General features: G+C 39.9%; 51 protein-coding genes and 1 other RNA gene (1 of these 52 running past the window's edge). 26 read left to right on the top strand and 26 right to left on the bottom strand.

What is annotated here, in order from left to right; all coding sequences use genetic code 11:
- Positions 1 to 43 precede the first annotated feature (43 nt).
- The 6 genes from IF202_RS15335 to gap form a co-directional block, all read right to left on the bottom strand.
- Positions 44 to 517: an Lrp/AsnC family transcriptional regulator gene (locus IF202_RS15335; protein WP_191595786.1), complete on the bottom strand. Its 474-nt coding sequence runs from the start codon at positions 515 to 517 to the stop codon at positions 44 to 46.
- Between the two features lie 249 nt (positions 518 to 766).
- Positions 767 to 1834, bottom strand: coding sequence for a 5-(carboxyamino)imidazole ribonucleotide synthase (purK, locus tag IF202_RS15330; RefSeq protein WP_191595785.1), 1068 nt, complete (start codon positions 1832 to 1834; stop codon positions 767 to 769).
- Positions 1835 to 1837: 3 nt separating this feature from the next.
- A complete protein-coding gene (purE, locus tag IF202_RS15325) occupies positions 1838 to 2329 on the bottom strand; it encodes a 5-(carboxyamino)imidazole ribonucleotide mutase (protein ID WP_191595784.1) in 492 nt (163 codons plus the stop codon).
- A gap of 209 nt (positions 2330 to 2538) precedes the next feature.
- Positions 2539 to 3000: a methylglyoxal synthase gene (locus IF202_RS15320; RefSeq protein WP_191595783.1), complete on the bottom strand. Its 462-nt coding sequence runs from the start codon at positions 2998 to 3000 to the stop codon at positions 2539 to 2541.
- A 21-nt stretch (positions 3001 to 3021) separates the two neighbouring features.
- Entirely contained in the window at positions 3022 to 4470 is a 1449-nt protein-coding gene (pyk, locus tag IF202_RS15315) for a pyruvate kinase (protein ID WP_191595782.1), read from the bottom strand.
- A gap of 81 nt (positions 4471 to 4551) precedes the next feature.
- A complete protein-coding gene (gap, locus tag IF202_RS15310) occupies positions 4552 to 5565 on the bottom strand; it encodes a type I glyceraldehyde-3-phosphate dehydrogenase (RefSeq protein ID WP_191595781.1) in 1014 nt (337 codons plus the stop codon).
- A gap of 390 nt (positions 5566 to 5955) precedes the next feature.
- Between gap and edd the strand changes: the two genes are divergently transcribed.
- Positions 5956 to 7770 carry a phosphogluconate dehydratase gene (gene edd / locus IF202_RS15305; protein WP_191595780.1) on the top strand — a complete coding sequence of 605 codons (1815 nt, stop codon included), beginning with the start codon at positions 5956 to 5958 and terminating at the stop codon, positions 7768 to 7770.
- A 220-nt stretch (positions 7771 to 7990) separates the two neighbouring features.
- Here edd and hexR read toward each other — a convergent pair whose 3' ends face one another.
- Complete coding sequence (gene hexR, locus IF202_RS15300; RefSeq protein ID WP_191595779.1) at positions 7991 to 8857, bottom strand: transcriptional regulator HexR; 867 nt, start codon at positions 8855 to 8857, stop codon at positions 7991 to 7993.
- A gap of 89 nt (positions 8858 to 8946) precedes the next feature.
- Between hexR and IF202_RS15295 the strand changes: the two genes are divergently transcribed.
- Positions 8947 to 9822, top strand: coding sequence for a choline kinase family protein (locus IF202_RS15295; RefSeq protein WP_191595778.1), 876 nt, complete (start codon positions 8947 to 8949; stop codon positions 9820 to 9822).
- A gap of 53 nt (positions 9823 to 9875) precedes the next feature.
- Positions 9876 to 10604: a uracil-DNA glycosylase gene (gene ung / locus IF202_RS15290; protein WP_191595777.1), complete on the top strand. Its 729-nt coding sequence runs from the start codon at positions 9876 to 9878 to the stop codon at positions 10602 to 10604.
- A 100-nt stretch (positions 10605 to 10704) separates the two neighbouring features.
- On the opposite strand, the gene ygfZ is transcribed toward ung, so the two are convergent.
- From ygfZ to IF202_RS15255, 7 genes are all read right to left on the bottom strand, one after another.
- On the bottom strand, positions 10705 to 11622 hold the full coding sequence (gene ygfZ / locus IF202_RS15285; RefSeq protein ID WP_191595776.1) for a CAF17-like 4Fe-4S cluster assembly/insertion protein YgfZ: 918 nt from the start codon (positions 11620 to 11622) through the stop codon (positions 10705 to 10707).
- Between the two features lie 211 nt (positions 11623 to 11833).
- Positions 11834 to 12733, bottom strand: a complete 900-nt coding sequence (locus IF202_RS15280) for an AraC family transcriptional regulator (RefSeq protein WP_191595775.1) — start codon at positions 12731 to 12733, stop codon at positions 11834 to 11836.
- A gap of 145 nt (positions 12734 to 12878) precedes the next feature.
- Positions 12879 to 14309, bottom strand: coding sequence for a mannitol dehydrogenase family protein (locus IF202_RS15275; RefSeq protein ID WP_191595774.1), 1431 nt, complete (start codon positions 14307 to 14309; stop codon positions 12879 to 12881).
- Between the two features lies 1 nt (position 14310).
- A complete protein-coding gene (locus IF202_RS15270; protein ID WP_191595773.1) occupies positions 14311 to 15405 on the bottom strand; it encodes an ABC transporter ATP-binding protein in 1095 nt (364 codons plus the stop codon).
- An 18-nt stretch (positions 15406 to 15423) separates the two neighbouring features.
- Positions 15424 to 16254: a carbohydrate ABC transporter permease gene (locus IF202_RS15265; RefSeq protein WP_191595772.1), complete on the bottom strand. Its 831-nt coding sequence runs from the start codon at positions 16252 to 16254 to the stop codon at positions 15424 to 15426.
- A 10-nt stretch (positions 16255 to 16264) separates the two neighbouring features.
- Entirely contained in the window at positions 16265 to 17125 is an 861-nt protein-coding gene (locus IF202_RS15260) for a carbohydrate ABC transporter permease (protein ID WP_191595771.1), read from the bottom strand.
- 100 nt (positions 17126 to 17225) lie between these two features.
- Positions 17226 to 18545: an ABC transporter substrate-binding protein gene (locus tag IF202_RS15255; RefSeq protein ID WP_191595770.1), complete on the bottom strand. Its 1320-nt coding sequence runs from the start codon at positions 18543 to 18545 to the stop codon at positions 17226 to 17228.
- 325 nt (positions 18546 to 18870) lie between these two features.
- Between IF202_RS15255 and IF202_RS15250 the strand changes: the two genes are divergently transcribed.
- Entirely contained in the window at positions 18871 to 19146 is a 276-nt protein-coding gene (locus IF202_RS15250) for an FAD assembly factor SdhE (RefSeq protein ID WP_191595769.1), read from the top strand.
- A gap of 73 nt (positions 19147 to 19219) precedes the next feature.
- Positions 19220 to 19579 (top strand): hypothetical protein, encoded by a 360-nt coding sequence (locus IF202_RS15245; protein WP_191595768.1) that lies wholly within the window; start codon positions 19220 to 19222, stop codon positions 19577 to 19579.
- A 5-nt stretch (positions 19580 to 19584) separates the two neighbouring features.
- Here IF202_RS15245 and nadB read toward each other — a convergent pair whose 3' ends face one another.
- Entirely contained in the window at positions 19585 to 21180 is a 1596-nt protein-coding gene (gene nadB / locus IF202_RS15240) for an L-aspartate oxidase (RefSeq protein WP_191595767.1), read from the bottom strand.
- A 232-nt stretch (positions 21181 to 21412) separates the two neighbouring features.
- On the opposite strand from nadB, the gene rpoE reads away from it, so the two are divergent.
- From rpoE to IF202_RS15215, 5 genes are all read left to right on the top strand, one after another.
- On the top strand, positions 21413 to 22000 hold the full coding sequence (gene rpoE / locus IF202_RS15235; protein WP_191595766.1) for an RNA polymerase sigma factor RpoE: 588 nt from the start codon (positions 21413 to 21415) through the stop codon (positions 21998 to 22000).
- A 2-nt stretch (positions 22001 to 22002) separates the two neighbouring features.
- A complete protein-coding gene (locus IF202_RS15230) occupies positions 22003 to 22626 on the top strand; it encodes a sigma-E factor negative regulatory protein (protein WP_191595765.1) in 624 nt (207 codons plus the stop codon).
- A gap of 3 nt (positions 22627 to 22629) precedes the next feature.
- The gene (locus IF202_RS15225; protein WP_191595764.1) at positions 22630 to 23592 is read left to right on the top strand and encodes a MucB/RseB C-terminal domain-containing protein; all 963 of its coding nucleotides are present in this window, start codon (positions 22630 to 22632) and stop codon (positions 23590 to 23592) included.
- Positions 23593 to 23610: 18 nt separating this feature from the next.
- A complete protein-coding gene (locus IF202_RS15220; protein ID WP_191595763.1) occupies positions 23611 to 24078 on the top strand; it encodes a SoxR reducing system RseC family protein in 468 nt (155 codons plus the stop codon).
- A gap of 61 nt (positions 24079 to 24139) precedes the next feature.
- Positions 24140 to 25552: a DegQ family serine endoprotease gene (locus IF202_RS15215; protein WP_191595762.1), complete on the top strand. Its 1413-nt coding sequence runs from the start codon at positions 24140 to 24142 to the stop codon at positions 25550 to 25552.
- A gap of 106 nt (positions 25553 to 25658) precedes the next feature.
- On the opposite strand, the gene argA is transcribed toward IF202_RS15215, so the two are convergent.
- Together argA and argE are read right to left on the bottom strand one after the other, a co-directional pair.
- Positions 25659 to 26969, bottom strand: coding sequence for an amino-acid N-acetyltransferase (argA, locus tag IF202_RS15210; protein ID WP_191595761.1), 1311 nt, complete (start codon positions 26967 to 26969; stop codon positions 25659 to 25661).
- Between the two features lies 1 nt (position 26970).
- Positions 26971 to 28146 (bottom strand): acetylornithine deacetylase, encoded by a 1176-nt coding sequence (gene argE / locus IF202_RS15205; RefSeq protein WP_191595760.1) that lies wholly within the window; start codon positions 28144 to 28146, stop codon positions 26971 to 26973.
- Between the two features lie 129 nt (positions 28147 to 28275).
- On the opposite strand from argE, the gene IF202_RS15200 reads away from it, so the two are divergent.
- The 3 genes from IF202_RS15200 to IF202_RS15190 all read left to right on the top strand — a co-directional run bounded on the left by IF202_RS15200 (position 28276) and on the right by IF202_RS15190 (position 32658).
- Complete coding sequence (locus tag IF202_RS15200; protein ID WP_191595759.1) at positions 28276 to 29223, top strand: CYTH domain-containing protein; 948 nt, start codon at positions 28276 to 28278, stop codon at positions 29221 to 29223.
- A gap of 119 nt (positions 29224 to 29342) precedes the next feature.
- Entirely contained in the window at positions 29343 to 32273 is a 2931-nt protein-coding gene (glnE, locus tag IF202_RS15195; RefSeq protein WP_191595758.1) for a bifunctional [glutamate--ammonia ligase]-adenylyl-L-tyrosine phosphorylase/[glutamate--ammonia-ligase] adenylyltransferase, read from the top strand.
- 175 nt (positions 32274 to 32448) lie between these two features.
- A complete protein-coding gene (locus tag IF202_RS15190) occupies positions 32449 to 32658 on the top strand; it encodes a hypothetical protein (RefSeq protein WP_191595757.1) in 210 nt (69 codons plus the stop codon).
- An 87-nt stretch (positions 32659 to 32745) separates the two neighbouring features.
- Here the strand turns inward: IF202_RS15190 and sbmA are convergent, their stop codons facing one another.
- From sbmA to IF202_RS15175, 3 genes are all read right to left on the bottom strand, one after another.
- Entirely contained in the window at positions 32746 to 34005 is a 1260-nt protein-coding gene (sbmA, locus tag IF202_RS15185; RefSeq protein WP_191595756.1) for a peptide antibiotic transporter SbmA, read from the bottom strand.
- Positions 34006 to 34261: 256 nt separating this feature from the next.
- Positions 34262 to 35482 carry an aspartate aminotransferase family protein gene (locus IF202_RS15180; protein WP_191595755.1) on the bottom strand — a complete coding sequence of 407 codons (1221 nt, stop codon included), beginning with the start codon at positions 35480 to 35482 and terminating at the stop codon, positions 34262 to 34264.
- Positions 35483 to 35534: 52 nt separating this feature from the next.
- On the bottom strand, positions 35535 to 40352 hold the full coding sequence (locus IF202_RS15175) for an NAD-glutamate dehydrogenase (protein WP_191595754.1): 4818 nt from the start codon (positions 40350 to 40352) through the stop codon (positions 35535 to 35537).
- 297 nt (positions 40353 to 40649) lie between these two features.
- Here IF202_RS15175 and IF202_RS15170 point away from each other — a divergent pair, with 297 nt between their 5' ends.
- From IF202_RS15170 to IF202_RS15150, 5 genes are all read left to right on the top strand, one after another.
- A complete protein-coding gene (locus IF202_RS15170; protein ID WP_191595802.1) occupies positions 40650 to 41669 on the top strand; it encodes a GlxA family transcriptional regulator in 1020 nt (339 codons plus the stop codon).
- Between the two features lie 166 nt (positions 41670 to 41835).
- Positions 41836 to 42603, top strand: coding sequence for an ABC transporter ATP-binding protein (locus IF202_RS15165; RefSeq protein WP_191595753.1), 768 nt, complete (start codon positions 41836 to 41838; stop codon positions 42601 to 42603).
- A 74-nt stretch (positions 42604 to 42677) separates the two neighbouring features.
- Positions 42678 to 43436: a transporter substrate-binding domain-containing protein gene (locus IF202_RS15160; protein WP_191595752.1), complete on the top strand. Its 759-nt coding sequence runs from the start codon at positions 42678 to 42680 to the stop codon at positions 43434 to 43436.
- Positions 43437 to 43553: 117 nt separating this feature from the next.
- A complete protein-coding gene (locus IF202_RS15155) occupies positions 43554 to 44243 on the top strand; it encodes an ABC transporter permease (protein ID WP_191595751.1) in 690 nt (229 codons plus the stop codon).
- Positions 44244 to 44246: 3 nt separating this feature from the next.
- A complete protein-coding gene (locus IF202_RS15150; protein WP_191595750.1) occupies positions 44247 to 44957 on the top strand; it encodes an ABC transporter permease in 711 nt (236 codons plus the stop codon).
- 140 nt (positions 44958 to 45097) lie between these two features.
- Here the strand turns inward: IF202_RS15150 and glnK are convergent, their stop codons facing one another.
- The 4 genes from glnK to IF202_RS15130 all read right to left on the bottom strand — a co-directional run bounded on the left by glnK (position 45098) and on the right by IF202_RS15130 (position 48247).
- Positions 45098 to 45436 carry a P-II family nitrogen regulator gene (gene glnK, locus IF202_RS15145; RefSeq protein ID WP_191595801.1) on the bottom strand — a complete coding sequence of 113 codons (339 nt, stop codon included), beginning with the start codon at positions 45434 to 45436 and terminating at the stop codon, positions 45098 to 45100.
- Between the two features lie 255 nt (positions 45437 to 45691).
- A complete protein-coding gene (hemE, locus tag IF202_RS15140; RefSeq protein WP_191595749.1) occupies positions 45692 to 46792 on the bottom strand; it encodes a uroporphyrinogen decarboxylase in 1101 nt (366 codons plus the stop codon).
- Between the two features lie 152 nt (positions 46793 to 46944).
- Positions 46945 to 47727 carry a DUF2927 domain-containing protein gene (locus IF202_RS15135; RefSeq protein ID WP_235963571.1) on the bottom strand — a complete coding sequence of 261 codons (783 nt, stop codon included), beginning with the start codon at positions 47725 to 47727 and terminating at the stop codon, positions 46945 to 46947.
- Entirely contained in the window at positions 47711 to 48247 is a 537-nt protein-coding gene (locus IF202_RS15130) for an NUDIX hydrolase (protein WP_191595748.1), read from the bottom strand. The genes IF202_RS15135 and IF202_RS15130 overlap by 17 nt, the downstream gene beginning before the upstream one ends.
- A gap of 217 nt (positions 48248 to 48464) precedes the next feature.
- On the opposite strand from IF202_RS15130, the gene astE reads away from it, so the two are divergent.
- The 8 genes from astE to traF (IF202_RS15090) all read left to right on the top strand — a co-directional run bounded on the left by astE (position 48465) and on the right by traF (IF202_RS15090) (position 56998).
- On the top strand, positions 48465 to 49481 hold the full coding sequence (astE, locus tag IF202_RS15125; RefSeq protein ID WP_191595747.1) for a succinylglutamate desuccinylase: 1017 nt from the start codon (positions 48465 to 48467) through the stop codon (positions 49479 to 49481).
- A 128-nt stretch (positions 49482 to 49609) separates the two neighbouring features.
- On the top strand, positions 49610 to 50647 hold the full coding sequence (locus IF202_RS15120; protein WP_191595746.1) for a zinc ABC transporter substrate-binding protein: 1038 nt from the start codon (positions 49610 to 49612) through the stop codon (positions 50645 to 50647).
- Between the two features lie 110 nt (positions 50648 to 50757).
- Complete coding sequence (locus tag IF202_RS15115) at positions 50758 to 51732, top strand: KpsF/GutQ family sugar-phosphate isomerase (RefSeq protein ID WP_191595745.1); 975 nt, start codon at positions 50758 to 50760, stop codon at positions 51730 to 51732.
- Between the two features lie 68 nt (positions 51733 to 51800).
- A complete protein-coding gene (gene kdsA / locus IF202_RS15110; protein ID WP_191595744.1) occupies positions 51801 to 52673 on the top strand; it encodes a 3-deoxy-8-phosphooctulonate synthase in 873 nt (290 codons plus the stop codon).
- Positions 52674 to 52676: 3 nt separating this feature from the next.
- The gene (locus IF202_RS15105; protein ID WP_191595743.1) at positions 52677 to 53258 is read left to right on the top strand and encodes a KdsC family phosphatase; all 582 of its coding nucleotides are present in this window, start codon (positions 52677 to 52679) and stop codon (positions 53256 to 53258) included.
- A complete protein-coding gene (gene kdsB, locus IF202_RS15100; RefSeq protein ID WP_235963569.1) occupies positions 53258 to 54073 on the top strand; it encodes a 3-deoxy-manno-octulosonate cytidylyltransferase in 816 nt (271 codons plus the stop codon). Before IF202_RS15105 ends, kdsB begins: the two co-directional genes overlap by 1 nt.
- A 176-nt stretch (positions 54074 to 54249) precedes the next feature.
- Entirely contained in the window at positions 54250 to 55470 is a 1221-nt protein-coding gene (traF, locus tag IF202_RS15095; RefSeq protein ID WP_191595742.1) for a conjugal transfer protein TraF, read from the top strand.
- A gap of 118 nt (positions 55471 to 55588) precedes the next feature.
- Positions 55589 to 56998 carry a conjugal transfer protein TraF gene (traF, locus tag IF202_RS15090; protein WP_191595741.1) on the top strand — a complete coding sequence of 470 codons (1410 nt, stop codon included), beginning with the start codon at positions 55589 to 55591 and terminating at the stop codon, positions 56996 to 56998.
- A gap of 21 nt (positions 56999 to 57019) precedes the next feature.
- Here traF (IF202_RS15090) and IF202_RS15085 read toward each other — a convergent pair whose 3' ends face one another.
- Positions 57020 to 57625 (bottom strand): 5-formyltetrahydrofolate cyclo-ligase, encoded by a 606-nt coding sequence (locus IF202_RS15085; protein ID WP_191595740.1) that lies wholly within the window; start codon positions 57623 to 57625, stop codon positions 57020 to 57022.
- A gap of 4 nt (positions 57626 to 57629) precedes the next feature.
- Positions 57630 to 57671, bottom strand: a non-coding RNA gene (ssrS, locus tag IF202_RS15080) — 6S RNA (it continues 136 nt past the right edge of the window).

The following is a 57671-nucleotide window of genomic DNA, read 5'->3' as shown; positions in this document are numbered from 1 at the left end:
AGCCCTGATAGGAGAGCCTATCAGGGCTTTTTGACGTGAGGCTTTAAAGTGGAAGTGGAATAGATGGCGCATTTTTAATGCGATTTAAGACTAAGGTTGATGTAAGGTCTCTCACACTTGGTAGTGCTGAAAGCGATTCGTTCAAAAACAATGATAGTGAAGCAAGATCTTCACTAATGATTCTTAGCCAGTAATCAGCCTCACCACTTACCGAGTAGCATTCTAATACTGTAGGCATGCCTTCAATAGCTTGCTGAAATTGTATATTTGCATTATTAGTGCTTTTATCTAATATCACATTGATAAATGCTGTAATTTGAAACCCTAACTCTGTTGCATTTAATCGGGTGAAATATGCCTCAACTAAATTATTTTGTTCAAGTCTTTGTAGGCGTCTTGAGCATTGTGATGGTGAAAGGTTTACTTGTTCTGATAATGCGACGTTAGATAGTCTAGCGTTCTGTTGAAGGGCATTAAGTATGCGCCAATCGTAACTGTCGAGTTCCATATGATTCATTTAGAATTCCTTATCTATATCTAATTGTATTGCTTCTCTTGCTCTTGATTAAGGTATTTCAGCCAGGCTATTTAGAATAATGTGTTCTGCAAACTAAACAAGTATAAAAACACCATTCTTGCTTATTTTTAGCTATTTTTATGCACTTTTGATTTAGTTTATGAGTGAAAATTTATTTATCAAGTTAAAAAATGCCACTAATGATTGTCAGAAGTGGCATTTCAAAAGTACTTAGGTAAGTCTAGGAGGCTATTGCTCTGGAAGATTTTCAGCTAACCATGCAATTGCTTCAGGGTAAGGTTGCGGAAGATCTAGTGATGTTAAAGCGCTTTGTAAGACGGTAATGTTATTCGAGCAAAAGTTTAGGTGCCCAACTTTTCGCCCAGGCCGAACTTCTTTTTTGTACCAATAAAGTTCTAAGCTTTTGGTTTTAAGCCAGTGATGATTTAAATCTACGCCTATTAAGTTAACCATCATGCTTTGGCCTTTTATTTCAGCTTCTGCTAATGGTAAACCTGTTATAGCGCGTACATGGTTCTCGAATTGACAAACGCTTGCTCCAGCTTGGGTCCAATGACCGCTGTTATGAACTCTAGGTGCGAGTTCATTGATAAGTAAGTCATCACCAATACGGAAGCACTCCATTGCCATTACACCAACGTAGTCTAGAGTATCCATTAACTTACTTAACATTGCTTCTGCTTTACTCTGCAGCGGTTTGAGGCGGTTTAGTGGAGATATAGATGCGTATAATATGCCATTAATGTGAAGATTTAGTGTTAAGGGGTAAAAGTGCTTTTCGCCATTTCTTCCTCGAACGCCAACCAAAGAAACTTCTTCATCAAAGTTAATTGCTTGTTCGGCAATGGCATTCCCTTTCCAGTCTTCTGGTATATTTGTGCCCTCAGATTCTTTTAGCCAGTATTGTCCTTTGCCATCATAGCCACCTCGGCGACTTTTCATAAGGACTCTTTCACCAAGTGTCTTATAAGCATATTCAGAGTTTGAGTTGCTTTCTACAGGAAACCACGGTGCAGTAGCTAGTTGAAGACGGTCTAGCCACTGTTTTTGTGTTAATCGATCGGCTAACTGAGGAAAAGTTTTTAGATTAACAAAGTTGTTATGTGTGGCGAGTTGTTTTGTTGCGATGGTTTCTGGCCATTCTTCTCTTTCTGCTGTTACCACGTCGTCTGTATTTAGAGACAAAGTATCAGTTGACTCAATATCTACAGGGCGAACATCAATACCTAGAGGTGTACCTGCTTGTTTTAGCATAGCACCCAGTTGTCCAGCACCTAATACCCATAGAATAGACATATCTTAAACCTCTCTAGGGTCTGGGTGAGCCAAAATTGTTTCTGTCTGTTTGGTTCTAAAGTCTTGAATCTTCGTTGCTAGTTCAGGGTTTGATACAGCTAGGATTTGGCAAGCTAATAATCCAGCATTAAAAGCACCTGCGCTGCCAATTGCTAATGTCCCAACAGCAACGCCTTTGGGCATCTGGGCAATCGATAGCAAGCTGTCCATGCCGTTTAGAGCTTTACTTTGAACAGGCACACCAAGTACTGGTAAGTGTGTGTGTGCGGCAACCATACCTGGTAGATGTGCAGCACCGCCAGCACCGCCAATTATAACTTTAAAGCCATTAGCCGCAGCATTTTCTGAAAATTCGGCCAATTTGACTGGTGTTCTGTGAGCAGAAACTACTTCGACGTGATAGCTAACACCGAGGGTGTCCATAATTTCGGCAGCTCCTTCCATTGTAGCCCAATCACTTTTTGATCCCATTATTAGAGCGACTTCTGCTTGCAAAACATTTCTCCTGTTATGATGTTCAACGTGGCGTTAAGGGGCGTATTACGTTGAAAGTATAAGTAGATATATTTACTTAAAATTGCGGCCTAACACGAATGTAAGTAAATAATAATGGCGGCTAATATAGCCGATTTTGAATAAAACAGCGAGCTTTGAGATGGTTTGTAGAGCTTAGAGTTATTAAGAGGGAAAAAAGACAAGAGCGACTAAAGTCGCTCTTGGAGGTATTTTTCATAATCTGGAATTTGTCTATCAAATTCAGTTTCGAATAAGGGTGACGAGACCAAAAAATTAGCAGATGAAACACTACATGCAATAGGAATGTTCCATACAGCGGCTACACGAAGTAATGCCTTAATGTCTGGATCATGAGGCATAGGCTCAAAGGGATCCCAGAAAAATATCAAAACATCAATCTTACCTTCAGCAATTAATCCTCCTAGTTGTTGATCTCCACCTAGTGGGCCGCTGATAAGAGATTGAACAGGGACGTTTAATTGCTTATGCATTAAATTCCCTGTTGTCCCTGTTGCCATTAAATTGTGTTTTATAAGCCTTTCTTTATGATTTTCAGCCCATTCAATGAGGGCTGGCTTCATATTATCATGCGCCACCAATGCAATATTTTTACGCACTGGTGTTGTAATGGTTTTTTGTTGAAGTTGCACTGTATACCCCTTCGTTGTTGCTTATTCCTTAACGTCACCGACTTTAACAACTTTCATCATGTTTGTAGTGCCATAACTAACAAGATGATCGCCTTTAGTAACAATCACTAAATCACCATCTTGAATTAGATCAAGCGACTTAACATGCTCTACTAATCCAGTAACAATATTGTCTACATTGAACTCTTTCGAAGAGAAAGAGATCGGCGTTACACCGCGATAAAGAGTTACTTTGTTTAGCGTCTCTTGATTTGGTGAAAGTGCGTAAATAGGCAAGCCTGAACTGATACGAGACAATAGAAGAGGTGTTGTTCCAGACTCTGTTAAACTAATAATAGCTTTAACGCCTTCTAGATGATTTGCCGCATACATTGCAGACATGGCAATAGTCTCATCAATATTTGTAAAAGTTGCATCAATACGGTGTTTAGAGCGATTGATTGCTGGTTGCTTTTCAGCTCCTAAACAAACACGATTCATTGTTTGAATAACTTCTACAGGGTAAGCTCCGGCCGCGGTTTCTGCAGATAACATTACTGCATCTGTGCCATCTAGCACAGCATTTGCTACGTCAAATACTTCTGCGCGAGTTGGCATTGCGCTTGTAATCATTGTTTCCATCATTTGAGTCGCAGTAATGACTGGGCGGTTCAATTGACGACAACGTTTAATCATGTGTTTTTGTACGCCGATAAGTTCAGCATCACCAATTTCAACACCTAGGTCGCCACGAGCAACCATTACTGCGTCAGATGCTAAGATAATAGCGTCTAATGTCTCATGATCGGCAACCGCTTCAGCACGTTCAACTTTAGACACGATACCCGCTTTAAGACCGGCAGCTTCAGCTAATGCGCGCGCTTCATGTAAATCTGCTGCGCTACGAGGGAAAGAAACAGCAAGGTAGTCTGCTTTAAGTAATGCGGCCGTTTTAATGTCTTCTTTATCTTTTTCGGTTAGTGCAGCAGCAGAAAGGCCACCACCTTGGCGGTTTATGCCTTTATTGTTAGACAGTGGTCCGCCAACAATGACTTTAGTAATCACTTCCATGCCTTTTACTTCAAGCACTTCTAATACAACTCGGCCATCATCTAATAATAAAATGTTACCTGGTTCAGAGTCTTCTGCTAGTTGAGGATAATCAATACCAACACGGCTTTCATCGCCAGCATTTTTATCAAAAGCAACATCTAGAACAAAAGTGGCACCATCTTTAAGCTCAACTTTAGTATTGGTGAAACGTGCAATACGTATTTTTGGTCCTTGTAGGTCGCCAAGAATAGCAACATGACAATTGTTCTTTTTTGCCATGGCACGAACAACTTCAGCTCTATCAATGTGATCTTCTGGTTGACCATGAGAAAAATTTAAACGGAAGACGTTAGCGCCTGCCAGAATTAGTTTTTCTATCATTTCAGGAGTGCTGGAAGCTGGGCCTAATGTTGCAACAATTTTTGTTCTACGAGTCATTTTATTTACCAAAGATTAGAAAGCTTGAAGTGGAGTATATTAAACGACGAAGGCTGCGTCTGCAGCCTTCGTGTATATCAACTATTTTGCATTCATTAATGCAATAGTATTGTCGAGCATGCGGTTTGAGAACCCCCACTCGTTATCGTACCACGCCATAATTTTCACTAATTTACCCTGAACACGCGTTTGAGTTGCGTCAAAGTTTGAAGTGAAAGCACTATGATTAAAATCTGAAGATACAAGAGGTTCATGATTAACGTGCAAAACTTCTGCAAGAACTGAGTCTGCTTTAATCGCATTTTCAATGATTTTGTTAACTTCTTCTACTGTTGTTTCACGTGGTGCTAGGAAGGTTAAATCAACTAAAGAGACATTGATTGTTGGTACACGTACTGACATACCATCAAATTTTCCTAATAGTTCAGGAACAACTAAACCGACTGCTGCTGCTGCGCCAGTTTTACTTGGAATCATGTTCATTGCTGCTGCACGTGCACGGTACAAATCTTCATGATAAACATCAGATAAACGTTGATCATTTGTATAAGCATGAATCGTTGTCATTAAACCGCTTTCAATGCCAAGCTTGTCATTTAATGGTTTAGCAACAGGTGCTAGACAGTTAGTTGTACAAGAAGCATTCGAAATTACAGTCATATCTGATGTTAGAATATTTTGGTTAACACCGTATACCACCGTTGCATCTACTTCTTTACCTGGAGCAGAAATGATTACTTTCTTCGCACCGGCAGAGATATGAGCGCTAGCTTTCTCTTTTGTAGTAAAGAATCCAGTACATTCGTAAACAACGTCTACACCTAATTCTGCCCATGGAAGATCAGCTGGATTACGTTCTGAGAAAGTGCGAATTTTATCTTGGTTGACGTATAAGGCTTCATCATCAAAGGTTACTTCTTCGCCAAAACGACCATGGACTGTATCGTATTTAGTCAAATGAGCGTTGGTTTTTGAATCGCCAAGATCATTGATTGCTACTATTTGAATTTGATCACGCTTGCCAGATTCATATAAAGCTCTAAGTGTATTGCGTCCAATGCGTCCATAACCGTTGATAGCTACTTTGATTGTCATACTTACCTCTAATATAGTGCGGAAGTTGTTGGCTATTAAAATTCCAATATCCAACGTTCTGTATTGTTGTTTGATGTAAAAATACTACATAAGTAATTTTTTACGCAAGGAATTAGTAACAAATCCTTATTAATTTGACTATATTTTGATCATAACTTGATCTATTAGTCATGTTAACCCTAATTGTATTACAAAAGCGTTACGAGTGCTGAGATTTTTTAGTTGGAATAATGACTATTCTAACTGTTTATGTAAAAAAATTACACAAAATTGATTTTTATCAGTGATTATGATGTTTTTAGCGTGAAAAAAACTAAAAATGTAGTAATATTACATAATATTATAACATCTTACTGTTGTTGAGATAACTGACTTAAAACGGAGATAGGCATGAATCCGATTGTTACTAAGGTGACGAACGACATCATTGAGCGAAGTAAAACCTTGCGTACTCAGTATCTTAAAGATATGAAAAAAGCTGAAGAGCAAGGTCCACATCGTGGAAAACTATCATGCGGAAATTTAGCGCATGGCTTCGCAGCATGTGAGCCTCAAGACAAGCAAAAATTGACGCTGATGGAAGAAGCGAATGTCGGCATTATTTCTTCTTATAATGATATGTTGTCTGCTCATCAGCCATATGAAAGCTATCCGGATCAAATTCGTACTGCAGTGAAAGAAATGGGCTCAATGGCTCAATTCGCCGGTGGTGTTCCTGCCATGTGTGATGGCGTTACTCAAGGTCAAGACGGTATGGAGTTGAGTTTATTCAGCCGTGACAACATTGCACAAGGTGCAGCGATAGCGCTTTCCCATAATATGTTTGATGCAGCTATCTACTTAGGTATTTGTGACAAAATCGTACCAGGTTTATTAATTGCAGCTTTACGCTTTGGTCATCTTCCTGCGTTATTTATTCCTGCTGGGCCAATGCCTTCAGGTATTACCAATGCCCAGAAAGCCGCTGTTCGTCAGCGCTATGCTCAAGGTCAAGCTACACGTGATGAGTTACTTGAAGCGGAGTCGGCTTCTTATCACAGTGCCGGTACTTGTACTTTTTACGGAACAGCGAATTCAAATCAACTACTGGTTGAAATGATGGGGCTTCAGCTTCCTGGTTCTTCTTTTGTTAATCCTGAAGATCCATTGCGTGGTGCGTTAACTAAATACGCATCCCAACTATCTACTAAAATTACAGCATTAGGTCGAACTTTTAGACCTTTGTACGAAGTCATTGATGAACGCAGTATTGTCAATTCTATTGTTGGACTATTAGCGACTGGTGGTTCAACTAACCACACAATGCACATTGTTGCTTATGCCCGTGCGGCTGGCATTATTGTTACTTGGGACGATTTTTCTGCTCTATCTAAAGTTGTGCCACTAATGACTCGTATTTATCCAAATGGCCATGCTGATATCAATCATTTCCATGCGGCTGGCGGTATGGCGTTCTTGGTCAAGCAGCTTTTAAAAGGCGGCTTACTTCATGAAGATGTAAATACTGTTGTTGGTAAAGGTCTAACGCATTACACCAAAGAACCATTTTTTGATGGCGACGAACTAGTATGGCGCGATGGCCCATCTAAGAGTTTAGATGAAGACGTTATTCGTCCAATGGAAAATCCGTTCAGTAAAGAGGGTGGCTTGTCACTACTGAAAGGAAACCTTGGGCGTGCTGTTATCAAGGTATCTGCAGTACAAGAAGCAAACCGAATTATTGAAGCTCCAGCGGTTGTATTTCACAGTCAAAATGCCTTGGCTGATGCCATTTCAAGTGGCGAATTGAAACGTGACTGTATTGCTGTTGTACGTTTTCAAGGTCCAAAAGCGCTAGGTATGCCAGAGCTTCACAAACTCACCCCTTTTCTTGGTAATTTACAGGATCAAGGTTATAAAGTTGCTTTGGTGACGGACGGGCGTATGTCTGGTGCATCAGGTAAAGTACCTGCAGCCATTCATTTAACGCCAGAAGCGTTGGCAGGTGGATTGATCGCGAAAATTAAAGATGGTGATATGGTTCGCCTTGATGCGATTGAAGGAACTTTATCTGTTTTGATATCTGATGAAGAACTTAATGGCCGAGAAGCGGCTAAGCAAGATCTAACCGACTCACATCAAGGGATGGGAAGAGAGTTGTTCAGTGCGCAACGAGCATTAGTAAGTGGTGCTGAGCAAGGTGCTTGTAGCTTGTTTAATGATTAATCGTTTCCTCTGATTTACTAACAAATGTTAGTAAATGGTGTTTAGGGGCTTATTTAAGCCCCTTTTTTTATTCTTAAAAAGTGATCTTTAAGAGCTCGAAAAATCAATTTTTTGCAATATGCTGAAATAACTTTAAGTCGTTTTTTCGTGAGAAGTGCAAATAAAAAAGGACACATAAATGTGTCCTTTTTTATTTTTCGTTTATTATTATTCTAATGAATTATTTTTTTTCAGCTTTTGGCAAACGAGTATCTTGTACGCTTTGTTTTAGTTTTTTGAGGTGTGCGTTGAACTCAGGGCCTCGCTTTAATAGAACACCTGTCGCCAGAGCATCAATTAAAGTTAAATAGACAATACGTGAACTCATAGGAGTATAAATATCGGTATCTTCTGTTTCTTCAATTGGCAAGACAATAGAGCAATGTTCTGTGAGTGGGGAGCCAGGGTTAGTAATACCTATGACGGAGGCGCCAGCTTCACGCGCTACTCGTGCTGTTTCTATTAGTGGCAAAGTGCGGCCAGTGTAGGAAATAACCACAACAGCATCACCGGGATGGGTAGCCGCGGCAGCCATACGTTGTACTAAAATATCTATGTATGCGACAACAGGCATATTTAGACGGAAAAACTTATGGTGTGCGTCTTGAGCAACTGGACCAGAGGCCCCCAAACCATAAAACTCAATTCGGCGAGCTTGCGCCAAAACATCAACTGCGCGACTTATAAGATGTTCAGGAAGAATCTCTTGGGCGCGAGTTAAGTTGTTTTTTGCTGCTTCAAAAATCTTAGTGGTAACTGCTCCCGGAGCATCATCAGGCTCTACGTTTAAGTTCACGTAAGGCGTTCCCGTCGCTAAACTTTGAGCGAGTGATACTTTGAAATCGGGAAAACCGCTACCAATAAGGCTACGGCAAAAGCGGTTAACAGTTGGCTCACTCACTTCAGCGCGAGCTGCAAGCTTTGCAATACTGGAGTGGATGGTCGTTTTTGGATCAGCAAGAATTGCTTCTGCTACTTTACGCTCAGATTTGCTTAAAGTACTCAGTCGCTCTTGTATCTTACGAATAATGTCTTCGTGTTTATTCATTAATCTGCTTCAAAGTTGTCTATTGACTCGGATAGTTGAGTTGTTCATTCTGACAGCCACTTACAATTCTGGCAATAAAATCCTTAAAAATGACGACACTATCTGAGTATTTCTTAAAAATGGCTGGAATATTGCCGCAGAAGTCCCAAATTGAGGCGACTTTATTTAACGAAGGCTTTTCAAATAAAGTGTATTTGATTCATTGGGACCAAGTTTCTCGTTTTGTATTGCGTATTCCCTATATTGATTGTGATGCTTTTTATATTAATCGTGCTGAGGAAATACAAATACTTAAAGACGCAGTGGCAATTGGTCTTTCTCCTGCTGTTGTTTGGAGTGATGATTATGGTGCCTTTGCTTGTATGTTTGTTAGTCAGCCTTCTTTGAGTTGGACTGTAGCTCATCAAGACAAGGATATCGTTCGCATCGCTAAGGCGCTTGCCAAAACGCATTGTTTACCAATCAGTAAGCGTATGTATTTGGTTTTTGATGTCATTGAACATTATTTGAAAATGATCAAGCAGCATGGAAAAAAGAATGCCTCAGTATGGACTGAATATGAATACCTTCATGTGATTTTTGAACAGTTAGATCGTCCTGCGATGATTCTTCCGGCTGTACTTTGTCATAATGACCTTAATCCGAAAAACTTTCTAATGGATGATGAAAAGCTTTGGCTAATCGACTGGGAGTATTCTGGAACAGGTGATGCTTTGTTTGATCTTGCTGTTATTGCAAAATCTCATAATTTAGATGACAAACAAATTGCTCTGTTAGTGTCCTCTTATCAATCTGATTTACCAATGAAAGAAACGCTTGAAGTAATAGCTGACTATATTAGGGCGTATGGGTTGAGGGAGATGGCTTGGATGTTACTGAAACATTTACTAACACCAGAGGATACAATGTCGCTTGAGTATTATTATGAATTCAAGGCAACACCAAGTTTGAATCCTTTTCTCTGATGTAAAGGGACTTAAGCCATTAAGAGAACGAACCTATCAAAGAGAGTGAAGTAATGGAATTAACATCCGATTGGAATGAATGGCTGGCTGGTGAGTTTGATAAAGACTACATGAGGTCTTTGCAGAAATTCTTACGGTCCGAAAGGCAGGATAGTACTATTTATCCTGTGGAGTCTGATTATTTTACTGCCTTAAATCAGACCCCTTTTCGAAAAGTGAAGGTTGTCATTCTTGGACAAGACCCTTATCACGGTGAAAGCCAAGCACACGGCTTGTCTTTTTCTGTGAAACCTGGCGTTAAAGTACCACCATCTTTGATGAATATGTATAAAGAGCTGGAAGCTGATTTGGGTATTTCACCTGTAAATCATGGTTTTTTACTGCAGTGGGCAGAGCAAGGGGTTTTATTGTTGAACAGTGTTTTAACTGTTGAAGCTGGAAAGGCTGGCTCTCATCAAAATAAAGGTTGGGAGATGTTCACCGACAAAATTATTAAACTTATTGATGAGGAACATGATGGCGTTGTTTTCATGTTGTGGGGGGCTTATGCTCAGAAGAAAGGGCGACACATAGATCGTCAAAAACATTATGTATTAGAAAGTGTTCACCCTTCGCCTTTATCTGCTTATCGTGGTTTTTTAGGTTGTCGACACTTTTCAAAAGCAAACGCTTATTTAAATAGCCTTGGAAAAGATTCTATCGAATGGACGCTGAGTCCTATTGATAAGCTGATTGACGACTCTGGTGAAGTGAAAAATGAACAGATAATACTTCCACTCTGAAATAAATGATAAGTACTTGTCGCTTGTTCCCTAGATCTAACTATGACAATAAAAGGGTGCCTACTAAATTTAATAGAACGCCCTTTTTTATAAAAGTATTTTATTTTATAGCTCCTAATGAGTAGGGCAGCGGGAGTATCGAAATCTCTCTACTATCTAGGAAAAAATGTTCAGTTTCACTTGGATCAATGTTTAAGATGACTTGCGCTAGTTGTATGTCTTGAACATTGGTAACGGCGAAAATATTGCCGATGTTTTTGCTTTGATCATCCACGATCTCTTTTGTTATATCAAGAGTACCTTTCCATTGAAACAGAGCTAACTGCTTTTTAGACTTCCCTCTGTATTGCATACGGGCCACAATTTCTTGTCCAGTATAACACCCCTTTGTAAAGCTAATACCACCTGTACGCTGCATATTCAGCCATTGAGGTAAAAATGTTTCACTCTGCGCTTGAGTAATAATAGGGCGAGCAGCCAAAGCTGATAGTGCGATCAGTTCTTGGTTTTCTTCTTTAATTGATAGGTCTTCAGGATCACTAATTAGTAATTGAGTATCTACTGGATAATGACTAAGTGTCATAGAAAACACTTTGTTTTCACAGGTGATAGGCAGTGTCTCTGATAACTGCTCTGGGACAATGTCCATGTTATTGAGTGTCATTCGAGCATAGATATGGAACACCTCGTTATCATTAATCAGCGTTGTTTTAAAAAATACAGCGTACTTTTTTAAATGCGATAATGTGGTTTCAACCAAATCTTTAGTCATTAGCATGAGAATATCATCGTCCTTTTGGACAATATAAAAGCTCGAAATAATGCGTCCCTTGATGTTACATATGGCACCATATAAACCGTTATGGGAAGACAGATTATTAATATCACACGTTATTTGACCTTGTAGAAGCTTTTTAGCATCAACACCTGTGACGCGTAAAATCCCAATATTTTGCAATCTTGCTGTGGCGGTTTTGCCCTGCAATGACGAAGTTATTGTGTTGTAAGGTGAGGTCATAAGGTCATTTCCATAAAAAGTCGCAGTTATGCTTGAAGAGGTAGTCTATCAGTAATGGCTTTTTGTGTGTTTTCAATTCATCTAACCTAATTATGCCTTTAATTTGTTGTATGAAAACAAAAAAGCACTGCGATCAATAAAATTGTTAGCAGTGCTTCTTCAAGATTTATTACTAATTCGAATGGTTTTTACTTAAGTTTGAGGACTTACTTTAGTGGCGAATAGTCATAGAGCCTTCTATATGAATATTGCTTTGAGTTCGAAAATCTCTTGGTGTGACTCCTTTTAACTCATGAAATCTACGATTGAAATTAGCAACATTATTAAAACCAACTTGAAAACAAATGGTTGCGATTTGTTGATCTGTTTCTGTTAATAGGCTACAAGCACGACTGATTCGAACACGATTAACAAACTCAATAAAACGATTGCCTGTCGCTTTTTTGAAAAAACGTGAGAAATGACTATCAGACATACCAATTAAGCCAGCAACGCTGGAAAGTGTAATGTCTTGATTGTAGTTCTGAGTGACATGATCAACTACAGTATTTATCTTTCGTTGCAAGGTTTCGTTGGATTTTAAATCAATTTGAACGGTTGATAGTAAGCGATAATTAGGTGTTGTAGCTAATTTTTGTAGTAATGGTAAAGCTATCATCAATCTTGATAAACCACTGGAATCCCTTACGTTTTGAAATATTTCAGTTAAATAGTCTTGGTCGAAATCAAGAAATTCAATACCTGATTTTGCCTTGGTTAGCATTGGAATTATTTCAGCTAACTCAGGAATAATCTTCATACCAATCGAAAAGGATTCATGGTCAAAGCGAATGGCCATGTCTCTGGTTTCAACTGCTGATTGGTCGTTTTGACAAACCCAATTATGCGGAAGTCTCGGACCGGTTAAAATAAGTTGGCCAGGATAATAGTTACCAATGAAGTCACCTACAAATACCTTGCCTGATGTCGCTACTATGAAGTGTAATTCGTAGTCATCGTGAGCATGCCAACGTATAAGTTCACTTGGATAGCCGTGTTCTAAGTATCGAATGGTCTCATTTTCATTTACAAGTTCGTATTCTGGGGTAATGCGTTTAGCTGTATTTGGCATAGTAGTTTCTCGCATCGACTGGTTAAGATGAAGACATCATTAGTATTCATCTCATCTTGCTGCTTTATTCTTATTTTTGAGATAATAAGCTCAAGAAGTAAAAGTGAAGTGAATCACGATGTACTTCTTGAGCAAGGTAACTTACCTAGCCATATTTTGCCATACTGATATGGATTGCTTGAGTCAGTTGATCTACAAAAGCAGGAAACTCTTTAGGGATGCTTCCCCATAAAAAGCTGTCAGTTGTAAAAGCTTGAATACCAATTTCGTCATTACTAAAACCAGTCATTTCTGCTTTATTTGGCTCATGGTATTGAATGCTAAGCTTGCCTTGGTTTGATAGCTGAAAAAATGTAAACCAGCTTGCAATGCCTTGAATTGTTTTATTCGGTGTGCCGCCTTTTCGATAAATACCTTCCAAAGTAGGATAGACAAAAATTGGAAATTTAGCGTAACCATCACCACAGATACGTTCTACGGTATCGCCAATGTTAGAATTGCTAAAACGCTGGCCAATTACCTTTGAATAAACAGGTAAATCAACTACAGAATCACCAATGGCTGGAATCGAATCTTGCATAATAAAGTCAGTAAAATACTGGCTTAATTCAGGGTCTCGCATTGCTTCATCAAAATAAGTTAAGCCTTTTAAAGCCGCCTGGTAAGTGATGCAAGTATGACCTGCGTTTAATATACGGATTTTCGCTTCTTCAAAAGGGTCAACTAGATCAACAAATTGCACGCCGACTAAATCAAGAGAAGGTTTTTCGCCAGCAAAATCGTCTTCTACAACCCATTGAATAAAGTCTTCACCCATTACCGTCATTTCGTCATCAATCCCGAAACGCGCTTGCACATCATCTACATGTTGTTGGCTTGGTTTTGGTGTAATGCGATCAACCATAGAGCAGGGAAAAGACACATTTTCTTTGACCCAACTGGCTAATACTAAGTCTTCTTTTGCAACTAGGAATTGCATTAATCCCGTTTTTAATAGCGCGCCATTGTGGCGAAGGTTGTCGCAACATAAAAGCGTAATTTTAGCTTTTGATGTCTCACTGCGCAGTTTAAGACCTGTATATAGAAAAGCATAAAGAGTGTTTCTTGCTCCTTCTACATCGGCTTTTATTGCTGGGTGATCTAACATTAAAGTACGATTTTCATCAAGGTAGTATCCACCTTCTGTTACTGTGGAGGTTACTAATTGAATGCTTGCATCTGCTAGTGTGTTGTCAACTTCCTGAGGTGCTGTAGCGCCATCAATTTGTTTAACGATTGAGCGAATGTGTTCGTAATTCGTCGCGCCATCAGCGGCCATGGTTTTCAATACATATTCACCGTCTTGCTTGGTGAAACGAAAGAATGCTTCACTGTCTTGCGGGCGAATATTAACGCCAATAATTCCCCATTTTTGCTCATTTTTGTGGGCCAGTAAGCGATCAAAGTAAACCGCCTGATGGGCTCGGTGAAAAGCTCCAACACCCAAATGAACAACGCCAGCTTGTATAGTTTCTTTCTGATAATCTTGAGCAGAAAGTTGTTCTTTATTGAGAGAAGCCTGTAGATGGTTTGCCATATTATGCTTCCTCTGGAATCACAGAGATCACTTGATCTTTGTTGTTGAACAGAATAATTTCCTGTACATCAACGTTGATGTGCACTTCCTGGCCATCTTTAAGCTCGGTACGAGCACCCGCTTTTACAATGATTGTTTGATCATTCTGTAGTTGAATGTGCGCATATGCTTCAGAGCCTAAGTGCTCCACCAATTCAATACGGCCAGTTAGGTCGCCATTTTCTGCAACCAAACTTAAGTGCTCGGGGCGAATGCCGACAATCACGCTATCAGGTTGTTCACCTTTAATGCGGTTTGCAGGGAAGTGAATCGTATGGCCAAACAAATCAAAAATGAATTCGTCTTCTTTGTGAGTAATCTTATCGGCAGGAATTAGATTCATTTTTGGGGTGCCAATAAACTCAGCCACAAAACGGCTGTTTGGTTTACGGTAAAGTTCAAGTGGTGTGCCTACTTGTTCTATTTGGCCTGCGTTTAAGATGACAACACGGTCTGCGAGTGTCATCGCTTCAACTTGGTCATGTGTTACATAAACCATTGTAGTACCAAGTTTTTTGTGCAAACGAGCGAGCTCTAAACGCATTTGTACGCGTAGTGCTGCATCTAGATTAGACAGTGGTTCATCGAACAAAAAGACTTTTGGTTGACGAACAATCGCGCGGCCAATTGCCACACGCTGACGTTGACCACCAGATAGTTCTTTTGGTTTACGCTCTAATAATGGGTCAAGTTGCAATGAAGCAGATACTGAGCGGACTTTTTCTTGAATTTCTGCGTCTGGTATTTTTGCAAGTCGAAGTGCAAACGATAGGTTATCAGCTACTGTCATGTGTGGGTATAACGCGTAAGACTGGAACACCATTGCTAAGTCGCGCTTTGATGAAGCTAATTCGGTAATGTCTCGACCGTCTAGTTCAATTGTTCCACCATTACTGGATTCAAGACCTGCAATAGTACGTAATAATGTTGATTTACCACAGCCAGATGGCCCAACGAAGACGACAAATTCACCTTCAGTAATAGAAAGGTTAATGCCTCTAAGTGCATGGTAGCTATCGTAGTGCTTTTGTAAGTCTGTAATTTTTAAATATGTCATGTGAACGCTTCCTAATAATTATTTTACGGCGCCGAATGTAAGGCCTTGAACCAATTGTTTTTGACAGAACCAACCGAAAATTACGATTGGAGCACACGCTAATGTAGATGCAGCAGAAAGTTTTGCCCAAAATAAGCCTTCAGGGCTTGAGTATGAGGCAATCATTGCTGTGAGCGGTGCGGCTTCCGACGCGGTTAAGTTGAGTGACCAAAACGCTTCGTTCCAACAAAGAACGATAGACAATAGGGCTGTGGATGAAATTGCACCAACAGATAGCGGTAAAACAACTTTAACCACTTCATCCCAAGGCGTCGCGCCATCCATTCTGGCAGCTTCTAAAATTTCTTTTGGTAAATCTTTAAAATAAGAGAAAAGCATCCAGACCACAATTGGCAGGTTCATTAGGGTGAAAATAATGATTAGAGCCGTACGTGAGTCCAGTAATCCATAATCTCTACATAAAATGTAAATAGGAACTAATACACCAACAGCTGGAAGCATTTTCGTTGAGAGCATCCAAAGAAGAATATCCTTCGTACGCTTACCCGGGAAAAACGCCATTGAATAAGCCGCTGGAATAGCAATGATTAGAGCAAGGATTGTTGCACCAAATGAGGTGATAACAGAGTTTAGAGCGTGATGAATGTAATCACTCCGTTCTTGAACAACTCGAAAATTATCCAGAGTGGGTTCAAAGAAAAGCGCAGGCGGTACAGATATTGCCTGTAGCTCTGTTTTAAATGAAGTAATAAACATCCAAAAAATTGGGAAAAATAACACCAATGCAATCGTCCATGCGAACAGGCCGGTCATAATGGTTTTGAGCTTACGTTGTTGATTAAGAGTCATCGTATTCACCTCACACCGTTAGGTTTTTGCCAACGGCACGAATTAAGAAAAAGGCCACTATATTGGCAAGCAATACTGCAAACAAACCACCAGCAGAAGCCACACCAACGTCATATTGAAGAAGGGCTTGGTTATAAATTAAATAGGCTAAGTTTGTACTGTCGTATCCTGGACCACCACCTGTAGAGACAAAAATCTCGGCGAAAACGGCCAGTAGGAAAATAGTTTCTATCATCACCACAACGGCAATTGGACGTGCTAGATGTGGAATAGTTAAGTAGCGGAAAATATGAAAACCTGTCGCTCCATCCATTTGGGCTGCTTCTTTTTGTTCAGTATCTTGGGACTGAAGTGCGGTCACAAAAACTAAAATGGCAAAAGGGAGCCATTGCCAGCTTACCATTATGATCACGGACATTAAGGGGTATGAAGACAGCCAATCAATGGGTTCAAATCCCAATGAGTTTGATATCCAAGCAAATATGCCATACACCGGATTCATCATCATATTTTTCCAAATTAAGGCGTTAACCGTTGGCATGATGAAGAAAGGGGAAATTAACAAAACACGGACAATACCTTGTCCGAAAAAAGGCTTATCAATTAAGGCAGATAATATAACGCCTAAAACAACTGTGATAATTAGTACTGACAGCAGCAGTATTAATGTATTAGCCACAGCAGGTATGAAGCCTGGATCAGTGATGAAAAATTCAAAGTTCATCAAACCGACGAAATTATTTTGACCTGGGTACAATAAGTTGTAGCGTATTGTAGAAAAGTAAATGGTCATGGACAAAGGTATGATCATCCAAACCAAAAGTAGGATGACAGACGGCGCCATTAATAAGCGAGTGATTGAGCGCTTCATGTTATGTGTCTCTTATTATAAGCAAGGATGTTCACTCTCAGAGAGAGAATTAGAAATAAGAAATAGGGCCACGAAAGCCCTATTTCTTTGTCAATTAAGGTTAGTAATAACCTGCTTGACGCATCTGACGGTCTGCTGAGGTGTTAGCAGATTTCAATGCTTGATCCACTGTCATTGATCCAGCTAGAGCGCCTGAAATCATTTGACCTGCCGTTGTGCCAATTGCTTGGAACTCAGGAATAGCAGCGAACTGAACACCAACATAAGGAGATGGTTTCAGTGTGCTATCGGTTGGATCAGCAGAGTTAATTGCTTTTAGCTCGGCATCAGCAAAAATAGCGGCTTTTTGGAACTTAGGATTAGCATAAGTACTTGCTCGCGTACCTGTAGGTACGGCAGCCCAACCATTAGTTTCACCCACTAGTTGAATGTACTCTTTAGATGTCGCCCAACGAACAAACGTTTGTGCAGCTTCTGCTTTCTTAGTCGCAGCTGGAATCGCTAGAGACCAAGACCAAAGCCAGTTAGCCCCTTTGTCTGTTACGCTGATAGGAGACTGTGCGAAGCCTACTTGGTCAGCTACTTTACTTTGTGATGGGTCTGTTACGAAAGACGCTGCAATTGTAGCATCAATCCACATACCACATTTGCCTTCGTTGAATAACGCTAAGCTTTCATTGAAGCTGTTACTACTTGAACCTGGAGGGCCATATTTACTCAAAAGGTCAACGTAGAAAGTAACAGCTTGTTTCCATTCTTTTGACTCTAGTTGAGGTTTCCAGTCTTCATCAAACCAACGAGCGCCAAATGAGTTGGCGATTGTTGTCATAAGTGCCATGTTGTCACCCCAGCCAGCTTTACCGCGCAAACAAATACCATAAACGCCTTCACTTGGGTTGTGTACAGCAGCAGCAACATCACGGATGTGCTCCCAGCTGTCACGATCACTTACTGTCATTCCTGCATTCTTCACTAGATCTTTACGGTACATAACCATTGAACTTTCGCCGTAAAATGGTGCGCCGTATAAAGTTCCTTCATGAGATAAACCTTGACGGATAGATGGTAGGATGTCATTAGCGTCATAAGAACCGCTAACGTCGATTGGAGTCAACCAACCGCGATCGCCCCAAATAGGCGCTTCGTACATACCAATTGTCATTACGTCATAAAGTCCACTTTTATTAGCTATATCCTGGGTAACGTTTTGACGCAATATACCTTCTTCCAAAGTAACCCATTTGACTTTGATGTCTGGGTTAGCTTTTTCAAACTCTGGAGTTAGTTTTTGCATTTCGATCATGTGGCCGTTGTTTACAGTAGCCACTGTGATTTGGGTTTCTGCGAAAGCACTAGCAGCTGACATTGCAGCACTGATAGATACTGCGCAAGCAAGGGTTGTTTTGGTAAGGCTTTTCATAGGTGTCTCCCTGTTTGGAGTTATTTGTTTTTATAAAGTTTTACCTAAGTGCTCGGTAATTCGTCACCAAGTGTAGAGTAATATAGGCTATGTCATAATTGACCTGTTAATACATAAATAGCCAATATATGTACTATTTTGTTCATATTTAACTAATCATTGGAAAATAGTGTCAATATAATACTTGTTCCTGTTTTGTGTTAATTTGTTATCTTGTTGTCTAATAAGGCTTTATCTGATAAGGATCAGAAAATTCAATTAAGTCGTTTTCGTTTTAATAACTTAATTCGTTATAATAAGCCTAGTTCACTTATAAGGTTATTTCATGAAAGAAACAGTAGATTCATTAAGTTTTAAGCGCCTAAAGTGGCATTGTCGTCGTGGTATGTTGGAATTAGACTTACTACTGGAGCCATTTATTAATGATGTTTTTTTAACATTGGATGATGAGGATAAGGCTCGTTTTTACACCTTGATTGAGTGTGAGGACCAAGATCTTTTTCTTTGGTTAATGCAAACAGAGGTTCCACAAGACCCAGATCTTGCATGTATTGTTAAGATTATAGTGACTCGTGTTCAGACTAAAAACGACAGACCTTAAGCTTTCTAAGGTTGGCATTTTGTTGTGGGTATTAATTGCTCTGTGTTATGCCGCATTGTTTCAGCTTTATTGGATGCCCGCTTTTTTGCGGGCATTTTTGTTTTTGTTTGCAGGAATAGTTGGGCTTTTATCATTATTTTATAGTGTTGTAAGAGCTCGGCGTGGCTTGAGGCAGAAAATTGGAATTGATGAGCAAGGCGCTTTTTTGTTTGAAAACGGACAGTACAAAAGGTTGTTGTTTGTGCGAGCGAATAGTATTCAGTTAATTGCGACTATGCTCGATAAACCTAATTTATTTAGTAGGTTTTGGCCTGCATATAGAGTGATTTTTTTCGACAGTGTTTCTAAGGATCAATATAATATATTACGTTCTTTTGCAGCTCAGCAGATCTTACTGCACCGCAGTGAAGAAGCAAAAAAACGTTTTGAGTAAAATGTTTACTCAGTGATCTTTGGCGTTAATATTGTTGGTGAACTTGATTCCTCTTTATTGGGGTAATCCAACGTGAAATGCAGCCCACGGCTTTCTTTTCTAGACATGGCTGAACGTATGATTAAATCGGCAACCATGGCCAAATTACGTAATTCGAGTAAATCATTAGACACTTTATAGTTGGTGTAGAACTCTTGAATTTCGGACAGTAATAAATCTACTCGGTGTTTTGCTCGCAGAAGTCGCTTGTCGGTTCTGACAATGCCAACATAATCCCACATGAAGCGTCTTAGCTCTTGCCAATTATGCGTAATAACAACATCTTCATCTGAGTTGGTAACTTTACTTTCATCCCAATCAGGAATTTCAATTAAGCCCATGTCATGATGTTTGTCTAAAATATCCTGAGCTGCGGATCGAGCGAATACAATACACTCTAACAAGGAGTTACTCGCTAGACGGTTTGCGCCATGCAATCCTGTATAAGCGGTTTCACCAATGGCATAAAGATTTTCAATGTCTGTTGAACTGTGTTGATTTACCACAACACCACCACAAGTGTAATGAGCGGCTGGCACTACAGGGATTGGGTCTTTTGTCATGTCATGACCATATTCTAAGCAGCGCTTATAAATGGTTGGAAAGTGTTCTTTAATAAAGCCTTCGTCTTTATGGGAAATGTCTAAGAGAACATGATGTATACCCAAACGCTTCATTTCATGGTCAATGGCTCTGGCGACAATGTCACGAGGCGCTAATTCAGCACGATGATCAAACTTCGACATAAATTGAGAGCCATCAGGCAACAACAGTTTACCGCCTTCTCCGCGAACTGCTTCCGAGATTAAAAAGGTTTTAGCTTTCGCGTCGTACAAACAAGTAGGGTGGAATTGATTAAATTCCATGTTAGCAACTCGACAACCTGCTCGCCAAGCCATAGCAATACCGTCACCCGATGCAGTGTCAGGGTTACTTGTATAAAGGTAAACTTTGCTGCTGCCGCCACACGCCAAAGACACAAATCCGCCATGAAATACCTCTATAACGTCATCGTCCAAATTTAGTGCATAAACACCAACAGCACGATTTGGGCCTGAAATGCCTAATTTTTTTGTAGTAACAATATCTATGGCAACTCGGTCTGGGAAAAATTCAATGTTGGAGTGATTGCTTGCGTTTTGAATTAATGTTTTTGAAATGGCTCTGCCAGTTGCGTCCGCGCTGTGAATGATGCGTCTGTGACTGTGACCACCTTCTTTTGTTAAATGATATTCTTCATTGTCATTGTTTCGAGTAAAAGGAACACCTTGATCGATTAGCCAGTCGATGCTTTCTTTGGAATGTTCAACTGTAAAGCGTATTGCATCAGGGTCGCCAAGCTCAACACCAGCATCAATAGTGTCATTAATATGAGAGTTGATTGTGTCTTTATCAGACAATACCGCCGCAACACCGCCTTGAGCATATAAAGTGGAGCCTTCTCGAATGTCGGCTTTCGTCAAAATAGCTACACGGTGGTGATTCGCTAACTCAAGTGCAAGTGTTAGTCCTGCTGCACCTGCGCCAATAATGACAATGTCGTGCTGATAGTGTCGACTCATTGTATTAATCTAATTAGTGACTGAAGCATCAATGTTACTATTGTTGTTGATGAATAGTGAATACTTTATGGCGGCATATTTTGAATATTCACCGTATTTTTCTTTAGAATAAGGCATAATTTCTCTAAATTGATAATTTGGTGACATGGTGCGGGAACTCACCAAGTTGATTGTTGTCTTCTCTTATAATGAAAAAGGGCACAGACAATTAAGGTTTTAATATGAGGTGCCTATGCAACCCGAAACGTCTTCTGATCAGGCGTTAGTTGAAAAAGTACAGCAGGGTGACAAGCGGGCTTTCGATTTGTTGGTTGTCAAATACCAATATAAGGTCATCGGGTTAATTGGGCGTTATGTTCAAGATAGAAGCGAAGCGTTAGATATAGCGCAAGAAAGTTTTATCAAAGCATATCGCGCGATAGGCAGCTTTCGTGGAGAAAGCGCTTTTTATACCTGGCTATATCGTATTGCTGTTAATACCGCCAAAAACTACTTAGTGAGTCGTTCACGTCGTCCACCAGAGTCGGATGTGGAGCTTGATAACGAAGATGTTTTTAGTGTGTATGAATCTTTGACTGACATTGCGACACCTGAAGCAAAATTAAACAGTGACCGGCTTGAAGAATCAATTAATCAAGCAATCAAAAATTTACCTGAAGAACTACGTAGCGCATTAACTTTGCGTGAATTCGATGGCTTAAGTTACGAAGATATTTCTTTAATTATGGATTGTCCTGTTGGGACAGTCCGATCGAGAATTTTTCGGGCTCGAGAAGCGGTAGAAAAGCATATACATCCATTAATGGATGCAGGAGAGTAATCATGGCTGCTTTAAACGATCATTCCTTAGATAAGTGTTCCAGTTTGTCTGCGATGTTTGATGGCGAAGCGACTCAAAAAGATGTGGAGTACTTATTAAACGCAGACAGCGGCGAGTTAAGTCGTCAGCTAGAAAGCTTTCATCTAATACAGCAAACATTGCATAAAGACTCAAAGGTAGCTGTCGGGCTTGAAGACAGTCTGGTTTTGGGTATTCGTGCGAAAATTGAAGCAGAAGACTTGGCTAATGAAAGCGTAAGCGCTGACAATAATCTTATTCCTTTTGTTTTTCCGTCTGAGAAGGCGAATGTAAAAGCTTCCCGACCGGCTTGGAAGATAATGTTTTCCAGTGTCGCTGTCGCTGCGAGTGTTACCTTTTTGGTCATTCTGGGTGGTAATGTAGTATTAACACCAGACGCAGCAAGCCTTAATGTAATCGCAGATGTCCAGTCTCCTGCAACGAATAATGCTGTTATATCATTGGCAGAGTTAAAAAAAGATAGACCGCAGGTGGATAATGTTAGATTACAAAACTACCTACGCCAGCATGCGGAACAAGCATCAATGACGGTAGGGCAAGGTATGATTCCTATGGCTCGTGTCGTTAGTTATCCGGTGAAAGAGTAATTTATGGCATTATTCTTACCATTACGTACTTTATTAATCGCATTCAGTCTGATTGTTGCTGGTAATGTTATAGCGAGTAATTCGACACCGGAAGCATTGCAACTACTTCGCTATATGAGTCAGTCATTTTCAACTTTAAGCTATGATGGTGTATTTGTTCATTCTGAATCAATGCACATGAACAGCATGCGGATCCGTCGAGATTCAATGGGTGGCGTCGAATATGAAAGTTTGGTGGATTTGGATGGTGATAAAATTGAAGTGTTACGTATTGATGACAAAATCATTTGTGTTTATCCCAATGAATTAGTCGCTAATATGCAACCACCATTGAAGCCACTTTTTAAACGGTTAAAAGAAGTCGAAAGTGACCGTTTAATGAAAGGCTATGAGATGGTTGTGGATTCTCATGGTCGTCGTATTGCAGGGCGTGACGCAACCGTTATTAAGCTTATCCCAAAAGATGCTTATCGTTATGGTCATGAGTTTTGGTTAGATAAAGAAAATCATTTTTTATTAAAGCATGACATGATACGAGCGGACGGCAAGCTGCTTGAACGTATTCAATTTACCTCTGTTAATTTTTCTCCTGCCTTGAAACATGATGACTTTGTCCCCAAAAAAGGGAGTTACTTGGAGTCTATTATTGAACCGCAGCCAAGGCGGATTAAAAGTCTATGGCACTTTGATTGGCTACCAGAAGGTTTCGCTCTTGTATGGCCGGAAGCACGCTCTTTGAATCACGGTACCAGTATGTTGCTGTTATCTGATGGAATGGCGACCGTGTCGGTTTTTGTAGAGCCAACGTTACAAGTCAAAGCTATGTCTATGTTGAGCATGGGCGCGACGATTGCAGGCGAACGTAGCTTTAAAGTAGGCGATCAGTTCTACTTGTTGACCATGGTCGGTGAAGTACCGGAAGCCACCATAGAAAAATTGATGACAGTATTGATGCCAAGGCTCTAATGCTATTAAGGTAACAAAATGATTGAAGAAACCGGAAGAGTATTATCGATTGAAGAGGGCTTTGCTGACGTAGAAACCATACGTACCAGCAGTTGTACTTCTTGTCGTGCTCGTCATGGGTGTGGTCATCATGCTATCGCTCAAGTGTCTTCTGCAAATCGTATGAGAATGCGAGCGATTGACCCCTTAACTGTGGAAGTCGGACAGAAAGTCGTTGTCGGTATTCCTGAAGATACCTTGCTACAAGCCTCTGTGTGGATGTATATGATTCCATTATTAGGTTTGGTTGGCGGTGCCGTTCTTCCTTCGTTATGGGGTGGTGTGTCTGGCGTGGCTGTTATTTTCTCTATTATAGGGTTTTCTGGTGGTTTGTTGTTGGCACGAAATAAGTCAAAACAAGAAATGAACAATCTTGATTACTATCCAAAAATTCTCAGAATTGAATCACAAAAAGGTAGCCAAATACCTTTGGCTACGACTGTATAAGTGATTAATTATCTTCACCTGGCACTGTAATGAACTTGGTATATCTTAAGGAGACCAATCAATGAACAGATGGCTTAAACAAGTCAGTATAGTTGCTATCAGTACTTTTATGATGGCTTCAATGCTTTCTCATGCAACTTCGCTTCCTGACTTTACAGAGTTGGTTGACGAAGCTTCTCCTGCTGTTGTGAACATCAGCACAGAGCAAACGGTTACCACTAGGACATCGAGTCAAAGTGGACAGCAATTGGGACCAAATAGTGAAGAGCTTAATGAATTCTTTAAGCACTTTTTTGGTCAACAACCTTTTGGAAGAAATGCTCCAGAACAAGGAGAGCAACAACGGAGTTCATTGGGATCAGGTTTTATTATTTCCCATGATGGCTACATATTAACGAATAATCATGTAATTGACGGCGCTGATATTATACATGTGCGCTTAAGTGATCGTCGTGAATACGTCGCAACATTGGTGGGTACTGATCCTAGAACTGATCTAGCTTTATTGAAAATCGATGCGGATGAGTTGCCGATTGTGAAAATGGGCGATTCTGACAAATTGAAACCAGGGCAATGGGTACTGGCAATAGGTTCTCCATTTGGTTTTGATTATACCGTAACGGCGGGGATTGTAAGTGCAACGGGTCGTAACTTACCCTCTGATAGTTATGTGCCTTTTATCCAGACAGACGTAGCTATTAACCCTGGTAATTCAGGTGGTCCTTTATTTAATCTAGACGGTGAAGTGGTCGGTATTAACTCTCAAATCTACACCCGTTCTGGCGGCTTTATGGGGGTGTCTTTTGCTATCCCTTCTAAAGTGGCTATGTCAGTTGTTGATCAACTGAAAACAGATGGTAAGGTTTCTAGAGCTTGGCTGGGTGTGTTAATTCAAGATGTGAGTAATGATCTTGCCGAATCGTTTGGTTTGGACCGATCAAGTGGTGCTCTAATCAGTCGTGTATTACCTGATTCACCTGCAGAGAAATCAGGTTTGAAATCTGGCGATATCATTATGACGTTTAATGGGGAAAGTATTGAGCACTCTGGTGAGCTACCTTATGTCGTAGGGCAAATGAAAGCCGGTGATGAAATTGATGCAAAAGTCTATCGAGACGGTAAAGAGCAGACAATTACGGTGACATTGGAAGCAATACCTAATGACCCGAAAGTGTTGGCGGAATCTAAACAAGATCAAAATCGTCTTGGCATGATAGTGGGTGATATACCTGAAGAAATGGCAAAAGAGTTTGATATTGATAATGGTGTTGTCATTGAACAGGTAATTGGTGGAACTGCTGCGCGTAATGGTTTGCAGCAAGGTGATGTCATCACTATGTTAAATGGCAAACACATTAAAAGCGTTTCAGATTTTACAGAAATAGCTAAAGATATTCCGAATGGTCGCTCTGTGCCAATGAGAGTGATTAGACAAGGTTATCCGATGTTTATTCCATTCAAAATCATGGAATAAACATATAAAAAAAGTAATAGTAAAAAAGCAGCCTATAGGCTGCTTTTTTTATGTATTAATAGGTAACCAATTAACTACAAATCTATCTACGTTATTCTTTTATATATTAAAGTATTTTTGAGAATATTTTAGAGTTACGTTGGTAGTTATAAAGCGCTTGTTTTTTCGTTGGTAAGCTCGCCAATGTAGTTTCGCTAAAGCCGCGTTCAATAAACCAATGGGCTGTTCTTGTTGTTAACAGAAATAACGTTGATAAATTCTGTGCCTTTGCTGCTTGCTCAATTCCTTTTAGTAGGCGTTCCCCTCTATTTGATCCACGATAATCTGGTGAAACGGCTAGGCAAGCAAGCTCGCCAGCATTCTCTTGCTCAAACGGGTAAAGTGCAGCGCAGGCAACAATGGCACTGTCACGCTCAATTACGATAAAGCGATCGACTTCGTTTTCTAATAGTTCTCGTGAGCGTCTTACCAAAACACCTTTTTCTTCTAATGGCGTTAACAGAGCCATCATTCCGCCAACATCATCTATATGAGCAGGGCGTAATTTTTCATAGCTATCCTCGTCGATCATGGTGCCTGAGCCTTCGCGTGAGAAGAGCTCTCTCAGTAAACCACCATTATCATTGTAAGATATTAAATGTGCCCTAGGTACGCCTTGACGTACAGCTTGTACGCACGCATCTAAGGCTGCGTGAGTAATGCTGCTTAATGTTTTTTCTTTCAGTATCACATCGGCGTCTTTTGTTAGTAATTCAGAATAAAGTTCACCATTACTCTTAAATATGCCTTCTTCTTCTGAAAAAATAACCAGCTTGTCCGCTTTTAACTGAATAGCCGCTTGAATGGCTACGTCTTCGCTTTTAAGGTTAAAAACTTCCCCAGTCGGTGAAAAACCAAGGTGAGGCAATAGCACCATATTGTCGTCTTCAAGAAGGCGAAAAATAGCTTCAGAGTCAATACGGCGAACTTCACCTGTATGGCCATAATCAATGCCGTCAACAACACCTAATGGTCTTGCAATAACGTAGTTACCACTACAGACCTTTAGGCGAGCACCATCCATAGGTGTATTTGGTAACCCCATAGAAAGTTTTGCTTCAAGTTGAACTCGTACGGCAGCGGATGCTTGAATAACATCAAGTAACTGATCTTGAGGTGTAACTCGATAATCATCTTCAACTTGGCTTTTAAAGCGTCGGCTTGACAAAATTTCGTTAATTTGTGGTCTTGCACCTTGTACTAAAACCAAGCGAATTCCTAATGAATCCAACAGGGCTAAGTCATGAATGATGCTTGAAAAATGGGCACACTCAATTGCTTCGCCAGGAATTAGTATGACAAAGGTTTTTCCCCTATGGGCATTTATATAGGGGGAAGAGTGGCGGAACCAGTCCACATAATTTAGTTCGTCAGGCACGCTATTCCTCGTTTTTATGTTCGTGTGGTTGGAGGCAAAAACGCTCGATTAAACCGCGTATTACCTGTTGCATAGGCTGGATTTGATCCAGCGCCATAAATTCGTTTGGTTGGTGTGCTTGGTCTATTGACCCAGGTCCCAGTATTAGTGTTTCTATTCCCATCTGATTTAAGAAAGGGCCCTCCGTTGCAAAAGCTACTGTACTTGCTTGGCGGTTTGTTAAGGCTTCACACGCTTTTATAATATCCGATTCTATGGGTGTATAAAAAGACGGAACATCTGGAAATAGGCTGTTTAATTGTATTTTTGTACCTGTTTTTTCTTCAATGCTCGGTAATCTCTGAGAAATTTCAGCCATTAGAGCTTGATTGCTCATACCTGGCAGTGCTCTAAGGTCAAATTCTAGTTCGCAGCGTCCACATATTCTATTCGGGTTGTCGCCACCGTGAATACAGCCAAAATTCATTGTAGGATAATCGATAATAAAATTTGCGTCGCGATATTGATGTTTAAGTTGCTGACGAAACATCATTAACTCTGACATTACTGCGTGCATTGCATCCAATGCATTATTACCTAACGCTGGATTGGAAGAATGTCCCGCTTGGCCGGTGACTTGAATGCGTTCCATCATAATCCCTTTGTGGGCATGAATGGGGGTTAAAGAGGTTGGCTCACCAATTAAAGCGTATCTGGCTTTTAAGGAACCTTGCTCTACTAATGCACGAGCACCAGCCATGGAGCTTTCTTCGTCAGCTGTAGCCAGAACAATAAGGGGTTGCTTGAGATTATAAAGCTGCATTTTCTGAACAGTGTCTAGCACTATGGCAAAAAAGCCTTTCATATCACAGCTGCCCAAACCGTAGAGTTTTTGATTTCTTTCTTCTAATGAAAAAGGATCTGACTGCCAACGGCCTTCATCGTAGGGTACGGTATCTGTATGTCCAGATAGTACGAGTCCACCGTCACCACTACCAAGCGTCGCTATTAGATTAAATTTATTTGGTTGGCTAGGTAAAGGCATTATCTCACATTGAAAACCTTGTGAACTTAACCAGCCTTCAAGTAGTTCAATGACACCTTTATTGGATTGATCCCAGCTTAGTTGACTACAGCTAATAGAAGGTGAAGCAATCAGTTGAGACATCATACTTATCAACGATGGAAGTGTAGTCATAAAGGGTCCTTAAATATGAGGCATATTCTTAATATTACTACTGTAAGCAGGGCATCTGATACACTTGTATGGATAATATTTTTTCTTTTCTGTTTGCTCAACAGTTGAGGTTTTTGAGGTGTATATTTTATGGCTATTGAGCTAGAGCTTAAATTAATGATTCAGGCTGAGTATCTTAAGTCCGCTAGTGACTTTCTTGATGGTATTTGCGCTCTATCTGATACTGATGAGCGTCAGCCAACACTGTCTCTTATGAATGCGTACTTCGATACAGAAAATGCCAGTTTAATGCAGGCTGGTATGGCTTTACGTATTCGTGCAGTAAATGGCAAGTTTATACAAACGGTGAAAACACGAGGTAGTAATCGTGTTGGTATGCATGCTCGTGGTGAGTGGGAGTGGCTTGTTCCTTCCGATAAATTAGATTTTTCCTTATTTAAAGATGTACCACTGCCTAATGAGTTGGAGGATATGTCGTGGCAAGATCAACTATTGGAGGTGTATCGAACTGATTTTGAACGGCAGGTTTGGAATATCGAGAGCCAAGGCTCAAAAATGGAAGTTGTTTGTGACCAAGGTTTAGTCACTTCTCCCTATGGCGAAGATACTATTTGTGAGTTGGAACTAGAATTGAAAGAAGGTGATGAAGCTGGTTTATATCACTTTGCACTAGAGTTGGCAGAAAATCTCCCTGTACAGGTAAGTGTCGTGTCCAAGGCACAAAAAGGTGTGCGTTTAAAATATGGAAAAATTGAATTTCCTAATAAACCACTTAATACAACCGATAATATCGAGCTTGCTTCCTATTGGTATGAGGTGTGGTTAGTGTATTGGGAGGCTATTCATTTCATGCAAGATGAAGTTTTATTGCAGCCACTGCGTCATTCAATTGCCGAATTACAGAAATATTTGCCTAAGAAATTGGAAAAACAATTAGAACGCTTAGATGACGAATTATCCCTATGTTTAATGGATGATGAAGGCGAAATGATTAAGAAACTGGCTGGAATGAAGCAAGTAGGGCTCGCTATGCTTACTATAGGTCAATGGTTAAACCAGCAAACTGTTCCTTCTTAATAAATGATAAAGCATTCTTGATCACTCGTGATTTAAAACGCATGATCAAGAATAATTAAAAAGCTACTTTTGTTACAAAGTGCCTGTGTGAAAAATAATATTTTTTTAAGGAAAGCCCTTTGACGCCGCCAAACTTGAATCCTAGTTACCCTATGTTTTGCGATCAGCTGAATACTCGCTCTTTATTGTTAGAGCATATTCAAAATGCAAGAGAGAGACATAGTCTTACTGAATTAAACAAAAAGCAAATAGCAGAGCTAGAGCCACTTTGGCTACTAAGTGATTATTTACACCAACAGTTTGTGCGTTTTCCACATTGGCTAGATGACTTTCTAGTATTAGATCAGTTGCCTAAAGCACCTTCTACACGAGCCTTGGTTGCCGGCGAAGACTTTTTTGCTTGTGAAGCCGATCAATGCCCTCAAACAGCGTTGACGTCTTTTGATGAGCCTTCTTTTGTTAAGCGTTTACGACTGTATCGTCAATGGTGGATGGTGCGTTTAATCGCATTAGATATACAGCAACGCCTTTCGTTAACGGAGTTAACCTATCGACTGAGTGGTTTAGCCGATGCTTGTGTGAACGCTAGCTTGCAATGGTCAGAACAACACTACCTTGGGCTATACGGTAGGGCGTTGGACAGTAACGGATTATCACAATCAATGATTGTGATTGGTATGGGGAAGCTAGGTGGTCATGAACTGAACTTGTCTTCTGATATTGATTTGATTTTTGCTTACCGAGAGCATGGGGATACGCAAGGGGGTAAGAAAAGTCTTTCTCATCAAGAATATTTCACTAAATTAGGACAAAAGTTAATTCAGCATCTAGATCAGGTGACTGCAGACGGTTTTGTCTTCCGTGTTGATATGCGTTTACGCCCTTTTGGCCAGTCTGGTGCTTTGGTTCTCAACATGGATTCGCTTGAAAATTACTACCATGACCAAGGGCGAGATTGGGAAAGATACGCCATGATTAAAGCGCGGGTTATGTCTGGTAGTGAACTAGATATTCAAGAATTTGAAGCGTTAAGAAGACCTTTTGTCTATCGGAAGTACCTAGATTTTGGGGCGATTAGTGCATTACGCGATCTTAAACAAATGATCGCAAAAGAAGTCCGCCGCAAAGGAATTGAACATAATATTAAACTGGGTGAGGGTGGAATTCGTGAAGTAGAGTTTATTGCGCAAGCTTTACAAATTCTTCATGGTGGCCGTGACCAAGGCTTACAAACCCCTTCTCTACTTACGGTATTACCTTATCTTGCTGAGCAAGATTATTTATCGCTTGAAGATACAGCAATGCTGCGTGATGCTTATTTATTATTGAGGCGAACTGAGCATGCGCTGCAAGCCGTAAACGATGAGCAAACTCAACTATTACCAGAAGATGATGTTGCGCGAACACGTATTGCATTACTGGTAGGTTTTGTTTCTTGGAAAGCATTAGATGATCGATTGTGGACAATGCGTAATGCTGTTCATGCTTTCTTTGTTGATTTAATTGATGACGGAGAAGACAGTTCAGAAGAAGTAAAACATCAAGAAACGTGGCGCCTGCTGATTAAAACCCCAGAAGATAGAAGTGCTATTTTTGATGCTCTCGATAGTGTTTCTTGGCAAGATGTTGAGTTAGTAATAACTAAGGTTACTCAACTACTTAATTCTAGAACCGTCATATTTATGCAGCCAATAGGGCATGAACGTTTGGCAGTGTTCTTAGCGGCTTTTATGTCAAAACTGTCTAGTGAATCTCATCCAGACTTAGTACTTGAACGTGTATTTCCTATTTTAGAAGCAGTCTTACGCCGCACTGCCTATTTGGTTTTATTGTGTGAAAACCAAACCGCATTAACTCATCTTATTCGTTTATGTCGAGAAAGTGTGTGGTTTACTCAAGCTATTTCGACAACCCCTGCATTACTGGATGAGTTGTTGGATGCCGATACGTTATTTTCACCTCCAGACAAAATTATGCTGGAGGAAGAGTTAAAGCAAGTGTTGTTGCGTCTTCCAGAAGAAGATGAAGAGGCTCAGATGGACGCTATGCGTCGGTTTAGGCGTTCTATTATTTTACGAATTGCGGCTTGCGATATCACAGAATTATTGCCAGTTATGAAAGTGAGTGATCACTTAACTTGGTTAGCTGAGGTGTTACTAGAGCAAGTTCTTCAACAATCCTGGTATTACCTAACGAAGAAACATGGCTTTCCTGTGAGTCAAAATGAAGCCGCCTATACACCACAATTGGCCATTATTGGTTATGGGAAATCTGGCGGTTGGGAGCTGGGTTATGATTCTGACTTAGATTTGGTTTTTATTCATGGTGCGCAATCAGCAGGCAGTACAGATGGAGAGAGAAGTATTGATAACTTAACTTTCTATACACGTCTTGGTCAGCGACTAATTCATATGATGACTAGTTTTACCGGTGCAGGGCGTTTATATGAAGTGGATATGCGTTTACGGCCTTCTGGTAATTCTGGATTATTAGTCACGACTATAGATGCGTTTCGTGATTATCAGCAAAAAGAGGCTTGGGTTTGGGAGCACCAAGCACTCACTCGTTCTAGAGGATTAGCGGGAGATGTGAATTTATTGGCTGAGTTCGAAGAGTGCCGGAAAACAATTATTGCCTCTGTTAGAGATCATAAAGAGTTGAAAGTAGAAGTGATAAAGATGCGTGAAAAAATGCGTGCTCACTTAGATACTGGAGGGAAAGAGAAAGGCTTTGATCTTAAGCAGGGGGCTGGTGGCATTATAGACATTGAATTCATGGTTCAGTACATAGTATTGGCGTGGTCCTATAAGTATCCAGAACTCATGAAATTTTCGGATAATGTTCGTCAATTAGAGGCAGCAGCTTTGGTCGGTTTGTTGAATGCAGAGAAAGCAGCCAAGATGATAGACACTTATAAACTTTATCGAGGACGTACACACAGATTAACTTTGCAACAACAGGGACGAGTTATTCAAGATGATGCTTTGGTTACAGATCAAAAATTGATAAACCTTTACTGGGAAGATTTTGCAACTGACGAAACTATTTAAAATGGATCTCGGTTGCAAATAAACACAGTAGTAAAAAACCAGTTACAAAAATATGGTCGTAAAATGACCAGTCTGGCGCTATACTTTGTTTATTAGTTTATTTAAGTATCAAGCCATGGTACATGATAGTTATTTGAAGTTAGTTCATCCTAGATAATAAAGAGGAGACAAATTGATGGAAGTAAATGGAGTCAGTGGCGGTCCCTCAATGGATTACGCAAGTGAAGTATACAGTGCAAGTTTAGCGAAAACAGCTCAACAGCAGCAAGCTCAACAAGATTTAGAGTTATTGGCTAGTGCAACTGAGAATGCTACTCCTGCAGCAAGCAGAGGATCTCATGCAACAACGGATAACCTTGGACAGAATATCAATATTAACGTCTGATATTGATTGAGTTAATTTCTCGTTCCTCAGAACATAAAAAAAACCGTTAGAATATTATTCTAACGGTTTTTTTTATGTCTAATCTTATTAACTCTTTTCTTCTAATAAAGGCTTATCATCAATAGCGGATTCGAATGCTTTAAGTCGCTTATAAATAGACAATAATTCAACCAGAGTTGTCCAAGAATTGATTAAATATTGGAACGAATTCTCAACTTGGTTAAAAGCATTCATGACTCGTTGCATTACACCTAATGTAAAAGCGCCAGCAATAATTGAGGGAGCTAATACAATCAGTGGCACGAATTGCCCAACATTTAAGTAACCGTAACGAACCACATTAAAATACAAATAGTTTGCATAAAGACGGAAGTAATTTGCACGCACATTGGCAAAAAGCTCATTTAGAGTGATTGGATCCGCACGATCTGCATGGTCTTCTCCGTAAACTAATTCTTTTCGATAAGCCGCTTCGACACGTTGGTTCTTAAATTCTAACCCTGGTAATTTGATGCCGGCTAAGGCGAGTAATAACGTGCCGAAAATAGACCAAATGATAGCTGTGAAAACGAGTGCTTGAGGTACTTCACCTATTAATGGAAGTTCTTTTACGTAACCAGATAAGCCCCATAAAATCGGTAGAAAAGCAATTAAGGTCATGACAGACCTAAGTAAGCTGACTCCTAAACCTTCAACAATAGAAGCAAAGCGCATAGTGTCTTCTTGAATACGTTGTGAGGCCCCTTCAATATGACGAACTTGAGTCCACTTTGATGTGTAATATGTTGTCATAGCTGTGCGCCAACGAAATACATAATGACTAATAAAAAAGTTACTAAGTACAGAAACGGTGATGGCAACCATAATAATGACGGCTACAGTAGATAGCTGGGCATAGTAATCAGATAATGGAATACTGTTTGGGCTAGCTAATGCTTTTTGAATAAGGTCATAGAAACTACCGTACCATTCATTCAACATGACACTAACTTGGACTTGAAACCAAGTGATAAACACAATTAATGCAGAGCCTAATACGGACCATTTTGCCCATTTTTGGCCGCCATAAGCAATCCAGGAACCAACGAAAATAGCATAACAAAGCATCATGTATTGATAGAGCCAAATATTTAATGCGCTTTTGTATAAACTTTCAAACGTTGCTAGGGCTGCATCATCTGCTCCTTCCGCTAATGCATCTGGAAAATAAATACCGAATAAAGAACCTAGGCTTAAGTTGGCGCCAAGATCTTGAACAATAAAATACCAGCCAAGAACGCAGGCAATCGCCCATAAAGCAAAGCTGATAAAAAATAGTTTAGGTTTTGGAAAGAAAGATTGAAACACAGTGTCGTTTCTCTTTAAGTGATTGGAAGGAGTAAAGTTACAACGTTTACACTCAGTTGTTAACAGCAATGCATTGGAGCTTAAACCAGTAGTAGCATAATCACAATCAAACTACTTTTAAGAAATCTGTAAGAAAAACGATAATTGTCATGTAATAAAGTTATTCGTCTTATTTATGATGTGGCTGATTTTTATATATGCATAAAAAAAGCTAGGCCTAAGCCTAGCTTTTTTTACAACATTCATCGGTTATCTTTTACGCAGCTTCTGATGCTAGAACTTTGATAACGGCTCTCTCTAAGCGAACAAGGCCTTCGGTGATGTCTGTCTCTGGAATAATCAAAGAAGGAGCCAAACGTAAAACGTTAGGTCCTGCGACAAGAACAAACAGGCCTTCTTCAGCCGCTGCTTTCATAAACATAGCTGCTTTACCACTAAGGCTATCAACTACTTCTGCGCCAATTAATAAGCCCATGCCACGAATGTCTTTGAAGACATTATGTTTTGCATTAATTGTTTTTAAGCCTTCAAAAAATAAATCATGACGTTTATTTACCCCACTCAAAACTTCAGGGGTATCGATAATATCGATAACAGCTTCAGCAATAGCACAAGCCATTGGATTGCCACCATAGGTGCTACCATGAGTTCCAAAAGCCAGACTTTTAGCTGCCGCTTCTGTTGCAAGCATAGCGCCAACAGGAAAACCGTTCCCTAATGCTTTTGCCGTGGTTAGTACGTCTGGTGTCACACCAAGTTGTTCATAGGCATATAAAGTGCCAGTACGACCAACGCCAGATTGTACTTCATCAAAAACAAGTAATGCGTTGTACTTGTCGCACAATTCACGAACTTGTTTCGCAAACTCTTTGTCTGCTGGGATGATGCCACCTTCGCCTTGGATAGGCTCCATAACGACAGCACACGTTTTATCTGATATAAGCGCTTTTAGTTGCGCAATATCATTGTAATCACAATGTGCTATGCCGCCAGGGGTAGGCTCAAAACCTTCTTTGTATTTTGCTTGACCGCCTACAGAAACTGTAAATAGGGTACGACCATGGAAGGCTTTATTAAAAGCGATGATTTCGTGTTTTTCTGGGCCGAAATGATCAAATGCGTAACGACGAGCTAATTTAAATGCAGCTTCATTAGCTTCTCCACCACTGTTTGCAAAGAACACTCGATCAGCAAATGTTTTTTCGGTCAATTTTTTTGCTAATCGTAAAGCGGGTTCATTGGTCATTACATTAGCTAAATGCCAAAGCTGACCTGCTTGTTCACGCATTACGTTAACTAAGGTAGGGTGAGAATGACCTAATGCTGTAACGGCAATTCCGCCTGCAAAATCGACATATTCCTTGCCTTCTTTGTCCCATACACGAGAACCTTCACCGCGTACTGGAATGATTTCAGAGGGGGCATAGTTAGGAACCATTACTTCATCGAACGTTGCTCTCGTCACTTGCTGTGTCACTTGTGTATTCCTCTTGAAAAATAGGTGGCCGAAGCGACGGCCACCTTTTGGTTTATATCAGATTTCTCAACTCACGAATAGCCACAGTTACCATGGCGAGTGTTAATTCGCTTTCCGTTTTGATTTCTCTAAACGTTGTACGGTAATGTTTAATGCTATCGCTGTTTGATTCGCGCCAATGAGTTAGACGTTCATCCAGTTTTTTGATGTCTACACTGGATTGAATAACTTCTTGGGTCAGAGTTCTTAAGCTGTTATCTACTTCATCACCAAGACCCGCTTTAGCACGACGTTGCCACATATCTTCAGCAGACAGTTCACTTGCTTTACGGCGTAACCAATGTAGCTCTAAATCCATCTCTAGGGCGAAATAGGTTTGTGCAACATCTAATACTTCAGTGCTTGTATTGGCGGCAACACGAATGATGTCCAACCCATAGAACAAGTAATTAAGTGAAGATAGTCTCTCAGCTATATCCGCGGGGATATTTTGAGCAACAAGATCAGCTGTGATATCCGCTAAATATACTTGGCTAGGCTCTGTTAAAATGGCTTGTATGTTTGCTCTAATTATTTCTACACCAGGCTTATAAGTGTCTTTCAAGCGTTGAACGGAAAGGCTTTCACGGGTATTGCGTAATAGCCAAAGTGTTGCTCGTTCTAGAAGACCTTGAATACGAATAAGTAAGGTATTTGAAATTTCATTAGAAATTGTAAAATCTAAACGATTAATGGCATCCCATAACTCTGGAATCCCAAATATATCTTCTGCCACCATGTACGCTCGTACAACATTCAAGGAAGATGCGCCTGTCTCTTCTTGCATGTAAGTAGTGAACGTAGATCCCATACGATTGCCAAGATTATTGGTGATATGCCCAGCAACAATCTCTTTAATTAGGGGATGTGATGACATTTGATCAGCAAAGCGCTTAGTTAATGGGGTTGGGAAGTATTCACTGATTTGAGTGAGTAGATCTGCGTCTTCACCAATACCATCTTCAACAAGTTGTTCGGATAGTTTAATTTTAGAATAAGCTAATAAAACAGAAATTTCAGGACGAGTTAAACCTTGCCCTTTATTTAAGCGTTTTTTAATTTGCGAATCGCTTGGTAAAAACTCGATTTCACGATTTAAACGACCTTCTCTGACCAAAGATTGAATTAAGCGCCAGTGATCGGCTAGACGTTCAGACGCTTGAGCCTTAGCAATGGATAGAACGTGACTTTGACCAAGGTTGTGACGCAACACCAGGCTGCCCACTTCATCAGTCATTTCTGCAAGTAAGCTATTACGTTGCTTCTCTGTCATGTCTCCACTTTCAACAACACTATTCAATAATATTTTGATGTTTACTTCGTGGTCAGAGCTGTCTACGCCAGCAGAATTATCGATGGCATCTGTACTAATCAGGCCACCATTTTGAGCAAACTCAATGCGACCCAGTTGTGTTAGACCTAGATTGCCGCCTTCACCAACGATTTTACAGCGAAGCTCTTTACCATTTACACGTAGTCCGTTGTTAGCATTGTCCCCTGCTTCTGCATGAGATTCACTTTCGGATTTTACGTAAGTACCAATACCGCCGTTCCAAAGTAGGTCAACTTGTGCTTTCAGTATAGCGTTCATCAAATCGGTTGGTGCCATTGATTTAATGTTGCCTTCAATACTTAATGCTTTGCGGATATCCGCATTGATTGGAATCGATTTTGCCGAGCGATTGAAAATACCACCGCCTTTTGAAATCAATTCTTTGTTGTAGTCTTCCCAAGAAGAGCGAGGTAGGTTGAACATGCGTTCGCGTTCAACAAAGGAAGATGCTGCGTCTGGAGTGGGGTCGATAAAGATATGCATGTGGTTAAAAGCTGCAATCAGGCGAATGTGCTTAGATAACAGCATGCCGTTACCAAATACGTCACCAGCCATGTCGCCAATACCAACCGTTGTGAAGTCTGTCGTTTGGCAATTAATACCTATCTCTTGGAATTGACGTTTAACCGATTCCCATGCTCCACGAGCAGTAATACCCATTTTCTTGTGATCGTAACCGTTGGAGCCACCTGAAGCGAAAGCGTCACCCAGCCAGAAGCCGTACTTTTCAGAAATACTATTGGCCAAATCTGAGAAAGTCGCGGTGCCTTTGTCTGCTGCAACAACTAGGTATGGGTCATCTTCGTCATAGCGAAGTACGCATTTTGGTGGAACGACCTCGTTTTGAACAAGGTTGTCAGTAATATCTAACAAACCACTGATGAATGTTGTGTAGCAGTGAATGACTTCTGCTTGGACTTCTTCACGAGATGCATTCTTTTTCAATTGTTTCGCAACAAAACCACCTTTGGCGCCAGATGGTACGATAACCGCATTTTTAACCATTTGTGCTTTTACTAGACCAAGCACCTCAGTACGGAAATCTTCCATTCGATCTGACCAGCGAAGACCACCACGAGCGACTTTTCCGCCTCGCATATGAATCCCTTCGACCCAAGGTGCGTAGACAAAGATTTCAAATTTAGGTCTTGGTAGTGGCACGGCAGGAATCAACGAAGGGTCTAATTTGAAAGACACGTAATCTTTTATTTCACCTTCTGCGCCAGCTTGATAGAAGTTAGTACGAAGCATGGCTTGAAGCACGGATAAGTAGTGCTTCAAAATACGGTCTTCATCTAGATTCGCTACTTGATCTAATTCTAAGTCGATCTTCTCAAGTGTTTTTTCTACTTTTTCACTGCGTTTGCTGATTTGGCTAGGATCAAATCTCTGTTCGAAAAGTTGAACTAACAAACGTGTAATACTGGTGTTTTTCTCTAGAGTTTGTTGCATGTATTGCCCAGAGAAAGGCACTTGTAGCTGCATTAAATATTTAGTTAATGCGCGTAGCATAGTAATTTGACGCCAAGTTAATGACGCATTCAATACGAGAGCGTTAAAGCGGTCATTCTCAACTCGGCGACTAAATACTTGATTGAAAGCGTCTTGGAAAGCTTCGCGTTGAGTGTTTTTCTCAAGATTTACATCAGCATCCACACTGATGGCAAACTCAACGACCCAAGTGTCAGCTTTCCCATCACCATTTTGATCAAGCTCATAAGGCCTAGCTTCTAACACTCTTAATCCCATGCATTCCAAAATAGGTAATACATCGGAAAGAATTAAGGTTGTACCAGCGCCATATACTTTGAAAAAATAGTTGTTTTTAGCTTGTCCGACTTGACGGTAGATATGTGTTGAAATATCGCCTTCGCCTGCTAATAGGCTTAGACGTTCAATATCTAAAACAGCTGCGTTTGGTGAAAAATCTTCTTGATAAGACAGAGGTAAGTAAGGTGAGTAATCGTTAAATAATACGTTACCGCTTTCTTCTCCATGGCTTTTATGAAGTGCATTTAATAGCTTGTCTTCCCATGAGCTCATGGCGTCTTGCATTTTACGCTGAATGTCTTCTGCGTCGATGCTAGGGCTGTTTTTAGGATCGGCAATTTGGATAGTAAAATTAATGCGGGCAAGTACTAGCTGAGAGAACTGAACATTGAATTCAGAGCTAGTTCCATTGCATGCTGTCATCAGAATATCCTGCATTTTTATGCGGAATTCTGTGTTGTAGCGATCACGTGGAACATAAACTAGAGCATTTAAGAAGCGGCCATAAATATCCTTGCGAAGAAAGACTCGTAATTGGCGGCGTTCTTGAATGGCTAAAACACTTTCGATCGTACCGAAAAGTTCTTCAGCTGGAGCTTGTAGCATCTCGTCACGAGGGTAGCTGTTTAGAATATGTTTTAAATTTTTACCTTTGTGACTGTTTGGATCTACATTGGCTTTTTCTATGATTAAATTTAGTTTCTTACGTAGTAATGGAATATCTTGTAAGCGAGCGATGTAAGCCGCTGAAGAGTACAAACCAAAGAAACGCCATTCACCAATAACTTTGCCTTTTTTATCAAAACGTTTGATGCCGAGGTAATCAAGGTGTGCTGGACGATGCACTGTCGAAACGGCTGTCGATTTTGTTAAAATGAGAATGTTAGTGGAATCGACTGCTAATTTAGCTAGATGATCATGTAAAACAATGTCTCTTTTAACTTTTTTATCACCTATGTCTCTAAAGGTACCTAAGCCAGAACCATCTACTAGTTTTAGGTGCGTTTCTTCGCCTTCTACGGTTAAATCGTAAGCGCGAAAACCAATAAAGGTAAAGTGATCGTTAGCAACCCAACGCATGAAATCGAGGGTCTCTTGATGCTCTTCGTTATTTTTCAGATGTGGCAGCTGCTCTGATTCAGTAATAATACTGTTGATCTTAGTTTTCATTGCTGGCCAATCAGCGACTGTTTTTTTAACGTCGAGTAGACTTTTAAGCAATTCAGCTTTAATTTCATCTAGCAAATTGAGGTCTGATAGGCGGTCTATCTCAAAGCGCATTAAGGCTTCGTTTGCCTCTGCAGAAGCATCAATCTTCTGTAATTCTCCTTTCTTATTACGCTCGACAGGTAGTGCTGGGTGTGCCGTCATGTGAACTGTGTGTCCAAGGCGAACCAGAGCTATATTGAAAGACGATACGAGAAAGGGCATATCTTCTGTCAGAATTTCGATGACTGTATGTGTAGATTGCCAGCTGTGTTCTTCGTAGTTCGGATTGTAAACGCGAACTTTAGGTTGGCCTGCTGTGCGTTGTTGTAAAAAATCCCATAGGCAAACAATAGTGCCGTATAAGTTTTCAATCGATTCGCTGGTCAAATCTTCCGTTAGAGAGTCCTGGAAATAAAGATGGGCAAGCTGAACGATGTTGTTCGCATCGATCGAATTAAAATTGTCGTTAATTTCTACTTCAATGCGTTCGATTAATTCGTGTTTTTTGTAATCAGTCATTAGAACTCAGTCCTCGAGAAAGTGGTGTTCATAATAAAACTAGTCGTAAATGCGATTTTTCGAAAGTATTTAGTTTGGACTCTGTATTAGATTATTATGAAAATTTTACTCTTTTGATAGTGAACAACTTTTCTAATTGCGACATATTGTTTCTATACAAGATACGTTTGAGTAAAAAAACCTTGCTACAGACAAAAAAAACCTTTGTTATCCATTTTAAACGAAATAAACTTCTTTTTTGTCTATCTTTCACAGGATAATATTTTGCACAAGAGTGAATTTGCATCAAGAGAAATCATGCGGGCGAGTAAGAAGCCATTAAAATATGGTTTTTTACTCTTACCTAATTACTCTATGTTAGGTTTTTCTTCTGCTATTGAAACATTGCATATGGCTAATTGGACGACAGGAAAAGAGCTTTATTCCTTTTGTACTATTAGTTATGAAAAACACGAAATACCTTCAAGTACAGGCGTTACAACCGTTACTGACTACTTAACAGGTGATGCACCAACGGATTTAGATGCTATCTTTGTTTGTGGGGCTTCACCAGTATCAAAAAACGAAAATAAAACTTTAGAAAATTGGATAAAAAAACAAGCAAAAAGAAATGTTGGAGTAGGTGGCGTATGTACTGGTAGCTATTTGTTGGCTAAAACTGGTTTATTAGATGGCTATCGAGCCACGATACATTGGTGGAGTATTGCTAATTTGCGTGACGAATTTCCTCAAACAATTGTTTCTAATCACCTTTTTGAAGTTGATAGAGATCGCTATACCTGCAGTGGTGGCACAGCTGCAATGGATATGATGTTATTTCTCATTGGTAAACAGCATGGTATGTCATTAGCAAGTAGCATTTCGGAGCAATTCGTATGCGAACGTATTCGCACCCATGAAGACCCGCAAAGAATTCCATTGCAAGCTCGGATTGGTACTGGACAACCAAAATTAGTTGAAGCTGTACAGTTAATGGAAGCAAATATTCAAGAGCCACTATCTTCTGATGATATTGCTTATCATGTCGGTATCTCTCGAAGGCATTTAGAGCGATTGTTTAAAAGTAACTTAGATATTGTTCCTTCTCGTTATTATTTGAAGTTACGATTACAGCATGCCAAGCAACTTCTAGTGCAAACAGATAAGAGCATTACAGAGGTTGGAGTGGCATGCGGATTTGGATCTGCGCCTCATTTTAGTACAACATATAAAGGTTTTTTTGGAATGACGCCTCGAGATGAGCGTAATAAAACATATAATAAAAATACAATTCCTGTCCAAGTTGATAGGAATAAAAGGCAACTTTGGAAAAAATAATTTAAACTACTGGCTACATTGTAGTTGGCTTGATTTTTGTATCATATAATTAGAATAATATTAAGAAGAGTGATGTCAATTGTTATTGGTAGCAAACATCATTTTTGAAGTGGCGTGGCATATAACGTTAGAAATGATAAGTACGTAATAAAAAAAGGTAGATTGTATGTCTAAAACTCCAGCATTAGAGCTCATTAATATCCATAAAAGATTTGGTGATGTTGATGTGTTAAAAGGTATTTCCTTAAAAGCTTATGATGGGGATGTTATTTCCATCCTTGGTTCTAGTGGTTCTGGTAAAAGTACTTTTTTACGTTGTATTAACTTGCTTGAGAACCCGACTAAAGGTGAAATTGTCTTTAATGGCAGTAAATTAGATTTGGTACAGGGCGATTCTGATCTCGTAGCAAATAATATGAAGCAACTAACTCAAATGCGACAGCAGATAGGGTTTGTGTTTCAAAGCTTCAACCTTTGGCCCCACATGACTATTTTACAAAATGTTATGGAAGGACCTCTTAATGTGTTGAAGCGTCCTAAAAAAGAGGTCGCTGAATATGCAGAACACTTATTGCGTAAAGTGGGGATTGCCGAGAAAAAAGATATGTATCCTAATCAGTTGTCTGGTGGGCAGCAGCAACGTGTGGCTATTGCTAGAACATTAGCTATGGATCCGCAGGTTATTTTGTTTGACGAGCCAACATCTGCGCTTGACCCTGAATTGGTAGGTGAAGTATTAGGTGTAATGCGAAATTTAGCTGAAGAGGGTCGTACCATGCTGATAGTGACTCATGAAATGAATTTTGCTCGTGAAGTATCTAGTGATGTAGTCTTTTTACATCAAGGTGTGGTTGAAGAAAAAGGCACACCTGATCAAGTGTTTGGTTCGCCAAAATCTGAACGTTGTAAGGCATTTATATCAAGTGCGTTTTAAGTAAAGGTCAGGAAGCATATTCTGATTTTAAATTTTGGTAATAAATAATCTAATAATTAAGAAAAGGTATTGTTATGAAATTAAAAAAAATCGTTTTAGGCTCAGCTCTATTGCTAACAGCCGCTATTTCATCTGTTTCTGTTCAAGCTGCAGATAAAGTACGCTTTGCGACAGAAGGTGCTTGGGCTCCTTTTAATTTTATTGACTCTTCAGGCAACGCTCAGGGTTTTGATGTCGACATCGCTCGTGCGCTTTGTTCAAGAATGGAAGCGGATTGTGAAATAGTAACTCAAGATTGGGATGGTCTTATTCCTGGCTTAAAAGTACGTAAATTCGATGCCATCATCGCGTCTATGTCTATTACTGAAGAGCGTATGAAAGTCGTTGATTTTACCAATAAATACTACTCTGGTGGCTTACGTTTCATGGGCCGTGTTGGTGAGACATTTGATCTAGATGCATTAGAAGGTAAAACAATCGGTGCTCAACGTGCTACTTTGGGTGCGCAATATCTAGAAGATAACTTTACTGGTAAAGCAGATCTTAAATTTTACGATAACCAAGACAATGTTTATCTAGACCTTATTTCTGGTCGTTTAGACATCGTATTGTCTGATGAGCTTCCAACATATAATTGGTTGAAGACTGCTGAAGGCGCTTCTAAATTTGAGTTCAAAGGCAATTCCTTCATGAAGAATGACGAAATTGGTATTGCTGTTCGTAAAGGTGACAGTGAGCTAAAAGCGAAATTGAATAAAGCACTTGATGCTATTATTGCGGATGGTACTTACGCAAAAATCAATGGTCGTTACTTCCCGTTCTCTATCTACTAGGTCTGAACGCTAAGTTTTGAATAATTGATTTTCAATGTGCTTAGCATGACCTATCTGAAAGTTCCTCGGTGTTAAAACACCGAGGAATTTACTTTCCGCTTACTCTGAGAAAAAACTATGATTGATCTTCATGGGTTCGGTGATCAGCTTCTGCAAGGTGCTGTTGTTACCCTAGAGCTAGCACTGTGTTCTCTGTTTGTTGGTTTAATATTGGGACTGTTAGGGGCTTCGGCCAAACTGTCCTCTATAAAAACCATCCGATGGATTGCTCATGGCTATACCACTATTATTCGCGGTATTCCTGAGTTGTTAACCGTTCTGATTATTTACTTCGGAGCAACCAGCGTTTTAATGGCAATCGCTGGATTATTTGGTTATGAAGAATACATTGAGGTTGGCGCATTCGCAGCAGGCGTTACAGCGCTTGGTCTTACATTTGGCGCTTATGCTACTGAGGTGTTTCGTGGTGCGTTGCAATCAATACCTCAAGGTCAGCATGAATCTGCAATTGCATTAGGTATGGGGCCAGTTAGACGGTTTTATCGTATTATTTTGCCGCAGGTATGGCGAATTGCTTTACCTGGGCTTGGGAATTTATTTTTGGTGTTATTGAAAGACACCGCTTTAGTATCCGTTGTTGGATTAGAAGATATTATGCGTAAAGCTAATATCGCAGTGAGCAGTACCAAGCAAGCATTCTTGTTTTATTTGGTGGCAGCTTTTATGTATTTGGCTTTGACTATTGTTTCTATGCTGCTCGTTTCCTATATGGAAAAGCGTGCCAGCCGAGGCATAACGAGAGGATAAGGAATGGACTTTTCAGTTGTTGTTGAATACTTTCCTCGCTTGTTAGAGGGCGCTTGGGTAAGTTTTCAATTAGTTATCCTATCAGTTGTATTGGGTGGTGTATTTGCATTGCCTATTGCTTTGGCAAGAATTTCACCTATTGCTTGGGTCAGGGCCATCCCTTTTGCCTATATCTTTTTCTTTCGTGGTACGCCTTTATTGGTGCAAATATTCTTGGTGTATTATGGCGCATCGCAATTTGAAGTAGTGAGAGAAAGTATTTTTTGGCCAATACTCGAAGAGCCTTTTTGGTGTGCGATTATTGCTTTTACTTTGAATACCTCTGCTTATACTGCAGAAATTTTTCGTGGCGCTATTCAAGCAATTCCTCAAGGAGAGGTTGAGGCTTGTAAAGTTGTCGGTATGAGTAAGGTGCAAATGTATCGTCGAGTTTTATTACCTCGCGCATTTGGTATTGTGTTGCCTGCGTATGGTAATGAAATTATCTTAATGCTAAAAGGTAGTGCATTAGCAAGTACTATTACTATTTTAGACCTAACTGGAATGGCAAGAACTATCATTGCCAGAACCTATACACCGATGGAGATTTTTTTAGCGGCAGGTGCTATTTATCTAGTGATTAGTATCGTTATTATTGCGTTGTTCCGACAGATAGAGCTTCGTCAAAATCGATACTTAGGTACTTTATCAATTAAGGTTCCAGAGAAAGGCTAAACCTGAATAAAGGGCCTTTAATACTCTATATCTTATAGGCCAGATATAAAAAAGAGTTACAAACTAAAAAAGAGGCTTATGCCTCTTTTTTTGTTTTGGTGTGGTGCTCTTATACAATGACAGATATAGATATTTAGTGATTAGATCGCTTCGCTACCAGTTTCACCTGTACGAATACGGATAACCTGTTCAAGTGCCGTTACGAAAATTTTACCGTCGCCAATTTTACCTGTATTAGCACTTTGTTGTATCACTTCAATGGCACGTTCAAGTTGAGCTGTTTCTACTGCGATTTCAAGTTTTACTTTTGGTAAAAAATCGACAACATATTCAGCGCCTCGGTACAGTTCTGTATGACCTCGTTGACGTCCAAAACCTTTCACTTCTGTTACCGTGATACCACTAATTCCAATTTCAGACAGAGCTTCACGCACTTCGTCTAGTTTAAAAGGCTTAACTATAGCCGTAATTAATTTCATCATTTGTCTCCATAGGAATAAAGCGTTCTTTATGACCTAAAAATACCACTCTATTATAGAAGTCGCCACATGATTGATGATTTCTGCTTATATTTAATACAGATATAAAAATTATTTGAAGATGAGTCTTAGTAAGGAAGAACCTAATTCAACCTATTGATTTTAGTTCAAATAATTTTAATTCATAAGATCAAGTCCAGCTAGACATAGTTCAGTCGTTAGTATGTCTAGCTAGATAACTAGTTACTGCATTGCCTAAAGACCATTCATTGCATCTAGATCATCAAACTGAGGGTCGTGATATTTTTGGCCTAAATTATGAACCGCATCAATTAAATACTTCGGATGATCCGGATTCACAAACTGATGAATACCATGACCGAGGTTAAAGACATGACCACTACCGTGGCCAAATCCAGATAACACATTTTCTACTTCTCGTTCTATAACCTCTTTACCCGCGTAAAGAACACAAGGATCAATATTACCCTGTAAGGCAACTTGATGACCGACACGAGCTCTAGCTTCCGAAATATCAGTGGTCCAATCTAAGCCAATGGCATCAGGTCCTGTAGCCGCGATGTTTTCTAACCATTGACCACCGTTTTTAGTAAACACAATAACTGGAATTTTTTGTCCTTCGTGTTCACGAATAAGACCATCTAAAATTTCTTTCATATAAAGCAAAGAGAACTGTTGATACATCGGGCCGCTTAATATTCCGCCCCATGTGTCAAAAATTTGTAGAGCCTGCGCCCCAGCTAATATTTGGCCGTTCAGATACGCAGTAACTGATTTCGCCAGCTTGCTCAATAATGCATGTAATGTTTCGGGCGATTTATACATCATTGCTTTGATGTGGCGGAAGTCTTTACTAGAGCCACCTTCAATCATATATGTAGCTAATGTCCACGGGCTGCCAGAGAACCCAATAAGAGGTACATCACCGTTAAGCGCATGACGGATGGTAGTTACCGCTTTCATTACGTAATCTAAATCGCTTGCAGTGATAGCTTCTATAGCATCAACATCTGCTTTATTACGGATGACATGTTTGAATTTAGGGCCTTCGCCAGCTTCAAAATACAGACCTAATCCCATTGCATCTGGTATTGTTAGAATGTCTGAAAATAAAATTGCAGCATCAAGATCGTAGCGTTTTAGTGGTTGCAAGGTTACTTCACAAGCAAACGAATCATTTTTGCAGAGGCTCAAAAAATCACCCGCAGTAGATCGGCTAGCTCTGTATTCTGGTAGATAACGTCCTGCCTGTCTCATCATCCATACAGGGGTGGTATCAACAGGTTGTTTGAGTAATGCACGCAAAAAGCGATCATTTTTTAGCTCAGGAAACATTTGGACTCTCCAGTGTGAAAAATTAATGGGCGCATTTTACCTAACTTGTGAAAAAAAAGCAGATTGAATAAATACAATTTATGGGAAGGTGTATTCAAATGCTAATAATATTGACCTATGACAGGGTTTATTAATAACTATAGGTAAAAAAATCAATCACCTAGATAAGTTTTTAAGCTATTTTTTTGTACATTTTTTAGCGAATTTTCTATTTCTTTTTTGCTATGTAAATCGGCTAATACCTGTGGGAAGGCTTTCTTAGTTTGTTTAACGTCCATACCTGGAGTTAAGTAAGGGGAGTAAAGTGCTTTTAATAGAATATAGTCTAGTGGACTTAAGTAAATATCTATACTTACATCGTTAAAAATAGAGGGGAAAACATCTTTTGAATCGTTAGGGAGTCCTAGGAATTGCGTTATTTCTTCTACAATACAATCTAAAAAACGGGATTTTTCTCGGGCGTAATCAACAGGGATAATAATGCTTCCTCTGGTGATTTCATAACGAGAGTTTCGCCTAAAATTACCGAGACAGATAGCTTCATCTAATGCCGTGCGGATTTTTTCCGGGTCTCCAATGTATTGCTGTACTTTGTTCTCCATATTTTCATAAGTGGTAAATATGGCAAACAGGTTAGCTTCTTTCGGGTCGTTAGTGAACTCAATCGATAAATCTGTGATGTATGAAAGGTGTTTGGCATGAACGCTGAGTAGTTCTTTTTGAAAAACAGAGTCGCCACTCTCGCTTTCAAAGAAAATTTTAATAGGTTTGTTCCAACGTATGATTTTTGGGTTGTTAGTTTCTTTGTATTCTCGTTCTAATGCAATTTTTATAAAGCTGTCTTGAATATAGCTGTCAGTCTGCCAGGGCTCTGTAGCTCCTGCATGAAAGGAGATAGTAAATGCTAAAAAATAAATGCTAAAACGGGTCATCATTTTGAGCCTTGGTAAGCTTGTTTGTATAATGGTGAAGCGCATCTAAGGTGTCTGGGGTAAACAAAAGATTATCTTTATTGTTTAAAATGTACTCGATACTCATTTCGTGGACAGAAGCGACTTCTTTTGGTTGCAGTGTTAACTCACCATGTAGCTTTTGATCATAGTGACAGGTGTAGAGTTTCCCCCAGATATTGAAGCCTTTACCTTGCGTCATGAAAACACCTTGGCTTTCTAGTGGTGCATCGAAACCGAGTTCTTCCTGCAGTTCACGGTGTGCAGAATCAATATACGATTCACCTTTATCCACAACACCGCCTGTAGTAACTCCATAATATCCAGGGCAAAATGCTTTATTATCGGTTCGCTTCTGAACAAGTAAATTGCCTGCTTTATTAATCACAAAAATATAAGTAACACGATGAAAGTCTGTATCAAAATTCATTAAACGTCTTGGGATATCACCAATTATCGTGTTGTGCTTATCGACTAATATAATGACTTCGTCAGGCTTTGGCATAAGGTACTCTACAGAAATAATGTATTAATCTAAAAATAAAGGGTATCGGCATTTTGTTAGAAAGAAAAGGTTTCTCCTAGTTTGCTTTTTGCTCTTGTCATTATAAATAAGCGACCTGTTTTTCAATTTTATCCACCCGTTAAAATAATGCAGGTTACAGTGTTAGGAAAGTTGATATGATAGACGCTTATTTTAGGGTTTCTTTAGGCGAAGAGTAATGACTATTTTGAATAACGATTTTTTAGCTTTAACATTAGCTAATCAAGATGAGCTTGCTCCTTTTCAGTTCTTATTTCCTAGTGGCACAGGTTTTGTTGAAGAGACTGGTATTCTAAGGCTTGAGCCCAATCAGGAATCATCTATTAGTCTTGTTTTATCTGTTGGTATTCATGGTAACGAAACAGGGCCAATGGAGTTACTTAATAAATTGGTTGCATCGATTTTAAATGGACAACTGACATTGAAGGTCCGTCTTTTAGTGATCATTGGCAACCCTGTTGCTGCCAATTTAGCAAAGCGTTTTTGTGACGTGAACTTAAACAGATTGTTCAGCGGTGCTTGGAAAAATTACGAAGGGTTTGAAGCTAAAAGAGCAAAAAGACTTGAGCTGGCTGTGAGCGATTTTTATTCCGCAGTAGGTAGTAGCGCAAAGCAAATGCGTTTGCACTATGATCTGCATACTGCTATTCGAGGTTCAGTGCATGAGAAGTTTGCTGTTTGCCCTTTTGTTGAGAACTCAATATATAGTCAAACCCAGTTAGCGTTTTTAGCCGCCAGTGGTATCCAAGCTATTTTGCTGTCGCATCAACCTACTACAACGTTTTCTTATTATAGCTATGCAGTGCATCGAGCTTATGCATTTACAGTTGAGTTGGGTAAGGTTTTCCCTTTTGGCCAGAACAATTTATCGCGTTTTGCCGATATTGAGAAGAGTCTAGCTTTATTGATGCAGACTGGTGTATTGGCTCAATCTCCTTTATCTGATATGCATATTTTTTCGGTATTAAATGCTTTGGTAAAAGATGACGAAAGTTATGAGCTAAGCATTGCTGACGATGTTAAAAACTTTACTCAGTTTGAAAAAGGCTATGTATTGGCTCATTCACAAAAGAGTGAATACCACGTTGAGAAAACTGGAGATGCGATTGTTTTTCCTAATATTAAGCTACCTATTGGGCAAAGGGCTGGTTTGATTGTTCGTCCTGTATCTTTAAGCGATTTAGCGTTGAATTAATATTTGAGTATCCAGAGAAAAAATGTAGAGCTCTATTAAATAGAGATTTTAGTTGAATGGCTTGAATCTCTTTTTTTTGTAATGTATTGTTACGTTATAACGTTTTCTTTAATTGTTGGTATCAAATAATGAACAAACTATTGCTTACTCTTGGTGTCTCAGCTTTGTCTCCTCTTGCTCTGGCTAAGCCTGTTATTGTCACAAGTATTAAACCTGTTTCTATGGTGGTTGCTGCGATTACTGGCGATAAAGCAGACATTCAACAAATTGTATCTAGTACTGCGTCACCACATGACTTTGCTTTGCGCCCTTCAGATCTTAGAAAGATAGTTAATGCAGATGCTGTAGTTTGGGTTGGTGAGTCATTAGAAAGCTTTTTAGAAAAGCCACTTGAAAATGCAAATAAAGAAGAGTCGTCTATTGAGTGGCTCGCATTAAAAGGTGTGAAACTTCACAATTTTGCAGAAGAACATGAAGAACATGAAGATCATGAAGAACATGAAGATCATGAAGATCATGAAGATCATGAAGATCATGAAGATCATGAAGATCATGAAGATCATGAAGATCATGAAGATCATGAAGATCATGAAGATCATGAAGATCATGAAGATCATGCAGATCATGCAGGTCATGCAGGTCACAACCATGATGGTGTAGATCCTCATGTTTGGTTATCTCCTGATAATGCGAGAGTATTAGCAGAAGCTGTCACTATGCGTCTTGTTTACTTGGATTCTGATAATGCATCTTACTACAAAGGTAATTTAGCTAAGTTTGTAAAAGGTCTTGCTGTAACCGATGCTGAAATTCGTAAATCTCTTGATAAGGTAAAAACTGTGCCTTACATCGTTTTTCATGATGGCTACACGTATTTTGAAGAGCATTACGGTTTGAGTCATGCTGGGGAAGTTACTGTGAGCCCAGAACGTAAGCCTGGCGCGAAAAAGGTTGCTGAACTTCGTCATGAAATTGAAGAGCACAATGTCCAATGTGTTTTCAGTGAGCCGCAATTTAGTCCAGCCATTGTGAAAAGCTTATTAGATGGTTCTAATGTGAAAACCGCACCTCTTGATCCTTTAGGTGGTGAGATTAAGCTGAATCAAAATGCGTATTTTTCTTTCTTGAAAACATTGAGTGGCCAGTTCCTTAGATGCTTAAGTTAAATAAACCCTACCAAAGAAAGGCGCTTTATTGCCTCTTTCTTTGGTAGGCGCTTTACTTCCTCTGTATAATAATCTCACTTCACGTTTATTATAAAAATCAGAGAGGTTTTATGTGCGATTCATCTAATATGAATATTGACTCCAATGTTCTTATCGAGAGTGCTCGTCGTACCTTATCTATTCAAGCTCAAGCTCTTGCTAACTTATCTAATCAAGTGACAGAAGAGTTCGCCAAAGCGGTAAGAATGATTCTTGCCAGTAAAGGCAGGACCATCATCTGTGGTATGGGAAAATCAGGTCTGATTGGTAAGAAAATCGCTGCAACCTTGGCATCAACAGGAACCCCCAGTTTTTTTCTTCATCCTGGCGAAGCATTCCATGGCGATCTAGGCATGATTCAGGCGGAAGACACTCTCATTCTGATTAGTTATTCTGGCGAAACCGAAGAGCTAATGCGTTTACTCCCGTCTCTTAAAAGTTTTGGCAATCCAAGTATTGCACTCGTTGGTAATATGAACTCTACGCTAGCAAAGCATTGTGATTGCGTATTGGATATTTCGATTGATCGCGAAACCTGCCCTAATAATTTAGCACCAACCACATCAACCACGATGACAACAGCAATGGGCGATGCCTTAGCAGTTGCTTTGATGGAGTGTCGGAATTTTCAGCCACAAGACTTCGCACGGTTTCATCCAGGTGGAAGTTTAGGTCGCAAGCTCTTAACGCGAGTCAAAGATTTAATGCACAAAGATGATCTTCCAATCTGTACTTCGCAGACTAGTCTAAAAGATGCTATTTCTGTGATGACACATGGACGAATGGGTGTGGTTTTAATTCAGGATGAAGACAAGTTATTGGGGATCTTCACCGATGGTGATTTACGTCGTGCCATGTTGAAAGAAAGCGAAGGCATGATACATAAAACCATGGCGGCATTGATGACACCAAATCCTAAAACGATTAATGAAAATACCATGATAGTACAGGCCGAAGAACAGATGTTACACGACAAGATTACTTTATTAATTGTTGTCGACGATGCTCAGAATGTGTCTGGTATTTTAGAAATTTACGACCGCTAAACGATCATATTAATTTTGCTACTCTGTTCTTATTGGAGTGAGCTAACTGAAATTTTTACGGAGTTCCCATGCAACAAGAACTAAGGTCTCAAGAATCAAAGATCATTAAAATTGGTAATAATGTTGAAGTTGCCAATCATCTTCCTTTTGTTTTATTTAGCGGTGTTAACGTGCTCGAGTCGCGAGACTTTGCCATGAAAGTAGCGGAAGAGCATGTAAAGGTAACGGAAGCCTTAGGGATTCCTTATGTATTTAAAGGCTCTTTTGACAAAGCGAATCGTTCTTCTATCAATTCTTTCCGTGGCCCTGGCATGGAAGAAGGTCTAAAAATTCTACAAGAAATTAAAGACACTTTTGGTGTACCAGTTATTACGGACGTTCATGAAGAGCATCAATGTGCGCCAGTCGCTGAAGTGGCGGATGTGATCCAATTGCCTGCTTTCTTATCTCGCCAAACAGATTTAGTGGTTGCCATGGCAAAAACGGGTGCGGTGATTAATATCAAAAAAGCACAGTTTTTAGCGCCCCATGAAATGAAGCACATTCTGACCAAGTGCGAAGAAGCAGGTAACAGTAATTTGATGTTGTGTGAGCGCGGTACCATGATGGGATACAACAACTTGGTTGTAGACATGCTTGGTTTTGGCGAAATGAAAAAAATGGGTTACCCAGTTATGTTTGATGTGACGCATTCCTTGCAGCGTCCGGGTGGCCGTTCTGACTCTGCTGATGGTCGTCGTGCACAAGTAACTGAATTAGCTCGCGCCGGTATGTCTTTAGGTTTGTCTAGTCTGTTCCTGGAAACACATCCAACGCCAGACAGCGCTAAATGTGACGGTCCTTGTGCCTTGCCACTAGGTAAATTAGGGCCTTTCCTTAAGCAAATGAAACAGCTTGATGAATTGGTCAAAAAATTTGAAGTATTAGACACGAGCGTTTAAGTAATGGATTCGGTTTTTCTTTCTTCTTATCCAGCGTTGCTGAATGACAAATCATTGATGTCTACGTTGCAGTCGCTCAAGCTTGTTGTTTTTGATGTTGATGGCGTTCTTACTGATGGTCGTTTACTTTATACCGAGCAAGGCGAGAGTATCAAATGTTTCAATGTGAAAGATGGCGTAGCAATGAAGTTGCTTCCTAAGTGGGGGATTCAGATTGCCGTCATTACAGCGAAAGATTCAGCGCCTTTAAGGCTGAGAATGAAAGATCTTAATGTTGAGCACTTTTATCCTGGCTGTCACAACAAGGCCGAAGCATTTGATGATTTAATATCTCGCCTTGGGGTTGAGCCTAACGAAGCCGCTTATGTTGGTGATGATGTCATTGATCTCCAGGTGATGCCAAAAGTGGGTGTGGCATTGTGTCCTGCCGATGCACATATTTTATTGCAACGTCATTGTCCTATTGTGCTTAATAAATCAGCGGGTGAAGGTGTTGCAAGGGAAGTGGCTGATATGGTGCTAGCATCGCGAATGTCATTGGAAGAAGCTTACGAATTGGCGCAAAAACCGGAGTTTGAAAAATAATGGCTGACTCTTTAGGTACAATGAAGGGCTCTGTAAGCATGGATAACCTTCCTGAATTTCACATCGTGGTTCCTGCTCGTTATGCATCGCAACGTTTTCCTCAAAAACTGATGGCCGATTTAGGTGGCAAACCTGTACTGCAATGGGTTTATGAACTGTCGCTCAAAGCTGGCGCGAAATCCGTTACAGTAGCAACTGATCATGATGTTATCTATCAAGCTGCATTGGACTTTGGTGCTTCTGTGGTAATGACTCGTGATGACCATGAAAATGGCACAGAGCGTCTTGCTGAAGTCGCAGATAAAATGGGTTGGAAGGCAGACGAAATTATTGTGAATGTACAAGGTGATGAACCTTTTTTACCTGTTGCTTTGATTCATTCTTGTGTTGCCGCATTGCATCGAGATAAAGAAGCTGAAATGGCAACGGTGGCTTGTGTGATTGACGATGTCACGGACTTTTTTAATCCCAATGTTGTTAAAGTGGTTTGTGACGAAATGCAAAGGGCGCTTTATTTTAGTCGTGCGCCAATGCCTTGGGATCGTGATGGTTTTATCAATATTGATCGAGAAGGTGGCAAGCTACCTGCCGATTTTCCAGCGCTGCGTCATATTGGTTTGTATGTATATCGAGCAAGCTTATTGGCAAAATACGCAGACTTACCCATGTCACCATTAGAGCGTTGGGAGAAATTAGAGCAATTAAGGTTCTTACATCAAGGTATTAAAGTGCAAGTTGCGTTAGCTGATGGTTTGCCTACTCATGGTGTTGACACACCAGAAGATCTAGAAAAATTACGAAAAAAATTACCTTAAGCCAATTTTAATCGGCACTACTTAGTTCTACTTAAATACAATTAAAAGCAGTGGTACTCTATTGAATCACTGCTTTTTTTGTGCGTTAAGTGTAAGTAAAGTGTTCAAAAATGTCAGTTTTATGCTAATTTATTACAATACTTTACTGTTTGATTTATTCGCATAAGGATTGGGTTATGAAAAAGTTGTTGGTTATTTCTACTAGTTTATTAAGTACTGCTGTTATGGCTGCGATGCCTGTGAATCAACCTATTGGATCGAGTTTTACCTTAAGTAGTGCACCAAATCAGAGAGCATTAGCTACTTCTTTGAATAACCCAGCAGCGCCTTTTTTAATGGTTAATGAACAAGACAATGACAGCTTTCGTTTTGGTATTTTAGGTCCGTTAAGTATTAGTGCTGAAATGGGTGATGTAAGTGATTTAGATGATCAAATAGAAGATTTGGAAGATATACTCGATAATGGGTCTGGTGCTACTGATCAAGCAAAGGCTAACGCTATTCTAGATGAAATTGGCAATACTGCGTATATAAAAACATCCATTAGTTTACAAATTCCACTGATGCCTATTATTTATAAAACTAAAAATAGTGGTGCTTTCATGTTGGATGCGAGTATCTCTGCTATTGCTAAAGGAAGTCTATTAGCAGATGAAGTTGACGCAAGCTTGAATACTGAAACTTCTCTTTATGCACAAACAGCAACAGATTTGAATATTGGTTTTGGATATAGCCAAGCAATCCTAAAGAATTCACAAGGTGTATTAGTTGGTGGGGTTAAAGCGAACCTACACCGAATTTCATCAGAACGCGCATTGGCAAAGCTAGATGACTCAACAGATGTAGATGATGCTATTTCTGATGGATTATCTGATAATTCTGTTAGCAGTACTGGTATTGGTTTGGATTTAGGGGCGATTTGGGTAGCTGAGCATTATCAAGCTGGCTTAACGCTTGCCAATATCAATGAACCAGACTTTGATTCTGCCACTATTGTTGCGAACACGGCATCAAATAATTACGGTATTGGTTCAACAGACTCTTACACAATGGAAATGCAAGCAACAATTGATTTAGCTGTCGCATTGTCTAATAAGCAAGTCATGTTGGGTATGACGTATGATGCTAACTCTGTAGAAGATGCGGTTGGCGATGAATACCAATGGGCTGCCGTTTCTTTGTCTTATTACGGTGACTCACATTTCTTACCAGGTATTCGAGCCGGCTTCCGTCAGAACTTAGCAGGGTCAGAACTTAGCTATGTTTCTGGGGGAGTGACTTTGTTTAAGCGTTTAAATTTGGATTTAGCCGTTTCATTGGATACAGTAGAAGACGATGAAGGTAGTTCATCCCCTCGTAGTTTCTATGTTTCTTTAGGTTATGATACCGCTTTCTAAAGAAAAGTAAGGCAACGATAAAAAGTCGATAACGCGCATAGTTCTCGACTTTTTTTGTTTCTATCGCCTTTGCGGATAATGTAACCGAATGAATGGTTTTTTTTGGTATAAGTAGATTATGAGAAAGTATTTAATCATTATATTTTTTGGTGTATTTAGCTCTTTTGCTATGGCATCTATGTACCCCTATCAACCCATTGGCTCTAGCATTGTCTTGGGTGGCTATGGTAATCGTCATGCTTTATCTACAGCGTCTGGTAATCCAGCGTCTTCTTATCTTATGGCTAATCTCGAAGGTTTTCGGACAGGATTTTTGGGGCCAGTGGGTATCGCTTTGGAAGGCGGTGGTGTTAATGGTATTAATGATAAAATTGATGATCTTACTGAGGCATTGGATGCAAGCTTTTTGGAAAATTTTGAGACGACCTTGCAAAATGCTCAATCTAATTCTTCGTCTTTTAGTGACGCTGATGCTGTCGATGCCGCAGAAACGTTATTAACAGATTTTGATGCGGTATTAAGCGATGTTGACGGCATTGTTACTGATATTAGCAATACACTGTATGCAAAGGTTGCAGTGACAACTCAAGCGCCTTTTTTACCGATAATTTATAAAACCAGACGTCGTGGTGTTTTTACCTTTGATGCTGGTGCTTCATTGGTTGGTCGTGTGAATGTATTGGCGGATAACCTTACCTATACAGGATTAGATGACATAGAAAATGTTTCTACAGTTTCGGACCTTACAAGTGCAGACATAAGCTCAGCAGACGTTGAAACCGAGACATCGGTTTATATTAAGAGAGCATCAGATTATCGCTTTAGTTTTGGTTACAGTGAAATGGTATCTAGAACAGAGACTAATGCATTGATTCTTGGTGGACGCATAAACTTCCATCAGCTTGCGTTAGGGCAAAAGCTGACAGTAATAACAGAAGACGATGACTCTAGTGTTTCTTACGGCGATTTCTTTTCGAGTCGTAGTTCTGTTTCGTCAGGTATTTCATTAGATATAGGGGCAATTTTGGTTGCTCGGGATTATCAGCTAGGTATTTCCATGGCGAATGTGAATGAACCTACCTTTGATTACGACGCACTAGGTAATTGCAGTGGTTTGAGTGGGGCTGATTTGAGTAGTTGTAATGCTGCGGTAAGTTTTGCCGATGCAGGCGTTATTTCACTCAATGAAGAATATAAAATGAGGTCTCAAATAACCATAGATGGAGCCATTAAAAGTAAAGATCAAAATTTTTCTCTGGCGGGATCCTATGACCTTAATGCTATAAAAGACCCTCTTGGGGATGAGTATCAATGGTCTGTTGTGTCTTTATCTGTGTTCAGTGATTACCTTTTAGTTCCTGGCTTTCGTGTTGGTATTCGTAAAAATATGGTTGGTACAGAGTTGAGTTATCTAACAGTAGGAACAACCTTTTTTCGACGTTTAGATGTTGATCTTGCTTATGCCGCAGAAAATGATGATGGCAATTCAGGTGCATTTTTGTCAGTTGGCTATAGTCTTGTTTTCTAACTAGGTACCAACTGAACCTTTTTATACTCTAATGACCTGCGTTGGAGTTATAAAGGCTTGCAAAGGGACATCCCAACCTTCAATCGGTAGTGACTTTACTTGTTGGCAGTCATGAGCAAGCCCTACTAGTAAAGGCGCTTGATCCGCCCTTTTGCCTTCAAAGGTTCTATCATAAAAACCCCCACCCATTCCAAGACGTCCACCTTTAACATCAAACCCAACTAAAGGTAAAAAAATAATATCTAGTTCATTGCCTGATAAAATACTACTTGTGACGGGCTCCTTGATACCGAATTGATTGTCTTGCCATATGGTATCTTTAGAATACAGAGCAAAGACGAGTTCTTTTCCTTGAATGACAGGAAGGTAGGTTTCAATATTCTGTTGCCAAAAATGTTCGCATAATACATGGGGGGAAATTTCACCATCATTAGAAAGGTATAAGGCGATTTTTCTGGGGTGCTGTATACGCTTATCTAGGTTCTGAGTTTGTAAATCATTAAGGTATTGAGCGAAACAAGGTAATAGATTTTGTGCCCCATTAACTTGTTCATCAGAAGATAAGTTTCGTCTAGTTTGACGCAACTGACGACGTAGTGTTTGTCTAGGGTCGAGATGAGAGGTCATAAAAGAGTTTCCCAAGTTGCCGTGTCGGCTATTGGCCTTGAACCCA

Source organism: Marinomonas colpomeniae, assembly GCF_014803385.1.
Lineage (GTDB): Bacteria > Pseudomonadota > Gammaproteobacteria > Pseudomonadales > Marinomonadaceae > Marinomonas > Marinomonas colpomeniae.
This window is presented reverse-complemented; position numbering and strand designations above follow the sequence as displayed.

Bases quoted from the DNA above. Each gene is read 5' to 3' on its own strand.
- IF202_RS15335 (WP_191595786.1), bottom strand. From the start codon at position 517: ATGAATCATATGGAACTCGACAGTTACGATTGGCGCATACTTAATGCC.
- purK (WP_191595785.1), bottom strand. From the start codon at position 1,834: ATGTCTATTCTATGGGTATTAGGTGCTGGACAACTGGGTGCTATGCTA.
- pyk (WP_191595782.1), bottom strand. From the start codon at position 4,470: ATGACTCGTAGAACAAAAATTGTTGCAACATTAGGCCCAGCTTCCAGC.
- gap (WP_191595781.1), bottom strand. From the start codon at position 5,565: ATGACAATCAAAGTAGCTATCAACGGTTATGGACGCATTGGACGCAAT.
- edd (WP_191595780.1), top strand. From the start codon at position 5,956: ATGAATCCGATTGTTACTAAGGTGACGAACGACATCATTGAGCGAAGT.
- hexR (WP_191595779.1), bottom strand. From the start codon at position 8,857: ATGAATAAACACGAAGACATTATTCGTAAGATACAAGAGCGACTGAGT.
- IF202_RS15295 (WP_191595778.1), top strand. From the start codon at position 8,947: ATGACGACACTATCTGAGTATTTCTTAAAAATGGCTGGAATATTGCCG.
- ung (WP_191595777.1), top strand. From the start codon at position 9,876: ATGGAATTAACATCCGATTGGAATGAATGGCTGGCTGGTGAGTTTGAT.
- ygfZ (WP_191595776.1), bottom strand. From the start codon at position 11,622: ATGACCTCACCTTACAACACAATAACTTCGTCATTGCAGGGCAAAACC.
- IF202_RS15280 (WP_191595775.1), bottom strand. From the start codon at position 12,733: ATGCCAAATACAGCTAAACGCATTACCCCAGAATACGAACTTGTAAAT.
- IF202_RS15275 (WP_191595774.1), bottom strand. From the start codon at position 14,309: ATGGCAAACCATCTACAGGCTTCTCTCAATAAAGAACAACTTTCTGCT.
- IF202_RS15270 (WP_191595773.1), bottom strand. From the start codon at position 15,405: ATGACATATTTAAAAATTACAGACTTACAAAAGCACTACGATAGCTAC.
- IF202_RS15265 (WP_191595772.1), bottom strand. From the start codon at position 16,254: ATGACTCTTAATCAACAACGTAAGCTCAAAACCATTATGACCGGCCTG.
- IF202_RS15260 (WP_191595771.1), bottom strand. From the start codon at position 17,125: ATGAAGCGCTCAATCACTCGCTTATTAATGGCGCCGTCTGTCATCCTA.
- IF202_RS15255 (WP_191595770.1), bottom strand. From the start codon at position 18,545: ATGAAAAGCCTTACCAAAACAACCCTTGCTTGCGCAGTATCTATCAGT.
- IF202_RS15250 (WP_191595769.1), top strand. From the start codon at position 18,871: ATGAAAGAAACAGTAGATTCATTAAGTTTTAAGCGCCTAAAGTGGCAT.
- IF202_RS15245 (WP_191595768.1), top strand. From the start codon at position 19,220: ATGCCCGCTTTTTTGCGGGCATTTTTGTTTTTGTTTGCAGGAATAGTT.
- nadB (WP_191595767.1), bottom strand. From the start codon at position 21,180: ATGAGTCGACACTATCAGCACGACATTGTCATTATTGGCGCAGGTGCA.
- rpoE (WP_191595766.1), top strand. From the start codon at position 21,413: ATGCAACCCGAAACGTCTTCTGATCAGGCGTTAGTTGAAAAAGTACAG.
- IF202_RS15230 (WP_191595765.1), top strand. From the start codon at position 22,003: ATGGCTGCTTTAAACGATCATTCCTTAGATAAGTGTTCCAGTTTGTCT.
- IF202_RS15225 (WP_191595764.1), top strand. From the start codon at position 22,630: ATGGCATTATTCTTACCATTACGTACTTTATTAATCGCATTCAGTCTG.
- IF202_RS15220 (WP_191595763.1), top strand. From the start codon at position 23,611: ATGATTGAAGAAACCGGAAGAGTATTATCGATTGAAGAGGGCTTTGCT.
- IF202_RS15215 (WP_191595762.1), top strand. From the start codon at position 24,140: ATGAACAGATGGCTTAAACAAGTCAGTATAGTTGCTATCAGTACTTTT.
- argE (WP_191595760.1), bottom strand. From the start codon at position 28,146: ATGACTACACTTCCATCGTTGATAAGTATGATGTCTCAACTGATTGCT.
- IF202_RS15200 (WP_191595759.1), top strand. From the start codon at position 28,276: ATGGCTATTGAGCTAGAGCTTAAATTAATGATTCAGGCTGAGTATCTT.
- IF202_RS15190 (WP_191595757.1), top strand. From the start codon at position 32,449: ATGGAAGTAAATGGAGTCAGTGGCGGTCCCTCAATGGATTACGCAAGT.
- IF202_RS15175 (WP_191595754.1), bottom strand. From the start codon at position 40,352: ATGACTGATTACAAAAAACACGAATTAATCGAACGCATTGAAGTAGAA.
- IF202_RS15170 (WP_191595802.1), top strand. From the start codon at position 40,650: ATGCGGGCGAGTAAGAAGCCATTAAAATATGGTTTTTTACTCTTACCT.
- IF202_RS15165 (WP_191595753.1), top strand. From the start codon at position 41,836: ATGTCTAAAACTCCAGCATTAGAGCTCATTAATATCCATAAAAGATTT.
- IF202_RS15160 (WP_191595752.1), top strand. From the start codon at position 42,678: ATGAAATTAAAAAAAATCGTTTTAGGCTCAGCTCTATTGCTAACAGCC.
- IF202_RS15155 (WP_191595751.1), top strand. From the start codon at position 43,554: ATGATTGATCTTCATGGGTTCGGTGATCAGCTTCTGCAAGGTGCTGTT.
- IF202_RS15150 (WP_191595750.1), top strand. From the start codon at position 44,247: ATGGACTTTTCAGTTGTTGTTGAATACTTTCCTCGCTTGTTAGAGGGC.
- glnK (WP_191595801.1), bottom strand. From the start codon at position 45,436: ATGAAATTAATTACGGCTATAGTTAAGCCTTTTAAACTAGACGAAGTG.
- hemE (WP_191595749.1), bottom strand. From the start codon at position 46,792: ATGTTTCCTGAGCTAAAAAATGATCGCTTTTTGCGTGCATTACTCAAA.
- IF202_RS15135 (WP_235963571.1), bottom strand. From the start codon at position 47,727: ATGATGACCCGTTTTAGCATTTATTTTTTAGCATTTACTATCTCCTTT.
- IF202_RS15130 (WP_191595748.1), bottom strand. From the start codon at position 48,247: ATGCCAAAGCCTGACGAAGTCATTATATTAGTCGATAAGCACAACACG.
- astE (WP_191595747.1), top strand. From the start codon at position 48,465: ATGACTATTTTGAATAACGATTTTTTAGCTTTAACATTAGCTAATCAA.
- IF202_RS15120 (WP_191595746.1), top strand. From the start codon at position 49,610: ATGAACAAACTATTGCTTACTCTTGGTGTCTCAGCTTTGTCTCCTCTT.
- IF202_RS15115 (WP_191595745.1), top strand. From the start codon at position 50,758: ATGTGCGATTCATCTAATATGAATATTGACTCCAATGTTCTTATCGAG.
- kdsA (WP_191595744.1), top strand. From the start codon at position 51,801: ATGCAACAAGAACTAAGGTCTCAAGAATCAAAGATCATTAAAATTGGT.
- IF202_RS15105 (WP_191595743.1), top strand. From the start codon at position 52,677: ATGGATTCGGTTTTTCTTTCTTCTTATCCAGCGTTGCTGAATGACAAA.
- kdsB (WP_235963569.1), top strand. From the start codon at position 53,258: ATGGCTGACTCTTTAGGTACAATGAAGGGCTCTGTAAGCATGGATAAC.
- traF (WP_191595742.1), top strand. From the start codon at position 54,250: ATGAAAAAGTTGTTGGTTATTTCTACTAGTTTATTAAGTACTGCTGTT.
- traF (WP_191595741.1), top strand. From the start codon at position 55,589: ATGAGAAAGTATTTAATCATTATATTTTTTGGTGTATTTAGCTCTTTT.
- IF202_RS15085 (WP_191595740.1), bottom strand. From the start codon at position 57,625: ATGACCTCTCATCTCGACCCTAGACAAACACTACGTCGTCAGTTGCGT.